The 56,971-nt window shown below is 74.8% G+C and carries 48 protein-coding genes and 4 pseudogenes (2 of these 52 cut by a window edge); 35 read left to right on the forward strand and 17 right to left on the reverse strand.

Annotated elements, in window-relative coordinates; genetic code table 11:
• Positions 1-3,191 carry the 5' portion of an Lhr family helicase gene (locus tag LGQ04_RS14405; RefSeq protein WP_229244629.1) on the reverse strand. Its footprint begins 1,747 nt before the window's first position, so only the first 3,191 of its 4,938 coding nucleotides appear in the window; the start codon lies at positions 3,189-3,191; the stop codon falls past the left edge of the window.
• 107 nt (positions 3,192-3,298) lie between these two features.
• Between LGQ04_RS14405 and LGQ04_RS14410 the strand changes: the two genes are divergently transcribed.
• The 7 genes and pseudogenes from LGQ04_RS14410 (at position 3,299) to LGQ04_RS14430 (ending at position 9,611) form a co-directional block, all read left to right on the forward strand.
• Positions 3,299-3,532 carry a DUF3046 domain-containing protein gene (locus LGQ04_RS14410; RefSeq protein ID WP_229244630.1) on the forward strand — a complete coding sequence of 78 codons (234 nt, stop codon included), beginning with the start codon at positions 3,299-3,301 and terminating at the stop codon, positions 3,530-3,532.
• A gap of 53 nt (positions 3,533-3,585) precedes the next feature.
• Positions 3,586-5,799 carry a phage holin family protein gene (locus LGQ04_RS14415; protein ID WP_229244631.1) on the forward strand — a complete coding sequence of 738 codons (2,214 nt, stop codon included), beginning with the start codon at positions 3,586-3,588 and terminating at the stop codon, positions 5,797-5,799.
• Positions 5,796-6,590, forward strand: a complete 795-nt coding sequence (locus LGQ04_RS14420) for an MBL fold metallo-hydrolase (RefSeq protein ID WP_229244632.1) — start codon at positions 5,796-5,798, stop codon at positions 6,588-6,590. The genes LGQ04_RS14415 and LGQ04_RS14420 overlap by 4 nt, the downstream gene beginning before the upstream one ends.
• Positions 6,591-6,807: 217 nt before the next feature.
• Positions 6,808-7,623: pseudogene (gene recA / locus LGQ04_RS17820) on the forward strand (recombinase RecA); the annotation flags it as partial.
• A gap of 96 nt (positions 7,624-7,719) precedes the next feature.
• A pseudogene (locus LGQ04_RS17915) lies at positions 7,720-8,487 on the forward strand (LAGLIDADG endonuclease); the annotation flags it as partial.
• 27 nt (positions 8,488-8,514) lie between these two features.
• Positions 8,515-9,018 (forward strand): annotated as a pseudogene (locus tag LGQ04_RS17830) (recombinase RecA family protein); the annotation flags it as partial.
• A 137-nt stretch (positions 9,019-9,155) separates the two neighbouring features.
• On the forward strand, positions 9,156-9,611 hold the full coding sequence (locus tag LGQ04_RS14430) for a regulatory protein RecX (RefSeq protein WP_229244634.1): 456 nt from the start codon (positions 9,156-9,158) through the stop codon (positions 9,609-9,611).
• A 48-nt stretch (positions 9,612-9,659) separates the two neighbouring features.
• Here the strand turns inward: LGQ04_RS14430 and LGQ04_RS14435 are convergent, their stop codons facing one another.
• The 4 genes from LGQ04_RS14435 to LGQ04_RS14450 all read right to left on the reverse strand — a co-directional run bounded on the left by LGQ04_RS14435 (position 9,660) and on the right by LGQ04_RS14450 (position 13,129).
• Complete coding sequence (locus LGQ04_RS14435; RefSeq protein WP_229244635.1) at positions 9,660-10,547, reverse strand: amino acid ABC transporter permease; 888 nt, start codon at positions 10,545-10,547, stop codon at positions 9,660-9,662.
• Positions 10,544-11,233 (reverse strand): amino acid ABC transporter permease, encoded by a 690-nt coding sequence (locus tag LGQ04_RS14440; RefSeq protein WP_229244636.1) that lies wholly within the window; start codon positions 11,231-11,233, stop codon positions 10,544-10,546. Before LGQ04_RS14440 ends, LGQ04_RS14435 begins: the two co-directional genes overlap by 4 nt.
• 107 nt (positions 11,234-11,340) lie before the next feature.
• Entirely contained in the window at positions 11,341-12,210 is an 870-nt protein-coding gene (locus tag LGQ04_RS14445) for a glutamate ABC transporter substrate-binding protein (protein ID WP_229244637.1), read from the reverse strand.
• A gap of 79 nt (positions 12,211-12,289) precedes the next feature.
• Positions 12,290-13,129, reverse strand: coding sequence for an amino acid ABC transporter ATP-binding protein (locus tag LGQ04_RS14450; protein ID WP_229244638.1), 840 nt, complete (start codon positions 13,127-13,129; stop codon positions 12,290-12,292).
• A 101-nt stretch (positions 13,130-13,230) separates the two neighbouring features.
• Here LGQ04_RS14450 and miaB point away from each other — a divergent pair, with 101 nt between their 5' ends.
• Positions 13,231-14,853: a tRNA (N6-isopentenyl adenosine(37)-C2)-methylthiotransferase MiaB gene (miaB, locus tag LGQ04_RS14455; RefSeq protein ID WP_229244639.1), complete on the forward strand. Its 1,623-nt coding sequence runs from the start codon at positions 13,231-13,233 to the stop codon at positions 14,851-14,853.
• An 81-nt stretch (positions 14,854-14,934) separates the two neighbouring features.
• On the opposite strand, the gene LGQ04_RS14460 is transcribed toward miaB, so the two are convergent.
• Both LGQ04_RS14460 and LGQ04_RS14465 read right to left on the reverse strand, forming a co-directional pair.
• Positions 14,935-15,453: a type III secretion system chaperone family protein gene (locus LGQ04_RS14460; protein WP_229244640.1), complete on the reverse strand. Its 519-nt coding sequence runs from the start codon at positions 15,451-15,453 to the stop codon at positions 14,935-14,937.
• Positions 15,450-16,016 (reverse strand): type III secretion system chaperone family protein, encoded by a 567-nt coding sequence (locus tag LGQ04_RS14465; RefSeq protein ID WP_229244641.1) that lies wholly within the window; start codon positions 16,014-16,016, stop codon positions 15,450-15,452. Before LGQ04_RS14465 ends, LGQ04_RS14460 begins: the two co-directional genes overlap by 4 nt.
• A gap of 66 nt (positions 16,017-16,082) precedes the next feature.
• Between LGQ04_RS14465 and LGQ04_RS14470 the strand changes: the two genes are divergently transcribed.
• Genes LGQ04_RS14470 through dapF form a run of 3 tightly spaced genes read left to right on the forward strand, consistent with a single transcriptional unit; the run spans position 16,083 to position 18,680 of the window.
• The gene (locus tag LGQ04_RS14470) at positions 16,083-16,652 is read left to right on the forward strand and encodes a hypothetical protein (protein ID WP_229244642.1); all 570 of its coding nucleotides are present in this window, start codon (positions 16,083-16,085) and stop codon (positions 16,650-16,652) included.
• A gap of 58 nt (positions 16,653-16,710) precedes the next feature.
• Complete coding sequence (miaA, locus tag LGQ04_RS14475) at positions 16,711-17,709, forward strand: tRNA (adenosine(37)-N6)-dimethylallyltransferase MiaA (protein WP_229244737.1); 999 nt, start codon at positions 16,711-16,713, stop codon at positions 17,707-17,709.
• Positions 17,706-18,680, forward strand: a complete 975-nt coding sequence (gene dapF / locus LGQ04_RS14480; protein ID WP_229244643.1) for a diaminopimelate epimerase — start codon at positions 17,706-17,708, stop codon at positions 18,678-18,680. Before miaA ends, dapF begins: the two co-directional genes overlap by 4 nt.
• Positions 18,681-18,684: 4 nt before the next feature.
• Here the strand turns inward: dapF and LGQ04_RS14485 are convergent, their stop codons facing one another.
• Complete coding sequence (locus tag LGQ04_RS14485) at positions 18,685-19,335, reverse strand: class I SAM-dependent methyltransferase (RefSeq protein WP_229244644.1); 651 nt, start codon at positions 19,333-19,335, stop codon at positions 18,685-18,687.
• Between the two features lie 130 nt (positions 19,336-19,465).
• Here LGQ04_RS14485 and hflX point away from each other — a divergent pair, with 130 nt between their 5' ends.
• From hflX to LGQ04_RS14500, 3 genes are all read left to right on the forward strand, one after another.
• The gene (gene hflX / locus LGQ04_RS14490; RefSeq protein WP_229244645.1) at positions 19,466-21,013 is read left to right on the forward strand and encodes a GTPase HflX; all 1,548 of its coding nucleotides are present in this window, start codon (positions 19,466-19,468) and stop codon (positions 21,011-21,013) included.
• Positions 21,014-21,089: 76 nt separating this feature from the next.
• Entirely contained in the window at positions 21,090-23,210 is a 2,121-nt protein-coding gene (locus LGQ04_RS14495) for an ATP-dependent DNA helicase (protein WP_372470082.1), read from the forward strand.
• Between the two features lie 26 nt (positions 23,211-23,236).
• Complete coding sequence (locus LGQ04_RS14500) at positions 23,237-24,256, forward strand: L-lactate dehydrogenase (protein WP_229244646.1); 1,020 nt, start codon at positions 23,237-23,239, stop codon at positions 24,254-24,256.
• Positions 24,257-24,316: 60 nt separating this feature from the next.
• Here LGQ04_RS14500 and lexA read toward each other — a convergent pair whose 3' ends face one another.
• A complete protein-coding gene (gene lexA / locus LGQ04_RS14505) occupies positions 24,317-25,045 on the reverse strand; it encodes a transcriptional repressor LexA (protein WP_229244647.1) in 729 nt (242 codons plus the stop codon).
• Positions 25,046-25,546: 501 nt separating this feature from the next.
• On the opposite strand from lexA, the gene LGQ04_RS17835 reads away from it, so the two are divergent.
• On the forward strand, positions 25,547-25,804 hold the full coding sequence (locus LGQ04_RS17835; protein ID WP_229244648.1) for a LysM peptidoglycan-binding domain-containing protein: 258 nt from the start codon (positions 25,547-25,549) through the stop codon (positions 25,802-25,804).
• A 339-nt stretch (positions 25,805-26,143) separates the two neighbouring features.
• A pseudogene (gene nrdR / locus LGQ04_RS14515) lies at positions 26,144-26,632 on the forward strand (transcriptional regulator NrdR); the annotation flags it as partial.
• Between the two features lie 96 nt (positions 26,633-26,728).
• Here the strand turns inward: nrdR and LGQ04_RS14520 are convergent.
• Positions 26,729-27,778, reverse strand: coding sequence for an aldo/keto reductase (locus tag LGQ04_RS14520; protein ID WP_229244649.1), 1,050 nt, complete (start codon positions 27,776-27,778; stop codon positions 26,729-26,731).
• A gap of 136 nt (positions 27,779-27,914) precedes the next feature.
• Here LGQ04_RS14520 and LGQ04_RS14525 point away from each other — a divergent pair, with 136 nt between their 5' ends.
• On the forward strand, positions 27,915-28,106 hold the full coding sequence (locus LGQ04_RS14525; protein WP_229244650.1) for a DUF5302 domain-containing protein: 192 nt from the start codon (positions 27,915-27,917) through the stop codon (positions 28,104-28,106).
• A gap of 71 nt (positions 28,107-28,177) precedes the next feature.
• Here LGQ04_RS14525 and LGQ04_RS14530 read toward each other — a convergent pair whose 3' ends face one another.
• The 3 genes from LGQ04_RS14530 to LGQ04_RS14540 form a co-directional block, all read right to left on the reverse strand.
• The gene (locus LGQ04_RS14530; protein WP_229244651.1) at positions 28,178-28,612 is read right to left on the reverse strand and encodes a pyridoxamine 5'-phosphate oxidase family protein; all 435 of its coding nucleotides are present in this window, start codon (positions 28,610-28,612) and stop codon (positions 28,178-28,180) included.
• Between the two features lie 90 nt (positions 28,613-28,702).
• Complete coding sequence (gene serA, locus LGQ04_RS14535; RefSeq protein ID WP_229244652.1) at positions 28,703-29,902, reverse strand: phosphoglycerate dehydrogenase; 1,200 nt, start codon at positions 29,900-29,902, stop codon at positions 28,703-28,705.
• 101 nt (positions 29,903-30,003) lie between these two features.
• Positions 30,004-32,301: a HelD family protein gene (locus tag LGQ04_RS14540; protein WP_372470083.1), complete on the reverse strand. Its 2,298-nt coding sequence runs from the start codon at positions 32,299-32,301 to the stop codon at positions 30,004-30,006.
• 126 nt (positions 32,302-32,427) lie between these two features.
• Here LGQ04_RS14540 and LGQ04_RS14545 point away from each other — a divergent pair, with 126 nt between their 5' ends.
• The 5 genes from LGQ04_RS14545 (at position 32,428) to LGQ04_RS14565 (ending at position 37,276) form a co-directional block, all read left to right on the forward strand.
• Complete coding sequence (locus LGQ04_RS14545) at positions 32,428-33,765, forward strand: PP2C family protein-serine/threonine phosphatase (RefSeq protein WP_308016413.1); 1,338 nt, start codon at positions 32,428-32,430, stop codon at positions 33,763-33,765.
• Positions 33,762-35,390: a sensor histidine kinase gene (locus tag LGQ04_RS14550; RefSeq protein WP_229244654.1), complete on the forward strand. Its 1,629-nt coding sequence runs from the start codon at positions 33,762-33,764 to the stop codon at positions 35,388-35,390. Before LGQ04_RS14545 ends, LGQ04_RS14550 begins: the two co-directional genes overlap by 4 nt.
• Positions 35,387-35,827 (forward strand): response regulator, encoded by a 441-nt coding sequence (locus LGQ04_RS14555; RefSeq protein WP_229244655.1) that lies wholly within the window; start codon positions 35,387-35,389, stop codon positions 35,825-35,827. The genes LGQ04_RS14550 and LGQ04_RS14555 overlap by 4 nt, the downstream gene beginning before the upstream one ends.
• A gap of 94 nt (positions 35,828-35,921) precedes the next feature.
• The gene (locus LGQ04_RS14560) at positions 35,922-36,848 is read left to right on the forward strand and encodes a proteasome assembly chaperone family protein (protein WP_229244656.1); all 927 of its coding nucleotides are present in this window, start codon (positions 35,922-35,924) and stop codon (positions 36,846-36,848) included.
• Positions 36,849-37,072: 224 nt separating this feature from the next.
• Complete coding sequence (locus LGQ04_RS14565; RefSeq protein ID WP_229244657.1) at positions 37,073-37,276, forward strand: cold-shock protein; 204 nt, start codon at positions 37,073-37,075, stop codon at positions 37,274-37,276.
• Between the two features lie 106 nt (positions 37,277-37,382).
• Here the strand turns inward: LGQ04_RS14565 and LGQ04_RS14570 are convergent, their stop codons facing one another.
• On the reverse strand, positions 37,383-38,375 hold the full coding sequence (locus LGQ04_RS14570; protein ID WP_229244658.1) for a spermidine synthase: 993 nt from the start codon (positions 38,373-38,375) through the stop codon (positions 37,383-37,385).
• A gap of 77 nt (positions 38,376-38,452) precedes the next feature.
• On the opposite strand from LGQ04_RS14570, the gene LGQ04_RS14575 reads away from it, so the two are divergent.
• From LGQ04_RS14575 to LGQ04_RS14585, 3 genes are all read left to right on the forward strand, one after another.
• Positions 38,453-38,896: an SAV_6107 family HEPN domain-containing protein gene (locus LGQ04_RS14575; RefSeq protein WP_229244659.1), complete on the forward strand. Its 444-nt coding sequence runs from the start codon at positions 38,453-38,455 to the stop codon at positions 38,894-38,896.
• Between the two features lie 61 nt (positions 38,897-38,957).
• The gene (locus tag LGQ04_RS14580; protein WP_229244660.1) at positions 38,958-40,214 is read left to right on the forward strand and encodes a DNA polymerase IV; all 1,257 of its coding nucleotides are present in this window, start codon (positions 38,958-38,960) and stop codon (positions 40,212-40,214) included.
• Positions 40,215-40,251: 37 nt separating this feature from the next.
• Entirely contained in the window at positions 40,252-40,641 is a 390-nt protein-coding gene (locus LGQ04_RS14585) for an SCO2097 family morphological protein (RefSeq protein ID WP_229244661.1), read from the forward strand.
• Here the strand turns inward: LGQ04_RS14585 and LGQ04_RS14590 are convergent.
• The 3 genes from LGQ04_RS14590 to LGQ04_RS14600 are packed head-to-tail and all read right to left on the reverse strand — an operon-like array spanning position 40,589 to position 45,220.
• On the reverse strand, positions 40,589-42,868 hold the full coding sequence (locus LGQ04_RS14590) for a transglutaminase TgpA family protein (RefSeq protein ID WP_229244662.1): 2,280 nt from the start codon (positions 42,866-42,868) through the stop codon (positions 40,589-40,591). The genes LGQ04_RS14585 and LGQ04_RS14590 overlap by 53 nt on opposite strands.
• A complete protein-coding gene (locus LGQ04_RS14595; protein ID WP_229244663.1) occupies positions 42,865-44,205 on the reverse strand; it encodes a DUF58 domain-containing protein in 1,341 nt (446 codons plus the stop codon). The genes LGQ04_RS14590 and LGQ04_RS14595 overlap by 4 nt, the downstream gene beginning before the upstream one ends.
• Before the next feature lies 1 nt (position 44,206).
• Complete coding sequence (locus tag LGQ04_RS14600; protein ID WP_229244664.1) at positions 44,207-45,220, reverse strand: AAA family ATPase; 1,014 nt, start codon at positions 45,218-45,220, stop codon at positions 44,207-44,209.
• Between the two features lie 357 nt (positions 45,221-45,577).
• On the opposite strand from LGQ04_RS14600, the gene mraZ reads away from it, so the two are divergent.
• From mraZ to murG, 10 genes are all read left to right on the forward strand, one after another.
• Positions 45,578-46,012: a division/cell wall cluster transcriptional repressor MraZ gene (mraZ, locus tag LGQ04_RS14605; RefSeq protein WP_229244740.1), complete on the forward strand. Its 435-nt coding sequence runs from the start codon at positions 45,578-45,580 to the stop codon at positions 46,010-46,012.
• A gap of 165 nt (positions 46,013-46,177) precedes the next feature.
• On the forward strand, positions 46,178-47,197 hold the full coding sequence (rsmH, locus tag LGQ04_RS14610) for a 16S rRNA (cytosine(1402)-N(4))-methyltransferase RsmH (RefSeq protein WP_229244665.1): 1,020 nt from the start codon (positions 46,178-46,180) through the stop codon (positions 47,195-47,197).
• Entirely contained in the window at positions 47,194-47,646 is a 453-nt protein-coding gene (gene ftsL, locus LGQ04_RS14615) for a cell division protein FtsL (RefSeq protein WP_229244666.1), read from the forward strand. Before rsmH ends, ftsL begins: the two co-directional genes overlap by 4 nt.
• 383 nt (positions 47,647-48,029) lie before the next feature.
• Complete coding sequence (locus LGQ04_RS14620; RefSeq protein WP_229244667.1) at positions 48,030-49,751, forward strand: peptidoglycan D,D-transpeptidase FtsI family protein; 1,722 nt, start codon at positions 48,030-48,032, stop codon at positions 49,749-49,751.
• A gap of 103 nt (positions 49,752-49,854) precedes the next feature.
• On the forward strand, positions 49,855-51,525 hold the full coding sequence (locus LGQ04_RS14625; protein WP_229244668.1) for a UDP-N-acetylmuramoyl-L-alanyl-D-glutamate--2,6-diaminopimelate ligase: 1,671 nt from the start codon (positions 49,855-49,857) through the stop codon (positions 51,523-51,525).
• On the forward strand, positions 51,522-52,928 hold the full coding sequence (locus LGQ04_RS14630) for a UDP-N-acetylmuramoyl-tripeptide--D-alanyl-D-alanine ligase (RefSeq protein WP_229244669.1): 1,407 nt from the start codon (positions 51,522-51,524) through the stop codon (positions 52,926-52,928). The genes LGQ04_RS14625 and LGQ04_RS14630 overlap by 4 nt, the downstream gene beginning before the upstream one ends.
• Positions 52,925-54,007, forward strand: a complete 1,083-nt coding sequence (gene mraY / locus LGQ04_RS14635) for a phospho-N-acetylmuramoyl-pentapeptide-transferase (protein WP_229244670.1) — start codon at positions 52,925-52,927, stop codon at positions 54,005-54,007. Before LGQ04_RS14630 ends, mraY begins: the two co-directional genes overlap by 4 nt.
• Positions 54,007-55,455, forward strand: coding sequence for a UDP-N-acetylmuramoyl-L-alanine--D-glutamate ligase (gene murD, locus LGQ04_RS14640; RefSeq protein WP_229244671.1), 1,449 nt, complete (start codon positions 54,007-54,009; stop codon positions 55,453-55,455). The genes mraY and murD overlap by 1 nt, the downstream gene beginning before the upstream one ends.
• A gap of 3 nt (positions 55,456-55,458) precedes the next feature.
• On the forward strand, positions 55,459-56,730 hold the full coding sequence (gene ftsW, locus LGQ04_RS14645; protein ID WP_229244672.1) for a putative lipid II flippase FtsW: 1,272 nt from the start codon (positions 55,459-55,461) through the stop codon (positions 56,728-56,730).
• Positions 56,731-56,823: 93 nt separating this feature from the next.
• Positions 56,824-56,971, forward strand: partial view of an undecaprenyldiphospho-muramoylpentapeptide beta-N-acetylglucosaminyltransferase gene (gene murG, locus LGQ04_RS14650; RefSeq protein ID WP_229244673.1) — the 5' portion only. 989 nt of this gene lie beyond the right edge of the window; only the first 148 of its 1,137 coding nucleotides appear in the window; it begins with the start codon at positions 56,824-56,826; the stop codon falls past the right edge of the window.

A 56,971-nucleotide genomic window follows, 5' to 3' on the forward strand; every position in this document is an offset into this window, starting at 1 on the left:
ATGACGCGTCGTGCCGTCCCGAGCTCCGCGAGCCAGTCGTCGACGTCGTCACGGACCTCCTCGCGCGTGCGGGCGGCGAGCTCGTCGCGGGTGAGCGGTCCCAGGCGGCGCAGCACGTCCCACAGGTCCTCGGCGTGCCGCGCGCGACGGTCGGGCGCGAGCGCGCCGAGCTCGGCCTCGGTCCGCTCGATCGCGGCGGGGTCGAGGAGGTCGGCGAGCTGCGCGCTCGCGCCGTCGCCGCCCAGCAGCTCCGCGAGGAGCGTCGGGTCGAGCGACAGCGCGGCCGCGCGGCGCTCGGCCAGCGGCGCGTCGCCGTCGTAGAGGAACTGGGCGGTGTACCCGAACAGGAGCGACTGCGCGAAGGGCGACGGGGTCGGCGTCGTCACCTCGACGAGGCGGACCCGGCCGTGCGCGAGGTCGCGCATGAGGTCGGTGAGCGCCGCGACGTCGAAGTCGTCCTGGAGGCACTCGCGGGCGGCCTCCAGCACGACGGGGAACTCCGGGTACTCCGAGGCGACCGACAGGAGCTGTGCGGAGCGCTGGCGCTGCTGCCACAGGGGCTGGCGGCGGTCGGGGCGGCGCCGGGGGAGCAGCAGGGCGCGGGCCGCCGCCTCCCGGAACCGCGACGCGAACATCACCGACCCGCCGAGCTCGGTGCGCACGGCGTCGAGGACGTCGTCCGGGTCGAGGAGCAGGTCCTCCACCGGGACCGGGCCGTCGGCCACGACCCGGGCCCCGTCCGGCCCGTCGGCCGACGGCGGGCCGTCGAGCCACGAGTCGCCGGTGTCGGGCAGGCGCAGCACGATCCCGTCGTCCGCGTGCATCGCGGCGGCGTCGACCCCGTAGCGCTCGCGGAGGCGGGCGGCGAGGACGAGAGCCCAGGGTGCGTGGACCTTCGCGCCGTACGGCGAGTGCACGACGACCCGCCAGTCGCCCAGCTCGTCGCGGAACCGCTCGACGACGACGGTGCGGTCGTCGGGCACCCGGCCGGTGGCGGCGCGCTGCTCGTCGAGGTACGCGACGAGGTTGTCGCTCGCCCACGCGTCGAGCCCGGCGGCCGCGAGGCGCTCCCGGGCCGCCGCGCCGTCCGTCGCGACGAGCGCGTCCGTCTCGCGCACCCACGCACCGAGCGCGCGCCCGAGCTCGGCGGGCCGCCCGGGGGAGTCGCCCTTCCAGAACGGCAGGCGACCCGGGATGCCGGGGGCGGGCGTGACGAGCACCCGGTCGGGCGTGATGTCCTCGATCCGCCACGTGCTCGACCCGAGCGTGAACGTGTCGCCGACGCGCGACTCGTAGACCATCTCCTCGTCGAGCTCGCCGACCCGCTTGCCGCCCCGGGGCGCGCGCTCGCGGGCCGGTCCCGCGTCGTCGTCCCCGCCCGTCGTCGCGTCCGCGCCCGACGCGAGGAACACCCCGTACAGGCCGCGGTCCGGGATCGTGCCGCCGCTCGTCGCGGCCAGGCGCAGCGCCCCGGGCCGCCCGGTGAGGGTGCCCGACGCGCGGTCCCACACGACGCGCGCCCGCAGCTCGCCGAAGTCCTCGCTCGGGTAGCGCCCGGCGAGCATGTCGAGCACCGCGTGCAGGGAGGCGTCGCCGAGGCGCGCGTACGGCGCGCTGCGGCGCACGAGCGCGGCGAGCGCGTCGACCGACCACGTGTCGACCGCGACCATGGCGACGACCTGCTGCGCGAGCACGTCGAGCGGGTTGGCGAGCACGTGCAGCTCCTCGATGCCGCCCGAGCGCATGCGCTCCGCGACGACCGCGGACGGCACGAGGTCCCCGCGGTGCGTGGGGAACACCACGCCGTGCGACACGGCGCCGACCTGGTGACCGGCGCGCCCGATGCGTTGCAGACCCGACGCGACCGACGGCGGCGCGCCGACCTGGACCACGAGGTCGACCGCGCCCATGTCGATCCCGAGCTCGAGGCTCGACGTCGCGACCACCGCGGGCAGCCGGCCGTCCTTGAGCTCGGTCTCGGTGCGGGTGCGCTCGGCGCGGCTCATCGACCCGTGGTGCGCCCGGGCGATCACCGGCTCGACGCCCGAGCTCGCGCCCGACTGCGCCTGCACCTGCGCGGCCGTGACCGTGGCCGGGTCGAGCACGTCCTCGCCCTGCCGCTCGGCCCACAGCTCGTTCATGCGCGCGGTGAGCCGCTCGGCGCCGCGGCGCGAGTTGGTGAACACCAGCGTCGAGCGGTGCCCCGCGACGAGGTCGACGACGCGCTCCTCGACGTGCGGCCACACCGACGGGCGGGCCGGCCGGTCGCCGCCCGGGCGCGACGTCGCGGGCCCCGACAGGTCGGGCTCGCCCGGGGGCAGCGGCACGAGGCCCGGGAGCCCCCCGGGCGCGGCGACCCCCGACGGCGCGGGGGCCCCCGCACCGTCGGGGGTCCTCGGGGCGGACGCCGGGACCGTCAGGTCGGCGAGGTCCGGGACCGGGACCACCACGTCGACCTCGATGCGCTTCGTCGCGGGCGGCTGCACCACGACCACCTCGCGCCCGCCCTCCTCGGCAGGCCGGTGCCCGCCGAGGAACGTCGCGACGGCCTCGACCGGACGGACGGTCGCCGAGAGCCCGACCCGCTGGGCCGGACCGCGCCCGCTCTCCTCCAGGAGGGCGTCGAGACGTTCGAGCGACACCGCGAGATGGGCGCCGCGCTTCGTGCCCGCGACCGCGTGGATCTCGTCGACGATCACCGTCCCCACCCCGGCCAGCCCGGCGCGCGCGGCCGACGTCAGCACGAGGAACAACGACTCCGGCGTCGTGATGAGGATGTCCGGCGGGTGCGTCGCGAGGCGGCGGCGCTCCGTCGCGGGCGTGTCACCCGTGCGGGTGCCGACCACGACGTCCGGCACGTCGCGCCCCAGCCGGACCGCCGCCTGCCGGATCCCGGCGAGCGGGGAGCGCAGGTTGCGCTCGACGTCCGCCGCCAGCGCCTTGAGCGGCGAGACGTACAGGACGCGGCAGCGCTGCTCGCGCTCCGGGACGGGGGAGCCCATGATCCGGTCCAGCGACCACAGGAACGCGGCCAGCGTCTTGCCCGACCCGGTCGGCGCCACGACGAGCGCGTGCCGGTCCGTCGACACGGCGTCCCACGCGCCCGCCTGCGCGGGGGTCGGCGCGTCGAACGCGCCCGCGAACCACGCACGGGTGGGCGCGGCGAAGCGCTCCAGGGGGTCCACGGTCACGCGCCCATTCTCACCGCAGCCACCCACGCCCGCCCCGGGAGCGCCCCCGTGCCGTGCCGCGCGGCCGCCGGTGCGGGCGCCCGCCCCGGACGTGGGAGGCTGGGGCCGTGCGCTACCGCGAGTTCTGGCAGCTGGTCGACGAGGTGTTCGGCGACGCCTACGGGCGCACGCTCGCCCGCGACCAGGTGCTCACCGCCCTCGGCGACCGGACCGCCGCGCAGGCGATCGACGACGGCGTCGAGCCGCGCGTCGTCTGGCACGCGCTCTGCGACGCCCTCGACGTCCCCGACGCGCGCCGCTGGGGGCACGACGAGCACCGCCAGGCACCACCCGCACGCTGAGCCGGCCCGGACCCCGCCGCGCACCCCGGCCCGACCGCGAGCATGATGGCCGCATGACGGACCCGGCGACACGGCGCGGCCGCCCGCCCCTCGTGACGGCCGCGGACGTCCGCGGCGCGCTGTGGTCCCTCGTGACGACCGCCGCCGGGCTCGGCGTCGCGATCGCCCTCGTCCCCGGCGTGGAGGCCTCCACCCCCTGGTCGGTCCTCCTCGCGGCGCTCGCGGTCGGGGTCGGCGACGTCGCCCTGCGCCCTGCCCTGCGCGGCGTCGCGCGCCGCGCCGGCGTGGTCGGCGCGCTGGTGTCCGGCCTGCTCGCCCAGGTGCTCGTCGTCGGGGCCGCGCTCACGCTCCTGCCCGGGTTCGGCACGCCGACGTGGGGCGCGGTGCTCGCGGTCCTCGTCGTCGCCGGGGTGCTCATGGCGGTCGGCCGCTGGGTGGTCGGCGCCCACGACCGCGAGTACGTGCTCGGCGACCTCGTGCGACGGGCCCGGCGCCGCGCCGGGGTCGACGCGCGGGGAGCCGACCGCACCGGCGGGGCCGCCCCCGAGCGCGGGCTGCTCGTCGTCATGCTCGACGGCGTGGCGCGCCCGACGCTCGACCACGCCCTCCAGGCCGGGCTCGCCCCGACCCTCGCGCGCTGGCTCGGCGACGGCAGCCACCGCCTCACCTCCTGGTGGGCGCGCGTGCCCGCCACGACGCCCGCGAGCACGATCGGGCTCCTGCACGGCTCGACCGAGCACGTCCCCGCGTTCCGGTGGTGGTCGCGGGACCTCGGGCGCCTCGTCGTGACCAACCGGCCCGCCGACGCCGCGCTCGTCGAGGAACGCACGCGCGACGGCGCCGGGCTCCTCGCCGACGGGGGCGCCGCCGTGTCGACGATGTTCTCCGGCGACGCGGCGACGACCCTGCTCGTCATGAGCCGCGCGTCGTCGGGACTGGGGCCCGGGCAGATGTTCGTCCGCTTCTTCGCGAGCCCGTTCGTCCTCGTGCGCGCCGTCGTCGTCACCGCCGCCGAGGTCGTCAAGGAGCTCTACCAGGGCTGGCAGCAGGCCGTGCGCCGTGTCGAGCCGCGCGTCTCGCGCCTCGGCTGGTACCCCGTCCTGCGGGCCGTGACGAACGTCGTCCTGCGCGACCTCAACACGACCCTCGTCGCCGAGCAGCTCGTGCGCGGCGTCCCCGTCGTGTGCGTCGACCTCGTCGACCACGACGAGATCGCCCACCACGCCGGGCCCCTGCGTCCGGAGTCGATGCGCGCGCTGGAAGGGCTCGACGGCGTGCTCGGCCTCTGGGAGCAGGTCGCCGCCCTCGCGCCGCGGCGCTACGAGATCGTCGTGGTCTCCGACCACGGGCAGTCGCTCGGTGCGACCTTCGAGCAGGTCGTGGGACGCTCCTTCCTCGCCGAGGTCCGCCGCCTCATGGCGCTCCCGGTGCCCGACGGCGCGGGCCCGCGGCCGGGTGCCGGTCCGGCGTCGGGCCCGGGGACGGGCCGACGCCGCGCGACCGCGCCCGACAGCGAGGCGTGGGGCCCGGCCAACACCGCCCTCAACGCGCTCCGGCCCGGCGACGGCGAGGCGGGCCGCATGATGGTCGGCCCGGACCGCACCGAGCGGCGGCCCGCGGCACCCGGCGCCGCGGAGCTGCCCGAGGTCGCCGTCGTCGGGTCCGGCAACCTCGGCATGGTGTGGTTCTGCCGCGAGCCGCGGCGCCTGCTCGGCACGGAGGTGGACGAGCGCTGGCCCGCGCTCGTCGCCGGGCTCGTCGCCAACCCCGCGGTCGGCGTCGTCGTCGCCCACGAGGACGACGGCGCGGGCGGCCGCACCGTCGTCGCGCGCGGCCCCGGCGGGACGCACGACCTCGTCACCGGCGCCGTCGACGGCGACGACCCCCTCGCGCCCTACGGCTCCCGGGCCGTCGCGGACCTCCTGCGCGTCGCCCGCCTCGACGACGCGGGCGACCTCGTCCTCGTCTCCCGCGTCGACGACATGGGCATGGTCCACGCGTTCGAAGGGCTCGTCGGGTCCCACGGCGGGCTCGGGGGCGCCCAGAACCACGCCGTCCTCGTCCACCCCACCACGCTCGCCGTCCCTGACGACGAGCTCGAGGACGTCGACGGCGAACGCCTCCTCGTCGGCGCGGAGGCCGTGCACCGCCGCCTCGTCTCCTGGCTCGTCGACCTCGACGTGCGCCCGCCCGCCCGCACCTCGACCCCGGTCGACGAGCACGCACCGACCACGAGCGACCCCGCGGACCGGGGCGCGCCCCGATGAGCCTCACCGTGACGTGGCTCGGGCACTCCACCGTCGTGCTCGACGCGACCGCACCCGGGGGACCGCCGACCCGCCTGGTGACCGACCCCCTGCTGCACCGCCACGCCGGTCTGCTGCGCCGCCGCGGCGACCGCCCCGCCGAGGTCTGGCGCGACGCCGACGCCGTCCTGCTCTCCCACCTCCACCACGACCACGCCGAGCTGCGCTCCCTCCGGCTGCTGAGCGGCACCCCCGTCCTCACCGCCCCCGCCAACGCCCGGTGGCTGCGCACCAAGGGGCTGCGCGGCGTCGGGCTCGACGACACGTGGCACGACGTCGGCGACCCGGACGCCGACGTCGCCGTCCGACTCGCCCCCGCCGTCCACGGGCACCGGCCCATGCCGCACCGGCCCAACGCCGCCACCGGGCACCTCGTGCGCGTCGGCCGCGCCCCGGGCGTCCGGGTCTGGGCCGTCGGCGACACCGAGCGATTCGGCGCGATGGCGCACCTCGCGGCGCTCGCGGGCGGCCCGGTCGACGTCGCGCTCGTCCCCGTCTCCGGGTGGGGTCCGCGCCTGTCCGGCGGGCACCTCGGGCCGGTCGAGGCGGCGCGCGCGTGCGCGGAGGTCGGCGTCCGCGTCGCGGTCCCCGTGCACTGGGGCACGCTCCACGCGCCGGGGGTGCGGAACCTCCCGCGGGGGTGGATGGACCACGCCGGGGCCGCGTTCGAGGCGGCGGCGCACCGCGAGGCGCCCGGGACGCGCGTGGTCGTCCTCGCGCCGGGGGAGTCCTGGTCCCTCGCGGACGCCTGAACCCCGCGGGTGCACCGGGAGGCGCGACACGCCCGGCGCCGCGGTTCCGGGTCGAACACCTGTTCGGCTAGAGTCGTCCACAGGTGACCGCGCGAGCGCGGGGAGCCGAGGACCGCGACGACGATCCACAGGCCGGACCAGGCGCCGACACGCGTGTCGGTGGCTACCCGTACTGTCGGGCACGACGAACAGACGACACGACGCGAAGGTGACCCACATGCCCGCACCTGCAGACCGCGAGAAGGCGCTGGAAGCCGCGCTCGCCCAGATCGACCGGAGCTTCGGCAAGGGCTCCGTCATGCGCCTCGGCGAGGAGGGCCGTGCTCCGGTCGACGTGATCCCCACCGGGTCCATCGCGCTCGACGTCGCGCTCGGTATCGGCGGGCTGCCCCGTGGCCGCGTCATCGAGGTCTACGGGCCGGAGTCCTCCGGCAAGACGACCGTCGCGCTCCACGCGGTCGCCAGCGCCCAGCGCGCCGGCGGCATCGCGGCGTTCATCGACGCCGAGCACGCGCTCGACCCGGAGTACGCGAAGAAGCTCGGCGTCGACACCGACGCGCTCCTCGTGTCCCAGCCGGACACGGGCGAGCAGGCGCTCGAGATCGCGGACATGCTCATCCGCTCCGGCGCGCTCGACATCATCGTCATCGACTCCGTCGCCGCGCTCGTGCCCAAGGCCGAGATCGAGGGCGAGATGGGCGACAGCCACGTCGGTCTCCAGGCCCGCCTCATGTCGCAGGCGCTGCGCAAGATCACCGGTGCGCTCAGCGCGTCGGGCACCACCGCGATCTTCATCAACCAGCTCCGCGAGAAGATCGGCGTCTTCTTCGGCTGCTTCCACTACTCGACGCGCGTCGTCCTCGCGGACGGCACGACCGAGAAGATCGGCAAGATCGTCAACCAGAAGATGCCGGTCGAGGTGATGTCCTACGACCCGGAGACGGGCGAGACCGTCCCGCGCAAGATCGTCAGCTGGTTCGACAACGGGCCGACGGACCGCTTCCTCCAGTTCACCGTCGAGAAGTCGGCGGGCAACGGGCGCGCGCAGTTCGCCGCGACCGAGAACCACCTCATCCGGACCCCGGGCGGGTGGCGCGAGGCAGGGGAGATCATCGCCGGGGACCGTGTCATGGTCGCCGAGCAGGTGCGGCTGTCTGACCAGCAGTGGCAGACCGTCCTCGGCGGGCTCATGGGGGACGGCCACCTCTCGCCCAACAGGCGCGGGCGTCGTGGCGTGCGGTACCGGATGGGCCACGGGCCGAAGCAGGTCGAGTACGTCGACTGGAAGGCGTCGATGCTCGGCAACGTCCCGCAGTCGCGCACGGTCCGCCCGAACGGGTCGGTGCTCGTGGACCTCACGCCGCTGCCCGAGCTCGCCGAGCTGCGCGAGGTCGTCTACTTCGGGGGCGGCAAGAAGCACCTCACGTGGGACTACCTCAAGGCCCTGACGCCGCTCGCGCTCGCCGTCTGGTACATGGACGACGCCTCGTTCCAGATCCGCTCGAAGGGCCTGCAGTCCCGGACCGAGGGCGGCAGCGGGCGCGCGGAGATCTGCGTCGACGCGATGAGCGAGGGGTCGCGCGAGCGGCTGGTGGAGTACCTGCGTGACACGCACGGCGTCGAGTCGCGACTGACCCTCCGCGGCGCGAAGCAGCAGAACGTCCTGCAGCTCACCACCGCGGGGACCGCGCGGTTCCAGGAGATCATCGCGCCGTTCGTCCACCCGTCGATGGAGTACAAGCTCCTCCCGCGCTTCCGCGGGCAGTTCGACGTCTCGCCCGAGTTCGTCGCGCCGCGGACCGTGCCGGTCCCGGCGCGCGTCCTCGACGTGCACGTCAAGCCCCCGACCCGTTCGACGCACCGCTTCGACATCGAGGTGGAGGGCAACCACAACTACTTCGTCGACGGTGTCATGGTGCACAACAGCCCCGAGACCACCACCGGTGGCAAGGCGTTGAAGTTCTACGCCTCGGTGCGTCTGGACATCCGCCGCATCGAGACCCTCAAGGAGGGCACGGACGCGGTCGGCAACCGCACGCGCGTGAAGATCGTCAAGAACAAGATGGCGCCGCCGTTCAAGCAGGCGGAGTTCGACATCCTGTACGGCGTGGGCATCTCCCGTGAGGGCGGTCTCATCGACATGGGCGTCGAGCACGGGTTCGTGCGCAAGTCCGGGTCGTGGTTCACCTACGGCGGTGACCAGCTCGGCCAGGGCAAGGAGAACGCCCGGTCGTTCCTGCGCGACAACCCGGACCTCGCGAACGAGCTGGAGAAGAAGATCAAGGAGAAGCTGGGCGTCGGGCCGCGGGTCGACGCGCCGGCCGACCCGGCCGCGGGTGCGGTCGTCGACCCGGTCGGCGGTCCCGCCGTCGCGGACAAGCCCGCGGTGAAGGCCCCGGCCGCCGCCAAGGGGAAGAAGCCGTTCTGACCGGCGACCACCGGGGGGACCGCGGGCGTCGTGCGGGGGGCACGGGCCCCGCACGACGCCCGCGTCCGTCGCTGCAGGAACGCATCGAGAACGGCGAGCTCACCGACGACGAGCTCGCCGAGCGGGCACGGGAGACGGTGCTGCGGATCCTCACCGCCGCCCCGAAGAGCCGGGCCGAGCTCGCGCAGTCGCTCGCCCGCAAGGGCTACCCCGAACACGTCGTCCTGCCCCTGCTCGACCGCTACGAGGAGGTCGGCCTCGTCGACGACACCCAGTACGCCGAGATGATCGTGCGCACCCGGCACGCCGAACGGGGCCTGTCACGTCGTGCGATCGCCGTCGAGCTGCGCCGCCGCGGGATCGACGACGAGACCTCCGCGTCGGCCCTCGACCAGGTCGACGACGACTCCGAGACCGAGGCCGCGCACGACCTCGCCCGCGCGCGCCTGCGGCGCACCGTCGGGCTGGACCGCGACGTGCGCGTCCGCCGGGCCGTCGGCGCGCTCGCGCGCAAGGGGTACGCCCCCGGAGTCGCGTTCGAGGTCGTCCAGCAGGAGCTCGACCGTGAGGACGCCGACACGCCCGACGCGTGAGCCGGAGCGAGCATGGCCCCTTTCCGGCGGCCGGAACCCTTCCGGCTCTCAGGCGGCAGCGGGTCCGGCGGTTCCGGCAGCGGTCGCCGCGGGGTTGCCGATCCCCGCGCCGGCTGTGGTGGTCCCCGACGTGCGGCCCTTGAGGAAGCGCGACAGCCACTGCGCGACGGTCGTGAGCAACCAGTTGATGACGATGAAGATCACCGCGGCCACCGTGAGCGTCTGCAGGTTGTTGCCGTTGCCGTTGCCGAAGATCTGCGCGGCGCGCAGCAGCTCGTTGTAGACGATGATCTGGCCGAGCGCGGTGTCCTTGAGCACGACGACGAGCTGCGACACCAGGGCGGGCAGCATCGCGATGAGGGCCTGCGGGAGCTGGATCGAGCGGAGGGTCTGCCCCCGCGTGAGGCCCACGGCGAGTCCCGCCTCGGACTGCCCGCGGGGCAGGTTCCCCACGCCTGACCGGACGAGCTCGGCGATGACGGCGCCGTTGTAGAGGATCAGCGCGATGACGACGGCGAGGAACGAGGGCTGGCTGACCTGGTTGAACCCGAGGAGGAGCCAGAAGAAGATCATGAGGAGCAGGACCGGCACGGCACGGAAGAACTCGACGACGGTCCCGCTGAGCCAACGCAGGACGCGTGAGTGCGACAGCCGGCCGATGCCGAGGAGCAGGCCGAGCGCGACGGCGCCGACGACGGCGAACGCGGCGGCACGGAGCGTGTTCTGCAGGCCGGGGAGGAAGTAGTTCTCCCACGCGTTCGCGGTGAACACGGGACCCCAGAGGTTCCACGAGAGCTGGCCCTTGCGGTCGAGCTCGAGGAGCACGAGGGCGGCGATGCCGAGCACGACGAGCGCACCGACGACGTTGCCGATCGCGATGGCCCGCCGGGCGCGCGGGCCGGGGGCGTCGAAGAGGACGGACTGCTGGGAGCTCATCGGCGCACCGCCAGACGGGTCGAGAGGGACGTGGTGAGCAGCCCGATCGGGATGACGAGGATGACGTAGCCGATCGCGAAGATGAAGAAGATGACGAAGATGTAGCTCGAGTTGAACTCGATCATCGTGCGCATGAGGCTCGACGTCTCGGTCGTCACGCTCGCCGCGGCTGCGACGGTCGAGTTCTTGAGCAGCGCGATGAGCGTGTTGCCGAGCGGCGCGATCGCGCCGCGGAACGCCTGCGGGAGGATGATGAGCCGCGCGGCGGGCAGGAACGACAGCCCGATCGCGCGCGCCGCCTCGGCCTGGCCGAGCGGCACGGTATTGACTCCCGACCGGATCGCCTCGCACACGAAGGCGGCGTGGTACACGGTGAGGCCGACGACGGCGAACCGGAAGAAGTTGGACGCGAAGTCCTCGGCGAGGCTGATCTGGAGCTGCGTCCAGATGCCGAGCACCATGACCGTCATGATCACCGTGAGCGGCGTGTTGCGGAGCACGTTGACGTACGCCGTGCCCGCCCACTGCAGGCTCGCGATGGGCGAGATGCGCATGAGGGCGAGGAGCGTCCCGAGCAGGAGCGAGAAGATCGCGGCCCAGAACGTGAGCTGGATGTTGACCCAGAAGGCGCCGACGACGTCGTACTGCGCGAACAGGTCGCCGATCTGGGACAGGTAGTCACCCACGGTGCGTCATCCTCCGGGTGGGTTCGGCGGCCTCGTCGGGACGGGGACCGCGTCGGGGACGGGCGAGGGGAGCGGCGCGCGGGCGCCGCCCCCCTCGCGTGTCCGGGTCAGGCGCAGGCGTCGACCGACGGCGGGTTCTCGCTCGAGTTCGGCGTGTACCCGGTGCCCTCGGTGTTGGCCGCGACGGCCTCCTCCCAGGAACCGTCCTCGATCATCTCCTCGATCGCGGCGTTGACGTCCTCGCAGATCTCGTTGTCCTGCGGGAGGCCCACGCCGTAGCGCTCGGTGGAGAACGGCGCGCCGACGACCTTGACCTTGCCCTGGTTCGCGGGCTGGGCCGCGAGACCGGCGAGGATGATGTCGTCGGTGGTGACGGCGTCGACCTGGCCCGCGGTGAGGGCGGTGACGCACTCGGCGTACCCGGGGCGCTCGAGGAGCTGGGCGCCCGCGGCGTACTCGTCCTTGATGCGCTGGGCCGACGTGGAGCCGGTCACCGAGCACAGGTTCTTGCCCTCGAGCGACTCGGGGCCGGTGATGTCGGTGTTGTCCTCGGCGACGAGGAGGTCCTGGCCGGCGACGAAGTACGGCCCGGCGAACGCGACCGTCTCCTTGCGCTCGTCGGTGATCGAGTAGGTCGCGAAGATCATGTCGACCTGGCCGGTCTGCAGGAGCGTCTCGCGCTGCGCGGACGGGGCCTCGACCCACTCGATCTGGTCGGCGGAGTAGCCGAGCTTCTCGGCGACGTAGGTCGCGACGTCGACGTCGAACCCCGTGTACTCGCTCCCGTCCTGGTACCCCAGCCCGGGCTGGTCGAACTTGATGCCGATGGTGATGCCGCCCTCGGCCCCACCGCCCTCGGTGGCCGTGTCGGTCCCGGTGTCCTCGCCGTCGCCGCCGACCTCGCCGCCGCCGCACGCGGCGAGCGTGAGAGCGGTGAGCGCTGCCAGGACGGTGGCACCTGCGTGTCGTGTGCGCATCGTTCCTACCCTTCGTGAGTGGTGGCCGCCCGCCCGAGGTGGTTCCTCGCGGGGCGCCCGGTATGGGGAGTGTCGGACGTCAGTGGGTGAGGATCTTCGACAGGAAGTCCTTCGCGCGCTCGCTCCTGGGCGCGGTGAAGAACTGCTCGGGGTGGGCCTCCTCGACGATCTGGCCGTCGGCCATGAAGACGACGCGGTTCGCGGCCTTGCGCGCGAACCCCATCTCGTGGGTGACGACGATCATCGTCATGCCCTCCTTGGCGAGCGCGACCATGACGTCGAGGACCTCGTTGATCATCTCCGGGTCGAGGGCCGAGGTCGGCTCGTCGAAGAGCATGACCTTGGGCCGCATCGCGAGGGCGCGCGCGATGGCGACGCGCTGCTGCTGCCCGCCGGAGAGCTGGGCGGGCATCTTGCCCGCCTGGTTCTTCACGCCGACCCGGTCGAGCAGGGCGAGGGCGCGCTCCTTGGCGTCCTTCGACCTCTCGCGGCGCACCTTCACGGGGCCGAGCGTGACGTTCTCGAGGATCGTCTTGTGCGCGAAGAGGTTGAACGCCTGGAAGACCATCCCGACGTCCGACCGCAGCCGGGCGAGGGCCTTGCCCTCCTCGGGGAGCTGCTGGCCGTCGACGCGGATCTCGCCGGAGTCGATCGTCTCGAGGCGGTTGATCGCGCGGCACAGGGTCGACTTCCCGGAGCCGGACGGCCCGATGACCACGAGCACCTCGCCGCGGCGCACGGTGAGGTTGATGTCCTGCAGCACGTGCAGGTCGCCGAAGTGCTTGTTGACGTCGACGAGCTCGACGAGCGGCTCGCCCAGCGACGCGTCGTCGGGCGCGGGTGCGTCGTGGGCGTCGGGGGGCGTGCCGGCGTCCGACGGCACGACGCCGTCGGACGACGTGGGGGAGTCGTCGACCATTTTTCGAACATAGGGGGCATCTGTTGCGGGCGCCACCGAATCGCGCAACAGCCAGGCAACAGTTCAGTAACACCCGTGGCCGCGCCGTACCCTGGACGGTGATGTCCACGATCGCTCCCGCCCCGCTCCCCGCCGCCTCCCCGGACGGCGAGGCCCGCACGTACGTCGTGCGCACGCTCGGCTGCCAGATGAACGTCCACGACTCCGAGCACATGGCCGGGATGCTCGAGCAGGCCGGGTACACGCGCGCGAGCGCGGCCGACGAGGCCGCGAACCGCGCCGACGTCGTCGTGATCAACACGTGCGCGGTGCGCGAGAACGCGGCGACGCGCCTGTACGGCAACCTGGGTCAGCTCGCGTCGGTCAAGGCGCAGCGCCCCGGCATGCAGATCGCGGTCGGCGGGTGCCTGGCGCAGAAGGACCGCGGCACGATCGTCGACAAGGCGCCGTGGGTCGACGTGGTGTTCGGCACGCACAACCTCGACGCGCTGCCGGTCCTGCTGGAGCGGGCCCGGCACAACGAGGCGGCGCAGGTGGAGATCGCCGAGTCGTTGCAGGTCTTCCCGTCGACGCTGCCGACCAAGCGCGAGTCGGTCTACGCCGGCTGGGTGTCGATCAGCGTCGGGTGCAACAACACGTGCACGTTCTGCATCGTGCCGCACCTGCGCGGCAAGGAGCGCGACCGTCGTCCGGGCGAGGTCCTCGCGGAGGTGGGCGCGCTCGTCGACGCGGGCGCCATCGAGGTGACGCTGCTGGGCCAGAACGTCAACAGCTACGGCGTCGAGTTCGGCGACCGCGGCGCCTTCGCGAAGCTGCTGCGCGCGTGCGGCGGGATCGACGGGCTGGAGCGCGTGCGCTTCACCTCGCCGCACCCTGCCGCGTTCACCGACGACGTGATCGCCGCGATGGCCGAGACGCCGAACGTCATGCCCCAGCTCCACATGCCGCTGCAGTCCGGCTCCGACCGGGTGCTGCGGGCGATGCGCCGCTCGTACCGCTCCGAGCGGTTCCTCGGCATCCTCGACCGCGTGCGGGCCGTCATGCCCGACGCCGCGATCACCACCGACGTCATCGTGGGCTTCCCCGGCGAGACGGAGGAGGACTTCGCCGAGACCCTGCGGGTGGTCGAGGCCTCGCGCTTCTCCTCGGCGTTCATGTTCCAGTACTCGCCCCGCCCGGGGACGCCCGCGGCCACCATGGACGGCCAGCTGCCCAAGGAGGTCGTGCAGGAGCGCTTCGAGCGCCTCCAGGCGCTCCAGGACCGCGTCGCGGGCGAGGAGTCGGCGCGGCAGGTCGGCCGGACGGTCGACGTCCTCGTCGGCGAGGGCGCGGGCCGCAAGGACGGCGCGACCCACCGGCTCACCGGCCGCGCGCCGGACAACCGCCTCGTCCACCTCGCCCTGCCGTCCGGCGTGACGCCGGTGCCCGACGACGGCGGCGCGCCCGTGCGCGCCGGCGACCCCCGCCTGGCCGAGCAGCCCGACGCGCGCCTGCCGCGGCCGGGCGACGTCGTCACCGTGGAGGTCACGCGGTCGGCGCCGCACCACCTCATCGCCGACTCCGCGGCGTCGGGCGGGACCTTCGCCGTGCGGCGCACTCGCGCGGGCGACGCGTGGGTGCGGCGCGAGACCGCGCGCCTGGGCGGGGGCGACGACCACGGGCACGGCGGCGGGGCCCCGGCGGGCGGCCCGGTCGTCCTGGGCCTGCCGACGCTGCGCGCCTGACGCGGCCCACGTGACGCGGACGAACTGACGGACGGTCTGACGCGGACGGGCTGACGAGGACCTCGGGGACCTCGGGGACCGTCAGCCCGCGTCGTCGACCACGCCGGGCGGCAGCGTCGCTCCCACGGCGTGGAAGAGCTGCACGGCGGTCCCCAGGCCGCAGGAGACCGTCTGCGCGAGCTGCGCGTCGGTGACCCCGCGCTCGAAGTCGACCGACACCTCGGCGTAGACGGCGAGCCGCCCCGCCTCCTCGCGGACGTACACCTTCGGCCAGATGCGCTCGCGGTTCCAGTCGTTGACCGCCTGGAGCGTCGCGAGGCGCGCGTCCACCGGCAGGGTGGTGGACCAGCGGCCGCGCACCTGCAGCACCTCGGACCGGTCGCCGAGCAGGAGGAACCAGAAGCGGTGACCGTCCCACGTCCCGGTGATGTCCCCGTCGTCGTCCACGCGGAAGTGGTACCCGCGGCGCGTCAGGTGGTCGCCCACGCGGGACATCGTCAGGGTGCGCGGCAGCTCCGGCGGGGCCGGGGAGGCGTCCGCGGACTTGGGGCGGCGGTTGCCGAAGAGGCGGGCGAACCAGCCCGTGCGCGCCTCGCTCACGGTGCCTGCCTCGCCGGGTCCGGGTAGAACTCGTCGAGCGCGTCGAAGAACATCGAGCCGGTGCCCAGCCCGCACTGCAGGAGCTGGTCGAGCTGGTCGTCCGTCACGCCGTGCTCGAGGTCGACCGTCACCTCCGTGAACACCTGCACCATGCCGTTGTCGCGCACGCGCGTGTACGTCTTGGGCCAGATGCGGTCGGCGTTCCACTCGTTGCAGAACTCCAGCACCTCCTCGAGGCGCTCGATCGCGAGGTCGCGGTTCCACTGGCCGCGCACCTGGAGGATCTCGTCGTTGTTGCCGAAGAGCAGGAAGTAGAACAGCCGGCCGTGCCACAGCCCGCCGACGTCGCCGTCCGAGTCCACGAAGTAGCTGTAGCCGCTGTCCGTGATCCACTGGACGACGCGGTCGAGCGCGAGCGGCGCCGGGGCGCCCGTCGCGGTGGCGACCTGCCCGAGCTCGCGCGCGAGCACCTCCTCGACCTGCGACCGCAGGTCCTCGTCCGACGTCCCGCCGCCCGCCGCGTCGTCGCGCCGGTCGTCCTCTCGCTCCCCGAAGAACCTCACCGTCCCACCGTACTCGGGGCGCCCGGCCACGTCGTCCCGCGGCGCGTCGCTCGCTACGGTGTGGGCGTGCTCACCCGTGCCGTCGTGCTGCCCGCCACGCCCCTGCTCGTCCCGGGCGCCGCCGGGCGCGCCGACGTCCTCGTGGCGACGCGGCAGGACGTCCTCGCCGCGCTGCGCCCGCTCGTCGGTCACGACGTCGTGGTCCTCGCGGCGGGGTCGCACGGGGCCGGGGTGGTCCGCGGCGCACGGCGCGCGACCCTCGCGGCGGCGGGCGTCGCGGACGCGCGGCTCGGGGACGGGTGGCGCCCCGGCCCCGCCGACGCCGGGCAGGAGACCTCCGTCGCGGCGGGCACCGGCGCGTCCGTGGCGCTGCTCGCGCTCGCCGCCGCGGGGGTCGGCCGCCCCGCCGACCTCGTCGAGCTGGGCGGGGCCGTCCCGCCCGGCGAGGCCCGCGCCGTGGGGGACGCCCTGCGCACCGGTGACGCCGCCGTCGTCGTCGCCGCCGACCCGCGGTCGGCGCCCCTGGGCCACGCCGTCCGGGCCCTGGTCGACGCCGCGTGGTCGACCGACGAGGTCACCTCGCCGCACCCGGACGGCGGCCCGCCGTACGCCGTCGTGGTCCACCGCGCCGGGTAGCGTGCTGCGCGTGACGCACCCGCCCGCCGGACAGACCGCCCGACTGCCCGACCGTTCGCTGACCGTCGTCGCCGTCGTCGGACCGACCGCGACCGGCAAGTCCGACCTCGCGCTCGACCTCGCCGAGCGCCTCGGCACGCCCACGGCCCCCGCCGAGATCGTCAACGCCGACGCCTACCAGCTCTACCGCGGCATGGACGTGGGCACGGCGAAGGTCCCCGTGGGCGAGCGGCGCGGCGTCGTGCACCACCTGCTCGACGTGCTGGACCCCGCGCAGGACGCGTCCGTCGCGCGGTACCAGGAGGAGGCGCGCGCGGTCCTCGACGCGGTCGCCGCGCGCGGCGCGCGGGCCGTCGTCGTCGGCGGGTCCGGGCTCTACGTGCGCGCCCTCCTCGACGACATGCGCTTCCCGGGGACCGACCCGCAGGTCCGGGCCGCCCTGGAGGGGCGTGCCGAGCGCGAGGGCACGCGCGCCCTGCACGACGAGCTCGCCCGGCTCGACCCCGCCGCGGCCACGAGCATCGACCCCGCGAACACCCGCCGCGTCGTGCGTGCCCTGGAGGTCGTCGAGCTCACCGGGGAGCCGTTCAGCGCGAACCTGCCGCGCGAGGCGTACGTGCGCCCCACGGTGCAGATCGGGCTCGACTGCGACCGGGCGGTCCTCGACGCACGGGTCGAGAACCGGGTCGCCCGCATGTGGGAGCTCGGGCTCGTCGACGAGGTACGTCGTGTCGAGGCGGCCGGGATGGGCCGCACCGCGCGGCGCGCCGTCGGCTACGCGGAGGTCCTGGAGCACCTGCACGGCACGGCCACCGAGGAGGCGGCGCGCTCCGCCGTCACGGCGAACACGCGCCGTCTGGCCCGCAAGCAGATGGGCTGGTTCGGGCGGGACCCGCGCCTGCACTGGCTCGACGCGCAGTCGCCGACGCTGGTCGACGACGCGCTCGCGCACGTCGAGGCCGCGGACACCCGCCCGCCCGAGCCTCCCGCGCCCGACGGGCGCGACCCGGACGCGGCGGACACCACGGCCCGCGTGCGCCGTAGTCTGGGCTCATGACGCGCACCCGGTTCACCAAGGGTCACGGGACCCGCAACGACTTCGTGCTGCTCGCCGACACGAAGGGTGAGCTGGACCTCACGCCCGAGCTCGTCCGCGCCCTCGCGGACCGTCGCGGCGGCGTCGGCGGGGACGGCGTCATCCGCCTCGTCCCGACCGCTCTCGTCCCCGAGTCGCACGACGTGCTCGCGCAGGACCCGCACGCGATCTGGTTCATGGACTACCGCAACGCCGACGGCTCCGTCGCGGAGATGTGCGGCAACGGCGTCCGCGTCTTCGCGGCGTTCGCCGAGAGCCTCGGGCTCGTGAGCTTCGCCGGCGGCACCGAGGTCCCCGTCGGGACGCGCGCGGGCGTCAAGCGCGTGCGCAAGGAGGACGACGGCTGGTACGCCGTCGACATGAGCGCCTGGTACCTGCCGGGCGGGCGCGAGGCGCTGCGCGCCGGGTTCGACGCCACCGTCGTCGTGCGCGGGTGGGACGTCCCCCGGCCCGCGCTCGGCGTCGACCTCGGCAACCCGCACACGGTCCTCGCCCTGGCCCGCGAAGAGCTCCTCGAGGACGCCGACCTCACGGCCGCCCCCGTCGTCGAGCCGGTGCCGCCGCGCGGGACGAACGTCGAGCTCGTCGTACCGCTCGGCGAGACCGTCGAGCCCGACGGCACCCTCGTCGGACGCGTGCGCATGCGCGTCCACGAGCGAGGCGTCGGGGAGACCCCGTCGTGCGGGACCGGCGCCTGCGCCGCCGCGCTCGCCGTGCGCGTGTGGGGCGGCTCCGACGCCCCCGACACCTGGTACGTCGAGGTGCCCGGCGGCACCGTGCGCGTGCGCGCCCTCCCCGACGACCACGTCGAGCTCGCCGGGCCGGCAGAGCTGGTGCACTCCGGCGAGATCGACCTCGCGCGCCTCGTGCCCCCGGCGCCGGCGCCCGTCCCGCCGCCCCCCGCGGCGCAGGACGAGCCCGCCGCCGTCTGACGGATCAGGCCGACGGCGCCCCGACCGTCAGCACGCGGAAGCCCTTGGCGCTCGCGGCCCGCGAGACCTCGGCCCCCGGCAGCACCGGGGCCAGGTGCTCGACCAGCCACCGCTGCAGCGAGTCGGCACCGAGGTTGCGCTGCACCACGAGGTGCGCGACCGCGCCCGGCGCGAGGCGCGGCAGCCAGCGCAGCAGCATGCCGTGCAGCACCTCCTTGCCCACGCGGATCGGCGGGTTCGACCACAGCGCGGCGAACGCGACGTCGTCGGGCACCTCGTCCGGCGTCACGGCGCGCACCCCGGCGAGGCCGAGGCGGTCGGCGTTGCGCCGCACGAGGTCGAGCGCGCGCTCGTTGACGTCCACGGCCCACACGGTGGCACCGGGCGCCTCGAGCGCCATGGTGATCGCCACCGGGCCCCAGCCGCACCCGAGGTCCAGCAGGTGCGCGCCCGCCCCGTCGCCGGGCAGGACGTCGTCCAGCGCGGGGGTCGTCCGCAGCAGCACCTGCGTGCCGAGGTCGAGCCGGCCGGGGGAGAAGACGCCGCCCGCGACCTCCACCTCGACGTCGCGCCCCGCGAGGCGGACGGCGATCGTGCGCCGCTCGGACGCCGAGGCGGGCCGCGCGGTGAAGTAGTGGTCGTGCTCGTCGCTCACGAGGCGTGATCCTATGTCGCGGCGCCGGACCGTGGAATCCGTTGGCCGCGGGACGATTTCGCGTGCCACGCTTGTTCCACGAGAGGACGGCGGGTGCCGTCCTGCCAGGACCCCGGACGGAAGGCGGCACATGACCCAGACCCCTGCGAACCCCACGACGGCTCGGAGCGAGCCGGCCGACGCGCCGCGGGACATCGCGAGCGACGTCGTGGCACGGGTGCTCGCACGGGCCGGGACGGCGCGCGCCGAGGGCGGCACGGTCCACGCGGAGCACGACGGCGACCAGCTCGACCTCGCCGAGCGTGCGTCGCTGCGGCGCGTCGCCGGGCTGTCGACCGAGCTCCAGGACGTCACCGAGGTCGAGTACCGTCAGCTCCGGCTCGAGAAGGTCGTCCTCGTCGGGCTGTGGAGCCCGTCGTCCGACCCGCGCGAGGACGGCGCCGCGACGAGCGCGGTCGAGGCCGAGGTCTCGCTGCGCGAGCTCGCCGCCCTCGCCGAGACCGCCGGGTCCCAGGTGCTCGACGGCCTGCTCCAGCGCCGCGCCAAGCCCGACCCCGGCACCTACCTCGGGTCCGGCAAGGCGGAGCAGCTCGCGGAGATCGTCGCGGCCAGCGGCGCCGACACGGTCGTCGTCGACGGCGAGCTGGCCCCGTCCCAGCGCCGCGCGCTGGAGGACATCGTCAAGGTCAAGGTCGTCGACCGCACCGCGCTGATCCTCGACATCTTCGCCCAGCACGCCAAGTCCCGGGAGGGTAAGGCCCAGGTCGAGCTCGCCCAGCTCGAGTACCTCCTGCCGCGCCTGCGCGGCTGGGGCGAGTCGATGTCCCGCCAGGCGGGCGGTCAGGTCGGCGGCGCCGGCGCGGGCATGGGGTCGCGCGGTCCCGGTGAGACGAAGATCGAGCTGGACCGGCGGCGCATCCGCAACCGGATGGCGAAGCTGCGCCGCGAGATCGCGGCGATGGCCCCCGGACGCGAGACCAAGCGCTCGTCGCGCAAGCGGCACGCGGTCCCGTCCGTCGCGATCGCGGGCTACACCAACGCGGGCAAGTCGAGCCTGCTCAACGCGATCACCGGCGCCGGCGTGCTCGTCGAGAACGCGCTGTTCGCGACCCTCGACCCGACCGTGCGGCGCACCCGCACGGAGGACGGGCGCGTGTACACCCTCGCGGACACCGTCGGGTTCGTCCGCGCGCTGCCGCACCAGCTCGTCGAGGCGTTCCGCTCGACGCTCGAGGAGGTCGGGGACGCCGACCTGCTCCTGCACGTCGTCGACGCGTCCCACCCCGACCCCGAGGGTCAGATCGCCGCGGTCCGCCACGTCCTCGCCGACATCCCGGGCGTCGAGGACGTCCCCGAGGTCGTCGTGCTCAACAAGGCCGACGTCGCCGACCCCGAGGTCGTCGACCGGATCCGGCGGCGCGAGCGGCGCACCGTCGTCGTCTCCGCGCACACCGGCGAGGGGATCGAGGCGCTGCGCGCCCTCATCGCCGACGAGCTCCCGCGCCCCGACGTCGCGATCGACGTCGTCGTCCCCTACTCGCGCGGTGACCTCGTGCACCGCGTCCACACCGAGGGTGAGATCGACCACGAGGAGCACACGCCCGAGGGGACCCTGCTCCGCGGACGCGTCGCCGAGGCGCTCGCCGCCGAGCTCGCCGGGGCCGCGGCCGGCGCCTGAGCACCTCGACCGGGCGCCCGTCCACAGGGCGCCCGGCCACCGGGGCGACGTCGGGGTCCGACCGTAGACTCGGCGGGTGCCCCCCGTCCCGCCCCTCGCCGCCCGTGCTCCCGACGACGCGCCGCAGGAGGGCGCGGGCACCCGGGACGCCGCGTCGCTCGCGGGCGTGCCGGACGTCGACGCGCTCCTCGACCTCGCGGTCGGCCGCCTCGGGGGAGCGCGCCGCGACGGGCAGCACCAGATGGCGCGCGCCGTCGCGGGGTCGATCGGGAGCGGCGAGCACCTCGTCGTGCAGGCCGGCACGGGCACGGGGAAGTCGCTCGGCTACCTCGTGCCCGCCGTGCGGCATGCCGTCGCGACGGACGAGCGCGTCGTCGTCTCGACGGCGACGCTCGCCCTCCAGCGCCAGGTCATCACGCGCGACCTCCCGCTCGTCGCCGAGGCGATCGGCACCGAGCTCCCGCGCCCCGCGTCGATCGCGCTCCTCAAGGGCTGGCACAACTACGTGTGCGTCCACAAGGTCGCCGGCGGGTACCCGGTCGACGAACCGACGCTCTTCGACCTCCCCGGCGAGTCGGGCGGCGCGACCGACCACCCCTCCGCCCGGACCGAGAGCGGGGCGACGGCGTCCCTCGGCGAGCAGGTCGTCCGCGTGCGCGAGTGGGCGCAGGACACCCCGAGCGGGGACCGCGACGACCTCGTGCCCGGCGTGAGCGACAAGGCGTGGCGCCAGGTCTCGGTCACCGCGCTGGAGTGCCTGGGCCAACGGTGCCCGCTGCTCGCCGAGTGCTTCCCCGAGAAGGCGCGCGCCGCCGCGCGCGAGGCCGACGTCGTCGTGACGAACCACGCGATGCTCGGCATCGCGGCGATGGGCTCCCCGGGGGTGCTGCCCGAGCACGACGTGCTGGTCGTCGACGAGGCCCACGAGCTCGCCGACCGCGTGACGGCCGCGGCGACGGTCGACCTCTCGGTCCCCGCCATCGAGGGAGCCGCGCGGCTCGCGCGTCGGCACGGCGGCGTCACCACCGACCTGCTGGACGCCGCGTCCGCGACGTTCGGCGGGGTCGTCGGGTCGCTGCCCGCCGAGCGCTTCCCGGACGGTCTGCCCGACGGCGCCCGGGACGCCGTCGCCGCCGTGCGCGACGGCGCCCGCGAGGTCCTCTCGCGGCTCAAGCCCGAGACCGGTGCGACGAAGCCCGCGACGCCCGACACCGGCCTGAAGATGGCCCAGTCCGCGATGCTCCAGCTCTTCGAGATCGCCGAGCGCATGGCGGCCGACCCCACCGGTCACGACGTCCTGTGGTGCTCGCGGCCGGGCGAGGGCGGCTGGGCCGGGGACCGGTTCGGCGACGGAGCGAGCCGCCTCCACGCGGCGCCCCTCGGCGTCGCCGGCCTCATCCGGACGCACCTGCTCACCGAGCGCACGGGGGTCTTCACGTCGGCGACGCTCGCGCTCGGCGGCGCGTTCGACGCCGTGGCGCGCTCCTTCGGGCTCGGCACGGCGGGGTCCGAGGAGGAGAAGCCGCCGCCGTGGCGCGGGCTCGACGTCGGCAGCCCCTTCGACTACCGGCGGCAGGGCATCCTCTACGTCGCGAAGCACCTCCCGACACCCGGGCGCGAGGCAGCGACCGAGCACCAGCTCGACGAGATCGCCGCGCTCGTCGAGGCAGCCGGTGGCCGCACGCTCGGGCTCTTCTCGTCGCGTCGCGCCGCCGTGGCCGCCGCCGAGGCGATGCGCGAGCGCCTCGACGTGCCCGTGCTGTGCCAGGGCGACGACCAGCTTCCCACCCTCGTGCGCCAGTTCGCCGACGACCCGGCGACGTGCCTGTTCGGGACGCTGTCCCTGTGGCAGGGCGTCGACGTGCCGGGCCCGTCCTGCCAGCTCGTCCTCATCGACCGCATCCCGTTCCCGCGCCCCGACGACCCGGTGCGCTCGGCGCGGGCGCGCGCGGTCGAGGCCGCCGGGGGCAACGGCTTCATGCAGGTGTCCGCGACGCACGCGGCGCTGCTGCTCGCCCAGGGCGCCGGCCGCCTCGTGCGCTCGACGAGCGACCGGGGCGTCGTCGCCGTGCTCGACCCGCGCCTCGTCACCGCGCGCTACGGCACCTTCCTCACCCGGTCCATGCCGGACTTCTGGCAGACCACCGACCGGGAGGTCGCCACCGGTGCGCTGCGCCGCCTCGTCGCCCTAGGCTGAGGCGAACCCACCGAGACGGAGGCGCGATGACCGACGCAGGCACGACCCCCTCGCCCGTTGCGGGCCCGGCGGGGGACCCCACACCGCCGCGACCCGGGGCACGCACGACGAAGCTCGCGATCGTCGGGGCGGGCGCCGTCGGCTCGACGCTGGCGTACGCGGCCCTCATGCGCGGTGCCGCGCGCACGGTCGCGATGCTCGACGTCAACCGGCCGAAGGTCGAGGCCGAGGTGCTGGACCTCCAGCACGGGATCCAGTTCATGCCGATGGCGCGCGTCGAGGGGTCGGACGACGTCGCCGTGTGCGAGGGCGCGGACGTCGTCGTCGTGACCGCGGGCGCGAAGCAGAAGCAGGGCCAGACCCGGCTCGACCTCGCCGAGGGCACGATCGGCCTCATGCGCACCATCCTCCCCGGGCTGGTGGACGTCGCGCCGGACGCGGTCTACGTCATGGTGACCAACCCCGTGGACATCGTCACGTACGCGGCGCTCACGTTCTCCGGCCTCCCGCCCGAGCGGCTGTTCGGCAGCGGCACCGTGCTCGACTCGTCGCGGCTGCGGTTCCTCGTGGCGCAGCACTGCGGGGTCGCGGTGCAGAACGTCCACGCCTACATCGCGGGCGAGCACGGCGACAGCGAGATCCCGCTGTGGAGCTCGGCGACGATCGGGGGCGTCCCGCTGCTCGAGTGGCCCGGGATCGCGGGGCACCCCCCGCTCTCGGCGGACACGCGGGAGGAGATCGCCCGCGAGGTGGTCCAGTCCGCGTACCGGATCATCGAGGGCAAGGGCGCGACGAACTACGCCGTCGGGCTCGCGGGCACGCGCATCATCGAGGCGATCCTCGACGACGAGCACCGGCTGCTGCCCGTCTCGACCCTGCTCGACGGCGACTACGGGCTGGACGACGTGTGCCTGTCCCTGCCGACCCTCGTCGGCCGTCACGGCGCCACGGAGCGCGTCGAGGTCCCGCTCTCCGACGCGGAGCTCGCCGGCCTGCGGGCCTCCGCCGACTCCCTGCGTGCCGTCGCCCGGCGGTTCGGGCTGTAGCGAGCGCAGGACGGCACGAGGGCCGGTGGTCGTCGACCACCGGCCCTCGTGCGTCGTCCGTCAGAGGCTGCGCAGCACCGACACGACGCGCCCGAGGACCTGTGCGTCGTCCCCGACGATCGGCTCGTACGCCGGGTTGTGCGGCATGAGCCACACGTGCCCGTCGGTGCGCTTGAAGGTCTTCACCGTCGCCTCGCCGTCGATCATGGCCGCGACGATCTCGCCGTTCTCGGCGACCGGCTGACGCCGCACGACGACCCAGTCGCCGTCGCAGATCGCCGCGTCGACCATCGAGTCGCCCTGGACGCGCAGGAGGAACAGCTCGCCGTCGCCGACGAGCTGACGCGGCAGGGGGAACACGTCCTCGACGACCTGCTCGGCCAGGATCGGTCCGCCGGCGGCGATGCGTCCCACGACGGGCACGTACGAGGGCGCCGGGTGGGCCTCGTCCACGGACGCCGCGTGGGAGCGGGCGGGGGAGCGCTCGACCGTCCGTGAGTCGTCGGGCTGGACCACCTCGATCGCCCGAGGGCGGTTCGGGTCGCGGCGCAGGAAACCCTTGCGCTCGAGGGTCGTGAGCTGGTGCTTGACGGAGGAGGGGCTCGTGAGACCGACGGCCTCGCCGATCTCGCGCATGCTCGGCGGGTAACCCCGCTGGTCGACGCACGAGCGGATCGTCTCGAGCACCAGGCGCTGGCGCGGCGTGAGCCCGTCACCGCCCGCCGTGCCGTCGGGGAGCTCGCGCACCTCGGCGAGCCTGCCGCCCGACTCCCTGCCACGTCCCGCCATCGTCGTCTCCGCCCTCGTCGCCTCGTCGCCTCGCGGTCGCCGGCCCGTGGTCCGCCGCCCTGCCGTCGGTGCGCGTGGTGCCGTCGCCACGTGGCCGCGGGACATGTCCGGCGAACCGACCTGCCCCCAGGCTAGGGGAGAGGGCGCCATGAATCAAACATGTGTTCGAGGAACGCTCGACCGTGTCGGTGAAACGTGATAGACCTTCGTACAGACGTTCGACGTACACGTGTTCGACCCGGCGAGGGTCGACGACGAGCCCGCGAGGTCCGGGCGACCGGGGAAGGCGCCCGGGCCGCGCGCGGTGGAACGGAGGGACCGATGATCGGCACGGCGGTCGACAGCTGGACGGGCGGCACGGCATCCGAGGGTGTGCGAGCGCGCGAGCCCTGGACGCGTCACGGCGGCTCGACGGGAGGCCGGGGCGAGGATGAGGCGTCGACGCGCGCGCCGCGGCGCGACGGGTCGGGGCCGCTACGCCTCACGCGGCGGGGGCGCGTCGTGGTCGCTCTTCTCGCCCTCGCGGTGTTCCTGCTCGTCGTCCGCGTGGGCGCGGCGGTCGCCGGGCAGCCCGGCGAGCCGGTGGAGGTGCGCGTCCACGTGGTCGCGGCCGGCGAGACGCTCTGGGAGCACGCGAGTGCGGTCGCCGCGCCGGGAGAGGACGTCCGTGACGTCGTGGCCCGGCTCGCCGAGCTCAACGAGCTCTCGTCGACGGGTCTCGTGGCAGGGCAGCGCCTGCTCCTGCCCGTGGGCGACTGAGCGCTCGGGCGTGGGGCGCGGGTGACGTGCCTCACGGAGTCGTGGCCAGGGCTTGCCACGGCGAGTGAGGTGGGCCTAAGTTAGTGTCACCTCACACGCCGGGCTGGGGGGCCGGGCGAGAGGTGAGCCGCTGCATGCGGCTCGGAGCACGTCGACGCGCACGAGGCGAGTCGTCGCGCGTGATGGGGACGGGGGCGTCCCGGCGGGGGCGACCGGAGAACCGGTCGCCCCCGTCCTGCTGCCCGGGGTGTCGACCACCTTGCACCCACCCGGTGCCGCGGCATACTTTCGACGCGCCGGGCACCGGGTGCTCGCGCCCGTCCCCGGAGGAGAGCTGCCATGCACTGCCCGTTCTGCCGTCACGCGGACTCCCGAGTCGTGGACTCGCGCACCTCCGACGACGGTGCTTCGATCCGTCGCCGCCGTCAGTGCCCGCAGTGCCAGCGACGGTTCACCACGGTCGAGACGGCGAGCCTGTCCGTGGTCAAGCGCTCCGGCGTCACCGAACCGTTCTCGCGCGAGAAGATCGTCAACGGCGTCCGCAAGGCGTGCCAGGGTCGTCCCGTCAACGAGGACGACCTCGCCCTCCTCGCGCAGCGCGTGGAGGAGACCATCCGCGCGAGCGGCAGCGCCGAGCTCGACGCCTACGAGATCGGCCTCGCCATCCTCGGACCGCTGCGCGAGCTCGACGAGGTCGCCTACCTGCGGTTCGCGAGCGTCTACCAGGCTTTCGACTCCCTCGAGGACTTCGAGAGCGCGATCACGTCGCTGCGGGTCGAGAACGCGGAGCGCGACGCGGCACGCGCAGGCGACGGTGACGACGGCGCAGCGGCCGACGGCCCCGAGGGCGGCGTTGTCGACGGTGACGGCAGGCGTGGGGAGGGCGCGGCGCCCGCGCGACGTGCGGACGCCGCCGACCCGTCCTCAGAGGTCGCTGGAGCGTGACGCCCAGAGGTTGATCCCGGTGTCGACCGGGATCGCGTCGACCGCCCGCAGCTCCTCGTCGCTCAGCGGCGGTGCGTCCAGTGCCGCGAGGTTCGCGTCGAGCTGTCGTACGGAGCTCGCACCGACGAGGACCGTCGTGACGCGCGGGTTGCGCAGGGCCCACACGAGGGCCGTCGCGGCGAGCGTGCGGCCCTGCGCGCGGGCGAGCCCGTCGAGGTGCCGCACGCGCTCGAGGTTCGCCGGGGACAGGTACTCGGGTCGCAGCGGTCCGCCGCGCGCGGCGCGGGAATCGTCGGGCGTCCCGTGCAGGTACTTGTCCGTGAGCATCCCCTGCGCGAGCGGGGAGAAGGCGACGACGCCGAGACCGGCCTCGCCCGCGACGTCGAGCACGCTCCCGGCGTCGGCGTCGGGCTCCTCGATCCACCGGTTGAGCATCGAGTAGGAGACCTGGGTGACGGCCAGGTCGATGCCCAGGTCGGCTGCGACGCTCAGCGCCTCGCGGGTGCGCCGCGCGGAGTAGGACGAGATGCCGACGTGGCGCGCGCGTCCCGACCGGACGGCCGTCGCGAGCGCGCCGACGGTCTCGGTGAGCGGCGTCGTCGGGTCGAACCGGTGGCTGTAGAAGATGTCGACGTGGTCGACGCCGAGGCGGCGCAACGACGCGTCGAGCGAGGCGAGGAGGTACTTGCGGGACCCGCCCTCCCCGTAGGGCCCCGGTCCCATCCGGTAGCCGGCCTTCGTCGTCACGACGAGCTCGTCGCGCACGGGGCGCAGGTCCCGGGCGAGGAGGCGACCGAACGACTCCTCGGCGGCCCCTCCGGGCGGGCCGTAGTTGTTCGCGAGGTCGAGGTGCGTGACGCCGCGGTCCACGGCGTGGAGCACGATCTCGCGCTGCGTCGCGACGGGGTCCGCCTCGCCGAAGTTCTGCCACAGCCCCAGGGACAGGGTCGGCAGGGTCAGGCCGGACCGGCCGAGCCGGCGCTGGGGGACCCCCGGCGTGGGGGGCGAGGGCGACGGTTGCGTGGGCACGGTCACGACGCTACCCGAGGGTGCTCCTCGACCGGGCGGAATCAGGTGGCGTCCCGGGCCTCGGCAGGGGAGGCTGACGGCAGGGCCCGCACGGCGGTCCCGTCGCACCACGCCCCCGAGGACGAGGAGACACGCCATGGCGTCCGACCAGCAACGATCCGCCGAGACCGCGCCGAGCGAGGAGGCCAAGGCGAAGTTCCGCGAGGCGCTCGACCGCAAGAACGCCGCGCGGCACCGCACGGCCGACGGCGAGACCAACACGGGGTCGGTGCACGGTTCGGAGACCGTCGGTCCCGTCCAGCGCACCTTTCGCCGCAAGTCCGGCTGAAGGTCCGGCCGAGCCCACGCCCCGGCGACATGTGACCGAGGCTGCGACCCCGTACCGGGTCGCAGCCTCCGTCACGTGTCCGTCGTCCCGTGCGGCGCGAGCCGGAAGCGCCGGCCCGTGACGTCGTGCGCGGCGACCGCCACCCACTCCTCCGTGGGGACGTCGACGACGGGGACGAGCGGCGGCCCGACGCGCTCCTCGGCCTCGACCTGCTCGGCCGTCTCGAGGCGTCGGGCCGTACCCCGCACCACCACGCTCCAGGCGGTGCCGTCGGAAATGCCGTCCCACTCGAGGGCGACCCGGTCGTTCGTCACGAGCGTCGCGAGCTTGGTCCCGGGCACCATGCGGAAGACGAGGGTGTCGTCGTGCGCCCGGACGGTCACGGGGAAGATGTCGGGCTCGCCCCGCACGCTCACGGCGAGGCGTGCGACGTGCGTCCCGGCGACCAGCGCCCTGCACGCGGGCTGGTCCAGCACCTCGACGGGGTCCTCCGTGTATCCGGTCATGCTCCATCGTGGCGCCGCAGGGCCCGGGGACGCAGGGAGCGAAGGTCCCCCGGCCGGGGGACCTTCGCTCCGTGAGGCGCGTCGGCCTGCTCAGTCGAGGACGCGCAGGGCGATCGTCTGCTCCATGCCCGCGAGGGCGTCGACGACGGCCCGGTCCACGCGCGCGCCGACGTCCGTGACCACGTAGCCGAGGTCGCCCCGCGTCGCGAGGAGCTGGCCCTCGATGTTGGTGCCGTGCTCGGCGAGGGTCGCGTTGACCGCGGCGAGCACGCCGGGGGTGTTGCGGTGCAGGTGCGTGATCCGCGTGATGCCCGTGGTGTGCTCGAGCGCGAGGTTGGGGACGTTGACGCTCAGCGTCGTCGACCCGGTCGTCAGGTAGTCGCGCAGCTTGGCGGAGACGAACTGGCCGATCGACTCCTGCGCCTCCTCCGTCGAGCCGCCGATGTGCGGCGTGAGGATGACGTTCGGCAGGCCGCGCAGCTCCGAGTGGAACGAGTCGCCCTTGCGCTTCGGCTCCTCGGGGAAGACGTCGACCGCCGCGCCCGCGACGTGGCCCGCGAGGATCGACTCGCGCAGCGCGTCGTAGTCGACGACGAACCCGCGCGACAGGTTGAGGAAGATCGAGCCCGGACGCATGCGGGCGAACTGCTTCGCGCCGAACATGCCCGCGTTGCCCTGGCGCCCGTCCACGTGCAGCGTGACGACGTCCGCCGTCTCGAGGAGCTCGTCGAGGGTGTCCATGCGGCGCGCGTTGCCGAGGGCCAGCTTCTCGGCGGTGTCGTAGAAGACCACGGACATGCCGAGGTTCTCCGCGACGACCGACAGCTGCGTGCCGATGTTGCCGTACCCGACGATGCCCAGGGTGCGCCCGCGGACCTCGTGCGCACCCTCGGCGGACTTGTCCCACACGCCGTCGTGCAGCGCGCGGTCGCGCTCGGTGAGCCGGCGCGTCAGGGCGATGATCTCGGCGAGCGCGAGCTCGACGACGGAGCGCGTGTTCTGGAACGGGGCGTTGAACACCGCGACGCCCTGCGTCGCGGCGGAACGCAGGTCGATCTGGTTGGTGCCGATGCAGAACGCCCCGAGAGCCATGAGGTCGGGAGCGTTCTCCAGGACGTGCGCGGTGACGTTCGTCTTGGACCGGATGCCGAGCAGGTGGACACCCTGGAGGGCGTCGACGAGCTCGGACTCGTCGAGCGCGCCGGTGCGGACGGTGACGTCGATCCCCGCGGCCTCGAGGTTCGAGGCGGCGAGCGGGTGGAGGTTCTCGAGGAGGAGGGCGCGTAGCACGTCTCCATGGTGCGCCCGTCCCAGGGCGCGGACCAAACGGGTCTTGACCCTCGGGACGAGCCGACGGCGCTGCGCGGCGGCCGGGCGGCCGCGTCGGGGGGTCAGCCCGTCGCGCTCCCGAGCCCCTCGGGCAGGGGGCCGTGGTGCACGACCACGAGCCGCTGGGTCGGCCGGGTCATCGCGACGTAGAGGTCCGAGTCGCCCGACACCGCGGCGGCCACGCGCTCCGGCTCGACGAGCACGACGGCGTCGAACTCCAGGCCCTTCGCCTGGACCGGGTCGAGGACCACCACCGGGGCCTCGGGGTCGTCGGGACGCTCGCCCGTGAGCGGTCCGAGCTGCGCGCGCAGCCGGGGCACGTCCGTGTGCGCGGCGACGACGGCCACGCGCCCGGCCCCGGCCGCGACGAAGGCGTCGCGGGCCCGCTCCGCCTGTTCCCGGACGGCCGGGCCGACGTCCTCGGGCGTGCCGACGGTCACGACGCGCAGCGCGTCGGGGACGTCCCGGGCCGAGCGCAGCGGCGAGACGGGGAGCCCGGCGCGTGCGGCCACCTCGCGTGCGGTGTCCGCGACCGAGGCCGGCGTCCGGTAGTTGACCGTCAGCTCGGCGAGACGCCAGCCGTCGCGCAGCACCGGGTCGAGCGCCGAGGCCCAGTCGCGCGCACCGGCGGGGGACGACGTCTGCGCCACGTCGCCCACCACCGTGAACGAGCGCGTCGGGCACCGCCGCACGAGCATCCGCCACGCCATCGCCGACAGCTCCTGCGCCTCGTCCACGACGACGTGGCCGTAGGTCCAGCTCCGGTCCTGCGCGGCGCGCTCGGCCGTCGTGAGACGCGGGCCGCTCGTCGAGAAGCGGTCGGCGAGCACCTCGGCGTCGACGATGCCCCCGCCCGCCCCGCTCGACGCGAGCACCTGCCGGGCGTACTCCAGGTCCTGGGCGCGCTGCGCGGTGCGTGCCGCCGCCTCGGCCCGGGCGGCCTGGTCGTCCTCGCCGAGGAGCTCGGCGGCCTCGTCGAGCAGGGGCACGTCGGCCGGCGACCAGGGCGCCCCGGGCTCGCGCGCGAGCAGGCGCCGGTCCGCCGCGGAGAGCTCGGGCGCGGCCTCTGCGAGGCGGTGCGGCTTGGTGTACAGGTCCTCGACGAGCCGCTGGGGCGTGAGCGGGAACCAGGCGAGGTTGAGGGCGACGCGCACGTCGCGGTGCGCGCGCAGGTCCTCCAGGACGAGGGCGCGGTCCTCGGCCACGAGCGGCTCGCCGAGCCGCGCCGCGTACTGGTCCGCCAGGCGCGCGAGCATGTCGCGGACGAACGCGACCCGGGCGAGGTTGTGCGGCTTGTGGGTGCGGCGGGCCTTGGCGATCGCGTCCCGCACGTCGCGACGTCGCACGAGCAGGTCGTGGCCGTCGATCCGGACGGGCACGTCGCGGGCCGGGACGCGCTCGCGGGCGCGCACGGCACGCCGCACGACCTGTGCCATCACCGCGCGGCCCTTGACCTCGGCGGACCGCGGGTCCTCCTCGGCCCTCGCGACGACACCCGGCACGAGGTCCGCGACCGTCGTGCTCACCACGCCCGTCTCGCCGAGCGACGGCAGGACCTGGTCGATGTAGCGCAGGAAGGAGTGGCTCGGCCCGACGAGCAGGACCCCCGAGCGTTCCAGCACGCGCCGGTGCGCGTAGAGCAGGTAGGCCGCGCGGTGCAGCGCGACCGCCGTCTTGCCCGTCCCGGGACCGCCCTGCACGACGAGCGCACCCGCGAGCCCGGACCGGATCACCGCGTCCTGCTCGGCCTGGATCGTCGCCACGATGTCGCCCATGCGCCCGGTGCGCCCCGCGGCCATCGCCGCGAGCAGCGCGCCCTCCCCGGACAACGTCGACGCCGTCACGTCGTCGGACGCGTCGAGGTCGAGCAGCTCGTCCTCGACGCCGGTCACCTCGCGCCGGACCGTGACGAGGTGCCGACGGCGCACGACCCCGTCCGGGTGCGCGGCCGTCGCGCGGTAGAAGGCCTGCGCCGCCGGGGCGCGCCAGTCCGTGAGCAGGGAGGTGTGCTCCGCGTCGGTCAGGCCGAGCCGGCCGACGTAGCGGCGGGTGCCGTCGTCGAGGTCGAGGCGACCGAACGCGAGCCGGTCCTCCACGGCGTCGAGCTGTGCGGCGCGGTCCTCGTAGAGCGTCGCGAACGCGTCGCGCTCGCTGCGGTTCTGCGGCGACCCCGACGGGCCGGACCGTCGCACCTGCGCCAGCCGGGCGCGGGTCGTGCGCCGCAGCTCGTCGAGGCGTGCGTAGAGGGTGTCCACGACCTCCTGCTCGAGCCGGAGCTCGTCGATGCGTCCCACGCTGTCCCTTCGTCCGCGCTCGGCCGCCGCGCCGGGCGTGCCCCGGCTCGCGACGCGGCCGTCCATTATGGCGCACCCCGGCACGCACGAGGACGTCCCGCCCCCGGACGGGCGCGCCGCCCGCGCTCCGTGGCGGGTCGGCCGCGTCCCGCTAGGATCGGGGGCCATGGCGACCAGTGGGGTGCGGGCGTCGTGACCGGGCAGGACCGGCACGTGCCCGCGGCGAGCACGACTCCCGGCGCGTCGGGCGCCCGGGCCGGGGCGGGGCTCACGGCCCCCTCGCCGGCGGTCCTCGCCCCCACCGACGTGCTGCACATCCTCCTCGTCGAGGACGACGACGGCGACGCGGTCCTCGTCGAGGAGCTCCTCGCGGACGCGAGCCTCAAGGTCGAGCTGCACCGTGCGACGACGCTGGACCTGGCGATCGAGACCCTGCCGGCCCGACACGTCGACTGCGTCCTCCTCGACCTCGGGCTGCCCGACTCCGTGGGGCTCGGCGGCGTCGAGCGACTGCGTGCCGGGACGAGCCCGCCCGCGCTCGTCGTGCTCACGGGCCACTCGGGGATCGACCTCGGCGTCCAGGCGGTCGCGGCCGGTGCCGACGACTACCTCGTCAAGGGTGAGGTCGACGCCGACCTGCTGGGGCGCTCCGTGCGGTACGCCGTGCAGCGCCGCAAGTCGGAGGAGCAGCAGCGGGCGCTCTACCGCAGCGAGGTCCGGGCGGCCGAGACGACCCGGCTCGAGCGGGCGCTCCTGCCGACCCCGCTCGTCGAGGACGAGCGGCTCGCGGTGATGGTGGGCTACGTCCCCGGCGGGAACGGGCTCCTGGGGGGCGACTTCTACGACGCCGTGGAGCGTCCGGACGGCTCCGTGCTGTGCATCGTGGGCGACGTCGCCGGCCACGGCCCCGACGAGGCCGCCCTCGGGGCGACGTTGCGCACGGCCTGGCGCACCCTCGTGCTGTCCGACACCGAGCCCGCCGACATCCTGCCCCTCCTGGAACGCGTCCTCGTGCCCGAGCGAGCCCGGCCGGAGGTCTTCGTCACGCTGTGCCAGGTGGTCGTCGACCCCGCCCGACGCCGCGCCGACCTCTACCTCGCGGGTCACCTCGCGCCGCTGCTCCTCCAGGACACCGTGACGGAGGTGGTCCCCCGGGCGCGCGGGCGGGCGCTGGGGATCCCGGTCACCGGGGGGTGGACGGCTCAGCCCGTCGAGCTCGGCGGGCGCTGGGCCCTCATGCTGTACACCGACGGCCTCGTCGAGGCGACGCTCGCCGGGTCGGGCACCGCGCCCGCGGGCCGGCCCGAGCGGATCGGCGCCGACGGCCTGCGCCGGGTCGTCGACGAGGCGCTGCGCGACGGGGGCACGGACGGCGTCGTGGAGCGCGTGTTCCGGCGTGTGCGGGACCTGCACGGCGGTCCGCTCGCCGACGACGCCGCGCTGCTCGTCGTCGGCTGGGCGGGCGACGACTCCGTCACGCCCGCCGAGCGCACGGCCACCCTCGCCGACTCCGACGAGTGGGCCCGGTGAGCGCGGGGCGCCGCGCCCCGACGCTGCGTCGTCGGCTCGGCTGGGCGCTCGTCGTGGCGGGCGTGATCGTCCTCGGCGTGGTCACGACGTCGGCGGTCGCCCTGTCCCGCGTCCTCACCCTCCAGGAGCAGATCACCGGCCCGTACTTCGAGGCCGTCTCGAGCGCCGACTCCGCGTTCGTGGCCCTGATCGACGCCGAGTCGGCACTCCGGTCCTACGTCGCGACCGGCGACGAGACGGCGCTGGAGGCCTACGGGCGGGCGATGGGCTCCGACACCCTGCTCGACGGCGCCGACCCCGGACGCCTCGACGCGCTGGCCCCGGACCCCGAGCTGCGGGGTGCGGTCGACGACGCGGTCGACGCGATCGGGGTCTGGGTGGACGAGTTCGTCCAGCCTGCTCTCGTCACGACGCAGCGCGAGGGCCCGGGCTCGGTGACCGTCACCGAGCGCGCGCAGGGCCTCGCGCTGTTCGCGGACGCGCGGGCCGCCGCCGGGACCTACGTCGACGAGCTGCGCGAGCACCGCGCGGAGGCCGTCGAGGCCCTCGACCGGTGGAGCAGGGTCCTGTTCGGCAGCGTCCTGGTCCTGGTGGGCGCCGCGCTGGCCGTCGGCATCATCCTCTGGGTGTGCCTCGAGCGGTGGGTCACCGACCCCCTCGCGCTCCTCGCGCACCGCGTCCGCCGGGTGAGCTCGGGACGGCTCGACGAGCCGGTCGTCACGTCCGGTCCCGCCGAGATCGCCGACCTCGCGCACGACGTCGAGCACATGCGCGTCGAGCTGGTCGACCAGGTGGCGCAGATCCGGGCGTCGCACGCCGACGCGGCGCGTTCGCACGCTCTCCTCGAGGAGCAGGCGAACGAGCTCGAGCGGTCCAACCGCGATCTGGAGCAGTTCGCGTACGTGGCCTCCCACGACCTCCAGGAACCGTTGCGCAAGGTCGCGAGCTTCACGCAGCTGCTGAAGAAGCGCTACGGGGGCGAGCTCGACGACCGCGCCGACCAGTACATCGACTTCGCCGTGGACGGCGCGAAGCGCATGCAGCGCCTGATCCAGGACCTGCTGGGGTTCTCGCGGGTCGGCCGCACGGGCACCGAGCGGGTGGACGTCGACCTGGAGTCGACCCTCGAGACGGTCCTGTCGGACCTGTCCGAGGCGCTCGCGGCCGCGGGGGCGACCGTCACGCACGACCCGCTCCCCACCGTGGTGGGCGAGCAGGCGCTCCTCCAGCAGCTCCTCGCCAACCTCGTCGGCAACGCCGTGAAGTTCCGCTCGCCCGACCGCGCCCCTGTGGTGCACGTCGGTGTGCTCGCGCACGACACGCACTGGGAGATCTCGGTCGCGGACAACGGCATCGGGATCGACCCGCAGTACGCGGAGCGCGTCTTCGTCATCTTCCAGCGGCTGCACGCCAAGGACGTCTACGAGGGGACGGGGATCGGGCTCGCCCTGTGCAAGCGCATCGTCGAGTACCACGGGGGGCGCATCTGGATCGACCCGCGCGAGGGCGGCACGACGGTCCGGTTCACGCTCGCGCACGCGTACGTGCACGCCCAGGTCGGCTACGCTCGGCCCGAGCACGGTGCCTCGCGCACGGGCCACGACCACGAGGAGACCTCTGCATGAGCCACGGCACCAAGCCCATCGACGTGCTGCTCGTCGAGGACGACCCGGGCGACGTGCTCATGACGCGCGAGGCCTTCGAGGACCACAAGGTGACGAACCGCCTCTCCGTCGTCTCCGACGGGGTGAGCGCGCTCGCGTTCCTCCGCAAGGAGGGCGAGCACGCCGACGCCCCGACCCCGGACCTCATCCTGCTCGACCTCAACCTCCCCCGCATGGACGGGCGCGAGGTGCTCGCCGAGCTCAAGGCGGACGACGCGCTGCGCAAGATCCCGGTCGTCGTGCTCACGACCTCCGAGGCGGAGGAGGACGTGGTGCGCAGCTACTCGCTCCACGCCAACGCGTACGTGACGAAGCCGGTCGACTTCGACCGCTTCATCGACGTGGTCCGTCAGATCGACGACTTCTTCGTCTCGGTCGTCCGGCTGCCCGGGCGCTGACGGGAAGGTTCTCCCGCGTCGGCGCGTTGTCACCACAGGCGCCGGCCCGGCACGGTGCCCCCCAGCGCGACGCCGGACACCACGAGGAGGACGGATGCTCGACCCCAGCCAGCTCTACGACCTCGACCAGGACGCGGTGGCGCGCCTGTGGCCGAGCCCGCCGGAACCCGGTGCGGGTCCGGTGCTGGTGCACGCCGTCGCCGGGTTCGTGGACGCGGGCAGCGCGGGCGAGCTCGCCGTCGAGCACCTCCTGGAGCTCGGCGAGGTCACCCGGGTCGCGACGTTCGACGTCGACCAGCTGCTCGACTACCGCTCGAAGCGCGCGACGATGACCTTCAGCAGCGACCACTGGTCCGACTACGACGAGCCGTACCTGGTCGTGGACCACGTGCGTGACGCGGCCGGCACGGGGTTCCTGCTCCTGCACGGCGCCGAGCCGGACGTGCAGTGGGAGCGTGTCGTGGCGGCGCTGCGCGACCTCGTCGACCTGCTCGGCGTCTCGCTCACGGTCGGGGTGCACGGGATCCCGATGGGCGTGCCCCACACGCGTCCGACCTCGGTGACGGCGCACGGCACCCGCCCGGAGCTGCTCGGCGAGCACACCTCGTGGTTCGGCACGGTCAAGGTGCCCGCGAGCCTCGCCGCCCTGCTCGAGCTGCGCCTCGGCCGGGCCGGGCACGACGCGGTGGGCTACACCGTGCACGTCCCGCACTACCTCGCGCAGTCCTCCTACGCCCCCGCGGCGGTGGCGGCGCTCGAGCACGTGCAGCGTCTCACCGGCCTCGAGCTCCGGACGGACGGGCTGGAGGAGGCCGCGCAGGAGGCCACCGCCGAGGTGGAGCGTCAGGTCCGGGACTCCGAGGAAGTCGCGTCGGTGGTGCGCGCGCTCGAGGAGCAGTACGACGCGTTCGCCCGGGCGGTCGGTCGCACGAGCCTGCTGGCGGAGTCCGCGCCCATCCCGACGGCGGACGAGCTGGGTGCGGAGTTCGAGCGCTTCCTCGCCCAGCAGTCGGGCGACTGAGGCCGTCTCCGCCCGTCCGGGCGGTCCGTTCGTCCGGAAATATCCTCCCAGGACACCGCGATTCACCGTGGCGTGGCACACACCTGCCGTGCCAGACTGTGACGCGTCGTAGCGATCTCCAGGCGCACGCTCTCGGGTGCCGGACGTGCGGTACGGCGCTCGGGGGTGGACGAAGGGTCCGCTCGGAAGATGTCCCCGGATGGACAGAAGGTCAGAGGAAGAGCATGGCGCAGGGTTCTGTGAAGTGGTTCAACGCCGAGAAGGGCTACGGGTTCATCGCCCAGGACGGCGGCGGCGCCGACGTCTTCGTCCACTACTCGGCGATCGAGACCCAGGGGTACCGCACGCTCGACGAGGCGCAGCGGGTCGAGTTCGAGATCACCCAGGGCCCCAAGGGCCCGCAGGCGGAGCAGGTCCGCCCGCTCTGACGGCGTGCGCGGGCGGTACGCCGCCCTCGCACCTCGTCCGCAGGAGCCGTGCCCGGTCCGTCCGGTGCACGGCTTCTGTGCGTCCGCCTGCCGTGCGCGTCACGCGTCACGAAGGCGGCGACGAGGTGCGCGACGGCGCGTGCGACGGGTCCGGGACGTCGTCGGGCCGTGCGGGCGCCGGCGGGTCGTCGATCGGGCGCGCCGTGCCCACGAATGCCGCGAGGTCGTGCCCGACGAGCACGCTGGCGGGCTGGGGCAGCGCGCGGGCGGCGCGGGCGAGCGCGGGCCCGGCGAGGTCCGGCGCCCGCTCGCCCGGCCGGGATGCCGCGAGGACGAGGTTGCCGTAGCGGCGGCCCTTGAGCTGGCCGGGCTCGGCGAGGACGGCGAGGCGGGCGTCGTAGGGCGTCGAGGCGCCCCCCCGGTCGTCGGCGCTGACGAGCGCGAGGGTCGCCAGCTCGCGCCGCACGGTCCCCAGCGGCGGACGGTCGGCGCAGTTCACGAGGTAGATGCCGCCCGGGCGCAGCACGCGGCGCACCGCGGCGGCGGTCCCGGCCGTCGTGAGGTGCTCCGGGGTCGCGTCGCCCGCGAAGACGTCCCGGACGACGACGTCGAACGACGCGTCGCCGAAGGACTCCAGGACCGCGCGGGCGTCTCCCGTCCGCAGCCGCAGGCGGGGCGACCGGGGGAGGGCGAACCACTCGCGGACGAGCTCGAGGAGCCGGGCGTCGAGGTCGACGCCGACCTGGGCCGACCCCGGTCGGGTGTGCTCGACCCAGCGTGCGAGGCTGCACCCGGCCGCGCCGAGGTGGAGCACCCGCAGGGGTCCGGCGGGAAGGAGGTCGACGACGGCCGCCATCTGCTGCATGTACTCGAACCCGAGGAACCCGGGGTCGTCGAGGTCCAGGTGGGAGCTGGGGACGCCGTTGACGTAGAGCGTGACGGCGCGGGGGGCGTCCGGGTCCGCCTCGACGCGTGCGGTGCCCGTGGCGATCGGGACGGGGCCGTCGGGGAGCGCGGGAGCGGCGGCCGGGCCGCGACGTCTCCCGGGTGTGGGTGGCGTGGTGGACCCTGGGACGGGTCGACGCGAACGGCGGGCCATGCGCCCACCGTAGTGCGGGGTCGCGGGACGTTGACACTATCGAACAGGTGTTCGATAGTGAGTCCGGGAGGTGTCGCATGGCGAACGTCGCGAACGGCAGGGTTCCGTCGGTCGTGCCGGTGGACGTCGGCAGGCTGCTCGCGCGCGCGGACGCGGAGCTCGTCGCCGCGACGTCCGCGACGGACCCCGCGGAGCGGTTCCTGCACGCGCACCTCGGCGCGCTGCGCGCGGCGGCCGCGGTGGTCGCGCTGCGTGCGCGTCCCCAGCGCCGGGGACGTGCCCGCGCCGTGTGGGACCAGCTGGCCGACGCCGAGCCGTCGTTGGCCGCGTGGACCACGTACTTCGCGGGGGGTGCGCGGGTGCGCGCCGCGCTCGACACGGGTCGGCTCGACACGGTCGACGCCCGGCGCGCGGACGAGCTGCTCGCGTGCGCGGAGGACTTCCGTGACGAGGTCGCGATGCTCGTCGACCCTGCCGCCGGTTTCGCCGTGCTCCCGGTACCGAGGACGGTGGCGTCGTGACCGGGGCCGGCGCGGTGCGTGCGACCGCCGTCGCGCCGCGACACGCCCCGCGCCGGGCGACATGAGCCGGGGCCCCCGCGCGACCGTCCGCCGGGACTGGGGCGACGACGAGGAGGGGTGCTCCATCCTCCACGTCGACATGGACGCGTTCTTCGCCTCGGTCGAGCTCGCGCGGCGCCCGGAGCTGCGCGGCCGGCCGGTGATCGTCGGCGGTGCGGAGCGCGGTGTCGTCCTCGCGGCGACGTACGAGGCGCGGGCGTACGGGGTGCACTCGGCGATGCCCATGGTCCAGGCGCGACGGGCCTGCCCGCAGGCCGTCGTCGTGCCGCCCGACCACCGGCGCTACCACGAGGTGTCGCGCTCGGTGATGGCGATGCTCGGGGAGGTCACCGCCCTCGTCGAGCAGGTGAGCGTCGACGAGGCGTTCCTCGACGTGAGCGGAGCCCGCCGCAGGGTCGGGCCGCCCTCCGTGATCGGCGCCGCCCTGCGCCACCGGGTCCAGGCGGAGCACGGGATCACCTGCTCCGTGGGGATCGCGACGACGAAGTTCGTCGCCAAGGTCGCCTCGACGCACGCCAAGCCGGACGGCATGCTGCTCGTCCCGGCCACCGCGACCGTGCCGTTCCTGCGGGAGCTGCCGGTCGGGGCGCTGTGGGGCGTGGGGGAGAAGACGGAGGGCGTGCTCGCGCGCTGGGGGATCCGGACGGTGGCCGAGCTCGCCGACACCGACGTGCGCGTGCTGCAGGCGGCCGTCGGGACGGTCACGGGTGCCCACCTCCACGACCTCGCCTGGGGTCGCGACCCACGCCCGGTGCGCCCCGAGCGGGCGGAGCGCTCCGTCGGCGCCGAGACGACGTTCGACCACGACCTGCGGGACCTGGACGCCGTCCAGGCGAAGGTCCTCGAGCTCGCGGACCGCTGCGCGGGACGGCTGCGCGCGCAGGAGGTCGTGGCGCGCACCGTGAGCGTCAAGGTCCGCACGAGCGACTTCCGGACCGTGACGCGCAGCCGCACCCTCGGTGCACCGACGGACGTCGCGCGCGAGCTCTACCTCGTCGCGCGCGAGCTCGTCGCGGGGGTGGACCTGCACGGGCTCGCGGTGCGCCTCGTCGGCGTCCGGGCCGAGGGCCTCGCGCCGCGCGACGAGACCGCCGTCCAGCCGACGCTGGACGAGGCGGTCGACGAGCGCGGGGACGCCCGGCGCCGCGCGGAGGCGGCGATGGACGCGGTCCGGGGCCGGTTCGGGGTGAGATCCATCGCGTTGGGACCCCGCGAGGCCCGCTCGACTACCATGCCCGCAGATGTCGATCTATCCTGAGGGTGACACTCGACCACCGCGGAGAAACGGGGTGCTCATGCCTCTGTCGGAGTACGAGCAGCGGGTTCTGGAGCAGATGGAGCGCGCGCTCACCTCGGACGACCCGCGGCTGGCGAACACGCTGCAGTCGCCGCGCCGTCGTTCGGCGCTGCGTTTCGTCCTGGCCGGCGTCGGAGTCGTCGGCGGCCTGCTGCTCCTCGTCCTCGGCGCGGCCACGTCCATGACGTGGCTCGGCGTCGTCGGCTTCGTCCTGATGTTCGTCGGCGTGGTGCTGGTCTTCCAGGCGCCTCGGTCCCGCAAGGGGCCCGTCGGGACCGTCGCTGCCGACGGGACGGTGCGGCCCGCGCCTGCCGCACCGCCGCGCAAGGCGTTCCTCAGCCGGCTCGAAGAGCGCTGGGAGCGCCGTCGCGAGCAGGGCGGTCGCTGAGCGCCAGCCGCGCACCGACGACGACGGCCTCGACCAGCTCGCCCAGCCTGTCCGGCGCGAGCGACGGGGCCGTCGTTCGCGCGTAGCGCACGCGCTCGACCTCTTCGCACAGCGTCACGAGCGCGGACAGCGCCTCGTCGCCGAGCGGGTCGCCGCTCCTCTCCACGACAGCTGCGTTGACGGCCGTCGGGACCTGCCGCGGCGTGGCGGACGCCGGCCACCCGACGTCGAGGGCGGACAGGCGCCCGCCCAGCTCGGTCCAGGCGCCCTCCGCGTCCTGGGTGCCACCCCTGCTCGAACGGCGGCGCGCGAGGACCCAGGCCGTGACGGCGAGGCCGAGCACGACCAGGGCGGCGAGGACGAGGATCCACGGCACGCCGTCGTCCTGCGAGGTCGTCGTCACCGCCGACGGCCCGGTCGTCGCCGTCGTCGGCGTCGGTTCCGCCGACGGCGTGACGGCCTCGCCCGGGGTCTGCGCGTCCTCCGGCAGGGGGAACCCGGGCGCCCCGGCGTCCCCGACCGGGATCGCCCAGCGGGGTGCGGCACCGGTCTGCTGCGCGGGGGTCGGTTCGAACCGCACCCAGCCCTGACCCGGGAAGTAGAGCTCCGGCCACGCGTGGGAGTCCTGGCCCGTGACCTCGAAGCTGTCGTCGCCCACCTCGGTCCCGGGGAGGAAGCCCACCCCGAGGCGCGCGGGGATACCGAGGGACCGGGCCATCATCGTCATCGACGTCGCGAACTGGACGCAGTACCCCGTCCGGTGCTGGAGGAAGTCCCACACGGCGTCGCCGGTCTCGCCCGCGGGTACCTGGGTCGAGTACGTGAACGTGGTCGTGTCCCGGAAGAACGTCTGCAGGGCCAGCGCCTGGTCGTACCGGGTCGCGGCGTCCCCGGCCACCTGGGCGGCGAGCTCGCGGATCTCCTGCTCGTGCACGGAGGCCGGGACGTCGAGGTAGTTCGGGTCGTCCGGGTCGGCGCCGCGCGCCTCGCGCAGCGTCTCGGCGTCGAGCGGTCGCGGGTACACGGTGACGCCGTACCGGGTGCCGGCCGACGTCGGCCGGTCGCCGACGACCTCGTCGCGGACCGGGTCGTACCGCCAGGCGCCGTCGCTGTCGAGGCTCCGCGGCTCGGTCGGCACGGGCAGCTTGGCGTCGCGCAGCGACTCGATGGTGACGTCGACGTCGGCGGGCTCGCCCGGGTCGGTCTCCTCGGGCCAGAGCAGCGCGCCCGGGTCCTCCACGGGGTCGCCGGAGCGATCCGCTCCGCGGCGCCAGTTCGTCCCGTCGAAGCCGGTCAGCGTGAAGACGCGCAGGGGCCCGAGCTCGGCCGCGTCGGTGCGGTAGCGCAGGACCACCTGGTCCGAGCGTTCGGCGAGGTCGCGCCGCATGTCCAGGTCGTCGGAGAGGCGCACGGTCTCCCCGGTCGAGGCGAAGAGCCTCGACCACGACGACGACGCGACCTCCGGGAGGTTGGCGCTCGCCCCGGAGACACCGAGCCCGACGACGGCCACCGCCAGCGCGGTGGCTGCCGCGGCGGCGGCGCGGAGGCCGCCTGCCGTCCGGTGCGACGACGACGGCGCGGCGGCGCGCCGTGCGGTGCGGTGCGGGTTGTCGACGGCGAGGAGCAGGACGAGGGCCGCGACCGTCAGCACGAACGGCACGGCGGGGACGTCGCCGACGATGACGAGCCCGGGGACCCACAGGGCGAGCAGGGGAAGCCCGGTCGCCGCGGCGATGCGCAGGCCGCCGGCGAGCAGGTCCGCCACCAGGAAGACGACGACGGTGCCGCCCACGGCGAGCAGCTCGATCGGCAGGCTCGGGCCGATGGGGGCGACCTCGGCGAGGGTGAGCTCGCGGGCCGTCACCAGGCGGGAGGCGAGGCGATCGGCGTTGGAGAGGCCGATGAGGACCGAGAAGCGGTCGGTGGGTCCGCCGTAGAGGCCGAGCAGGCCCCAGGCGCCGACGAGCAGGCCGGCGGCGGAGGGGAGGAGAGCGGCGGGGGGCGCGAGCGTCTCCCCGCGGGAGGTCGCGGACCGCTCGAGGAGCCAGCGCGTCACGCCGGTGACGACGGCGAGGACGAGGACCGTGCGCACGCCGGTGCGGGTCCAGTCACCGGGACCGATCACGGCACCCAGGGCGTGCATGGACGCGAGGACGGCGACGGTGACGCACGCGGTCGTGGCCAGCGTGCGGCGCCCAGGTGCGCCCGTGGTCCTCGGTGAGCTCATCGCGATCCCTCCACGAGACGGGTCCAGGCGCGGTCGAGCGGGGTGTCGGCGTCGACGAGCACCACGTGCCACCCGGTCGCGCGCAACGCGGCGACGGTGTCCTGCGCCTCCGCCTGCTGGGAGGACGTGGTCCGCGGGCGCACCACCATCGCCCAGTGCAGGGTGTCGCCCGCCATGGACGCCACGGTGCTGCGGGCGACAGGACCCAGCGGGCCCAGCAGGGCGAACGTGACCTCACCGGGTCGGCGCGCGGCCCGCAGCGCCTCGGCGGTCGCGGCCGCCGCCCGGTCCGTCTCGCTCAGCCCGTGGTGGCCCTGGAGGTCGACGGTGGCGTCGAGCACGTCGGCCGGGCCCTCGCCCGCACGGTTGGTGGTGAACCCGGTCGTGTCGAGGACGGGGGCCAGGGAGGTCGGCACGAGCCGCACCGGGTGCCCTGCCTGGAGGAGCGAGACGCCGACCGACGCGGCCGCCTCCACCGCCCACTCGCCGTCGGCCAGGGCGTGCGCCCCCGGGTGGTCGAGGCCGGGGTGGGGGAGCAGCCCGCGGTCGAGCAGCACGCTCACGGGCGGCAGGCTCGCGCTCTCGTCCGCGCGGACCATGAGCTGGCCGTGGCGCGCCGCGCTCGCCCAGTGCACGCGCCGGGGGTCGTCGCCGGCGACGTAGTCCCGCAGGACGGAGTCGTCGCTGGACGACAGGCGGGCACCCGTCGTCGACCGCTCCTGCTCTCCGAACGCGCGCGTGCCGCGCACCGGGAGCTCGACGGTGCGGGGCCAGACCGCGACCGAGGTCGCGTCGCCGAGCTCCTGGGTCGCGCTCACGAGCCCGAACGCGTCCACCCGGGTGGTGAGCAGCGGGCCGAGCGGCCAGCGCCCGCGCCGCAGGGGCCGCAGCCGGTAGCGGACCGCGATGTGGTCCTCGCGGGTGACCACCTGCGCCCGCAGGGAGCCGTGGTCGCACAGCTCGTGCGCCGCCTGCTCGCTGATGCGCAGGCGCGCGAGCGTGCCCGCGGTGCCGGCGGACCGTCGTGATCCCGACACGGTGAGCCGTGCGGTGGTCACCTGACCCCGGGTCGCGGGGTTGGGCTGGACGCGCCGCGCGACCCGCAGGGCGCCCCGGCCGCGGTCGATGCGGTGCGCGGTCATCCAGCACCAGGCCGAGACGACGACGAGGACGGCCGCGGCGCCGAGGCCGACCACGTCGGGAAGGCCCAGGGTGATCCCGACGGCCGCGAGGACGCCGCCGGTGACGAGCAGGCCGGTCCCGCGACGGGTGGGGCGAGCGCGCGTGAGCCGCCGGGCGAGGCTGCGCCGGCGTACGGGGACCGGGCGAGCCGGCACGTCAGCGCCGCTCTGCGGAGTCCCGGGCCGGGACCGGGGTCTGGGCCACGACCGAGCGGACGACGGCAGCCGCGTCCTGCCCGGCGAGACGTGTCTCGGTCGTGATGACGAGGCGGTGGGCGAGGACGGGCACGGCGAGGAACTGGACGTCGTCGGGCAGGACGTGGTCGCGGCCCGACATCGCGGCGAGGGCCTTCGCGGCACGCAGGAGCTGGAGCGAGGTCCGGGGCGACGCGCCCAGGCGCAGCGCCGGGTGCTGTCGCGTCGCGGTGACGACGTCGAGGACGTAGCGCTTGACGGCGAGGGAGGCGTGCACCGCTCGGACGACGCGGGCGAAGCGCAGGACGGCGTCGCCGGTCGTGACCGGGCGCAGGTGCGCGAGGGGGTTGTCGGCCTCCTGCCGCTCGAGCATCCGGAGCTCGGCGTCGACGTCCGGGTAGCCCACGGTGAGGCGGGCCATGAAGCGGTCGCGCTGGGCCTCGGGCAGCGGGTACGTGCCCTCCATCTCGACGGGGTTCTGCGTCGCCACGACGAGGAACGGGTCCGGGAGTGCGTGGGTGGTGCCGTCGACCGTCGTCTGCCCCTCCTCCATGCACTCGAGGAGGGCGGACTGGGTCTTGGGGGAGGCGCGGTTGATCTCGTCGCCGATGACGATGTTCGCGAACACGGGTCCCGGGCGGAACTCGAACTCGTGGTTCGCCGCGCGGTAGATGTTCACGCCGGTCAGGTCGCTCGGGAGCAGGTCGGGGGTGAACTGGATGCGCCCGACCTGGCAGTCGATGGTCCGGGCGAGCGCCTTCGCGAGCGTCGTCTTGCCGACGCCGGGGACGTCCTCGAGGAGGAGGTGGCCCTGGGCGAGGAGGACGGCGACCGTGGTCGTGACGAGGTCGGGCCGGCCCGTCACCACCGACTCGATGCCCGAGCGGATGCGCGCGGTCGTCTCGACGAGCTCGTCGAGGCCGGCGAGCGCGTCGCCCTCGTCCGGCGGGGCGACAGGGGCGATGTCGGGCAGCACGGTGACCTCCGTCGTCGACGACGCTTCGCTGCGGCGAGGGATGCCGCAGGTGGGGACGAGCCTAGTTGACGCGCGGGCAGGGTCCGCGCGCCCGCCCGTCGTCCGGGACGGCGACCTCGGGACGGCGCCCTCGTGACGGTGGCCCGTGCTGCGGCGCGACGCGCGGTGGGGCCCTCTCCCCTCCACCGCCCTCCATGCACGCTGACCTGCGGAGATCCTGCGAAGACGGGTGAACTTCCTCGATTTCGCCGCGTACGGTGGAGGGATGTGGAGTACCGTGGAGGAACTGGGAGCGGGAGGGGAGGTGCCAGGTGCATGTCCGGCTTCGTGGACGACGTCCTCGGCGGTTCCTCGAGCCTGCTCCTCGGGACCTTCACCCCTCGTCTGGACGACAAGGGGAGGCTCATCCTCCCCGCGAAGTTCAGGCCCCGGCTGGCTCCGGGTCTCGTCATGACGCGGGGGCAGGAGCGTTGCCTGTTCCTGCTGCCGATGGACGAGTTCCGGCGCATGTACGACCAGATCCGGCAGGCGCCGGTGACGAGCAAGCAGGCGCGCGACTACCTGCGGGTGTTCCTGTCGGGCGCGAGCGACGAGATCCCGGACAAGCAGGGCCGGGTCTCGATCCCCGCACCCCTGCGGGCGTACGCGGGACTGGACCGCGACGTCGCGGTGATCGGCGCGGGGACCCGCGTCGAGATCTGGGACGCCGAGGCCTGGGAGACCTACCTCGCGGAGCAGGAGTCGGCGTACGCCGACACCGCGGAGGAGGTGTTCCCGGACCTGCGCTTCTAGGACGGGACCGGGTCCCCGTCCGGTGAGGTCTCCTCCCGCCCGGTCTGGCGCACTTCCCCGGCGCCAGAAAGGACGCGGAGGGAGACCTGACCGGACGGTCCGGCCGGCCGAAGGACGGGCGACGAGCGAGAGCGACGAGGACCAGGGACGAGCGGAGGAGGAACGATGAGCACGACGCCCGACGACGCGGCCGAGCGCCACGTCCCCGTCCTCCTGCAGCGCTGCGTCGACCTCCTCGCTCCCGCCCTGGCGGAGCCCGGGGCCGTCCTCGTGGACTGCACGCTCGGGATGGGCGGCCACACGGAGGCCGTGCTGGAGCAGGTCCCCACCGCGCGGGTCGTCGGGATCGACCGCGACCCGGCGGCCATCGAGCGGGCGTCTCGTCGGCTCGCGCGGTTCGGCGAGCGCTTCCGCGCCGTGCACGCCGTCTACGACGAGATCGAGGACGTCGTGGGTGACGTCGTGGGCGGGCCGGTCCAGGGCGTCCTCATGGACCTCGGTGTGTCCTCGCTGCAGATCGACGAGCGCGAGCGGGGCTTCTCCTACGCGCAGGACGCACCGCTGGACATGCGGATGGACCCGACGACGGGGCCCACCGCCGCGGACGTGCTGAACACCTACGACGAGCGCGCGCTGACGCGCGTGCTGCGCGAGTACGGCGAGGAGCGGTTCGCCCAGCGCATCGCGCGGGCCGTGGTGCGGCGCCGGGAGACCGAGCCGTGGTCGCGCAGCGCGGACCTCGTCGACCTCGTCCGGGCGTCCATCCCGGCCGCCACGCGGACGACGGGCGGGAACCCTGCGAAGCGCACGTTCCAGGCGCTGCGGATCGAGGTGAACGGCGAGCTCGAGGTCCTGGCCCGGGCGGTCCCGGCGGCGGTCGACGTCCTGGCCGTCGGGGGGCGCCTCGTCGTGGAGTCGTACCACTCCCTCGAGGACCGGCTGGTCAAGCGCGAGCTCGCGCTCGGCGCCACGGTCGACGTCCCCCCGGGGATGCCCGTGGTGCCGGACGACGCCCAGCCGTACCTGCGGCTCCTCACCCGCGGCGCCGAGGAGGCGCCGCCCGACGAGCGCGAGACCAACCCGCGATCCGCCTCCGTCCGTCTGCGGGCGGCGGAGCGCACCCGACCGACGCCGCAGCACCGCCGCCCCCACGCCCGCACCGACCGACCGAGGGAGACACGATGAGCGCACTGAGGTCCACGGCGGCCGCCCGTCCGGCCGCGCGCGCGGCTCGCCCCGCCGTCGAGCACGCCCGGCGGCCGTCGCTCACCGCGCTGCCCGGCGGCGCGGAGGAGCGCAGGTCACGTCTCGAGGTGGTGCGCGCGCCGCTGCAGGCGCGGTCGCGCGTCCCGTTCCTCGTCCTGTGCATGTCGGTGCTGGGTCTCGCGCTCCTGTGTGCTCTCCTGGTCAACACGACGATGGCGCAGAACTCCTACGAGATGTCGGAGCTGCGGCGGGAGGTGGGACAGGTGCGTCAGGACACCCAGCGGCTGCAGGCGCAGGTCCGCGAGGCGGAGGCCGCGCTGCCCGAGACGGCGCGCTCGTTCGGCATGGTCGAGGCGGAGAACCCGGCGATGGTGCGCCTCGCCGACGGTTCCGTCGTCGGCGCGGCCGAGGAGGGGGCCGGCCAGTGACCGGGGGCGCGGGAGAGCGCGGGCGCGCAGCCCGTCCTGCCGCGTCCCGCGCTTCCGCGTCGTCCCGCGCCGCGTCTGCCCGGACGACGACGTCGCGCGGGACGACCTCCCGCACGGCCGCGACCCGCACGGCGGCACCTCGCACGGCGGCACCTCGCACGGCAGCACCTCGCACGGCGGCGCCCCGCACCGGGGCGCCGCGGCCCGCGTCGACGCGCTCGGCCTCCGCCCGGTCCGGTCCGCGGGGGGCGACGGCGCGTCCGGCGCGCTCCGCCGCGCCGGCGCGACGGGCCGGGGGCGGGGCACAGCCTCCGTCCCGGCCGACCCGTCGCGCGCGCGTGCCGCGCGAGCCGGGCAGGCCGGAGCAGCGGCAGCGGTGGCTCATGGGGGTCGCGACCCTCGTGGTGCTGCTCTTCGTCGCCCAGCTCGTCAACGTCCAGGTGATCAAGGGGCCGCAGCTCGCCGCCGACGCGCGCGACGAGCGGCTTCGCAGCTCGACGACGCTCGCGCACCGCGGGGACGTGACCGACGCGGACGGGGTCGTGCTGGCGACGTCCGTCGACCGGTACACCATCGGGGCCGACCGCACCGCCATCCAGGCGTTCACGCCGGGCAGCCGCACGCTCGAGGACGGGACCCCGCTGGAGGACGACGGTGCGCTGGGCGTGGCCAAGCTCCTCGCCCCGGTCCTCGGGGAGCCGGCGCTCGAGCTCGCCGCGCGGCTCAACGGGACGGGGTACGTCGTGCTCGCGAAGGAGGTCACGCCGGACGTGCAGCGCGAGATCGTGGACCTGCGCCTGTCGGCGTACATCCGGAGCGACCCGACGAGCGAGCGGTCGTACCCGGCGGGGACGGTCGCGGGGAACCTCGTCGGCTACGTGGACGCGGAGCAGACCGGCAGGGGCGGCATCGAGGCGGCGTACGACGACGTCCTCGCCGGGACGCCGGGGTCACGCCAGTGCGAGGCGGGTCTCGGCGGCCAGCTCATCCCGACGGGGCAGTGCGACACGGTCCCGGCGGTGCCGGGCGAGAGCGTGCGCCTGACGATCGAGCGGGACGTGCAGTGGAAGGCGCAGGACTCGGTCGACCGCGCGGTGCGCGAGACGGGGGCCGACTTCGGCATCGGGATCGTCCAGGACACGCGCACGGGGGAGATCGTCGCGCTCGCCGACTCGGGCACGGTCAACCCGAACGACCGCAGCACGGACGCGGTCGCCCGACCCAGCCGGGCGGTGTCGAACATCTTCGACCCGGGGTCCACCGGCAAGGTGATCACCATGGCGGCCGCGCTCGAGGGCGGCTTCGCGGACGCGGGGACGCAGTTCGAGGTGCCGTACCTCTACACGACCCCGAACGGGCAGACGTTCCGCGACTCGCACGACCACCCCGTGCAGCGCCTCACGCTCGCGGGGGTGCTCGCGGAGTCCTCGAACACGGGCACGGTGCAGGTGGGGGAGCGGATCCCGAAGCAGGTGCGGTACGACTACCTCCACAAGTTCGGCTTCGGGCAGTACACGGGGCTCGGGCTGCCGGGAGAGTCGGCGGGCATCCTGCACCCGGCCGACGCCTGGGACGGGCGGACGGAGTACGCGGTGCTGTTCGGCCAGAGCGTCTCGGTCAACGCCGTGCAGGCCGCGAGCGTGTTCTCGACGGTGGCGAACGGCGGTCTGCGCGCGACGCCGCGGCTCGTCGCCGGCACGACCGACACGGACGGCACGTTCACGCCGGCGGAGACCACCGAGCCGACGCGCGTGGTGTCGCAGGAGACGGCCGACACCGTGCTGCGAATGATGGAGTCGGTCGTCGAGGAGGGGACGGGCGGGGCGGCCGCGGTCCCGGGGTACCGGATCGCGGGCAAGACGGGGACCGCGGAGGCCGCGGGCGCCGACGGTCGGCTCTCGGGGATCATGGCGTCCTTCATCGGTGTGGCCCCGGCGGACGACCCCCGCTACACCGTCGGGGTGTTCCTCAAGAACCCGCGCACGTCGATCTACGGCGGCGTGGTCGCGGCGCCGGTGTTCAGCGAGATCATGGGGTTCACGCTCGAGCACCAGGGCGTCGCGCCGAGCACGGAGGAGTACGTGCCGCTCCCCACCACGTGGTGAACGTCACCGACGGCGCCCGCCTCGCGCGTGGAGGTCCGGTGAAGCGCGTTCGCGCCTCCCGCACCTGGCCGTGGGGCGGGCACGGGCACGGTAGGTTCTACACGTGACAACCCCGATCGACCGCATTCGTCCCGCCGTGTCCGCACCCCGCACGGTCGGCGACGCGGCGGCCCGGTTCGGGCTCGCGCCCGTCCGGGGGACGGGCTCCGGCGCGGACCTGCGCGAGGTCGAGGTCTCGTCCGTGGCGTCGGACGACCGGACGGTCGCCGAGGGTGACCTCTTCGTGGCCCTGCCCGGCGCGCGCGCGCACGGCGCGACGTTCGCGGCGCGTGCGGTCGAGCGCGGCGCGCGCGCCGTCCTCACCGACGCGGAGGGCTCCCGGCTCCTCGACGGCTGCCCGGTCCCCGTCCTGGTCGCCGACGACCCGCGCGCCCTCCTGGGGCCGCTCGCCGCCTGGGTCTACCACCAGCCCGCCGAGCGCCTGGCGACCTTCGGCGTCACGGGGACCAACGGGAAGACGACGACGACCTACCTGCTCGACCACGCGCTGCGCTCCCTCGGGTGGACGGGCGGCCTCATCGGGACGGTCGAGATGCGTTCGGGCGACCGCGTGCTGCCGAGCCGACTCACGACCCCCGAGGCGGCCGACCTGCAGGCCCTGCTCGCCGCGATGCGCGAGGACGGGGTGCACACGCTCGCGATGGAGGTCTCGTCGCACGCCCTCGCGCTGCACCGCGTCGACGGGCTCGTGTTCGACGTCGTGGGGTTCACCAACCTCAGCCAGGACCACCTCGACTTCCACGGCGACCTGCACGCGTACTTCGACGCCAAGGCGCAGCTCTTCACGCCGGCGCACGCCCGGCGCGGGGTCGTCGTGGTCGACGACCCGTGGGGCGAGCGGATGGTCGAGGCGGCCCGCGTCCCGGTCGCGACGCTGCGGGTGCGCCCCGACGTCGCGGGAGACCCGGCCGGCGCCCGGCCGGAGGCCGACTGGACGGTGACGGACACGGACGTCGCACCCGACGGCGGGACCGGCTTCGTGGTCCGCCACCGTGACGGGCGGTCCGTGCGGACCGCGACCGCGCTCCCGGGCCCCTTCAACCTGGCCAACGCCGCCCTGGCGGTCGTCATGGTGCTCGAGGGCGGCACCGACCCGCGCGACCTCGAGGCGTCGCTCGCCGCCACGGGCGGCCTCGCGCCCGCCGTGCCGGGTCGCATGGAGGTCGTCTCCGAGCCGCCGCACGCCCCCCGCGTGGTCGTGGACTTCGCCCACAACCCCGACGCCCTCGCCCTCGCGCTCGACGCGCTGCGCCCGACGACGCCCGGCCGGCTCGTCGTCGTGTTCGGCGCCACCGGGGACCGGGACCGTGGCAAGCGCCCCACGATGGGTGCCGTCGCGGTCGACGGTGCCGACGTCGTCGTCGTGACGGACGACGACCCGCACGGCGAGGACCCCGCGGCCATCCGCGCCGAGGTGCTCCCCGGCGCGCTGGCCGCGCGCGACGCCGCCGCCGCCGGGCCCGAGGCGCGGGACGTCGTCGTCCGGGAGGTCGCGCCGCGCGCCCGCGCCATCCACGAGGCCGTCGCCGCCGCCGGTCCGCTCGACACGGTCCTCGTCGCCGGTCGCGGGCACGAGGTGTGGCAGGAGATCGCCGGCGTCGACCACCCGCTCGACGACCGGGTCGAGGCGCGCGCAGCGCTCGCGGCCCGCGGAGCACCCCAGGACACGCAGGCGGGCACGCCCGCGCACGACGAGAAGGAGCACCACGCATGATCGACCTCACGGCGGCCGAGGTCGCCGCGGCGACCGGGGGACGGCTGCACGCCGACCCGGACGTGCGGGTGACCGGGCCGGTGGTCGTCGACTCCCGGCGCGTCGAGCCCGGTGCGCTGTTCGTCGCGCTGCCCGGCGAGCACGTCGACGGGCACGACTTCGCGCCCGCCGCGGTCGCCGACGGCGCGACCCTGGTCCTCGCGGCCCGCGAGCTGGACCAGCCGTGCGTCGTCGTCGACGACGTGCAGGCGGCGCTCGGCGATCTCGCGCGCCACGTCCTGGCGACGCTGCGGGCGCGGGGCCCGCTGCGCGTGGTCGGCGTCACCGGGTCGGTCGGCAAGACGACGACGAAGGACCTCCTCGGTCAGCTGCTGCGGCCCGAGGGGCCGACGGTCGTGCCCCGCGGGTCGTTCAACAACGAGATCGGGCTGCCCCTCACCGTCCTCGAGGCGGACGAGGACACCCGGTTCCTCGTCCTGGAGATGGGGGCGAGCGGCGTCGGGCACCTGGCCTACCTGACCCGGCTCGCACCGCCGGACGTGTCCGTGGTCCTCGTCGTGGGCAGCGCGCACCTCGGCGAGTTCGGCGGGATCGAGGCGGTCGCCCGCGCGAAGGCGGAGATCGTCGAAGGACTCGCGCCCGGCGGGACGGCCGTCCTCAACGCCGACGACCTGCGGGTCACCGCGATGGCGGACGTCGCGCCCGGGGACGTCGTGCGCTTCGGCACGATCCCGAGCGCGGACGTGCGGGCCGAGGACCTGAGGATCGACCGCGCCGGTCGTGCGTCGTTCGTCCTGCGGGTGCGCGACGGCGGGCAGGAGAGCGGCGTGCCGGTGACGCTCGGGCTCGTGGGGGAGCACCACGTGACGAACGCCCTCGCCGCGGCCACGGCCGCGCTGCGCCTGGGCGTCCGCCCGCAGGACGTGGCCGCCCGCCTGTCGGACGCGCGCGCGCTCAGCCCGCACCGGATGCAGGTGACGGACCGCGCCGACGGCATCACGGTGATCGACGACTCCTACAACGCGAACCCGGACTCGATGCGGGCCGCGCTCAAGGCCCTGGCCGTCGTCGCGGGCCGCGACCGCCGGTCGGTCGCCGTGCTCGGCGAGATGCTGGAGCTCGGTGACGACTCGCGCGTCGCGCACGACGACATCGGTCGGCTCGTGGTCCGATTGAACGTCAAGCTGCTCGTCGTGGTGGGCGAGGGGGCCGTCGGCATCCACGACGGCGCGACCCAGGAGGGCTCCTGGGGCGAGGAGACCCGGTTCGTGCCCGACGTGGAGGCCGCTGCCGCGCTGCTGCGCGACGAGCTGCGGGAAGGGGACGTGGTGCTGGTGAAGGCCTCCAACGGGTCCGGGCTCTGGCGTCTCGGCGACGAGCTCGCCGCAGGGGGCGCCGCGTGATCGCCGTCCTCGTCGCCGCCGGCGTCTCGCTGCTCGTCGCCCTCTTCGGCACGCCCCTGTTCATCCGGTTCCTCGTGCACCGCAACTACGGTCAGTTCGTCCGGCAGGACGGGCCCACCGCGCACTTCACGAAGCGCGGCACGCCGACCATGGGCGGCGTGGTCATCATCGGCGCCACGCTCGTGGGCTGGGCGATGTCCTACGTGGTGTCGGGCCGCTTCCCGAGCGTCTCCGCGCTGCTCGTCCTGTTCCTCATGACCGGGCTGGGCCTCGTCGGGTTCCTCGACGACTTCACGAAGATCCGCAAGCAGCGCAGCCTCGGGCTGACGGCGCGGGCCAAGATCGTCGGTCAGGGCGCCGTGGGCATCACGTTCGCGATCCTCGCGCTCCAGTTCCCCAACGAGCACGGGCGGACGCCGGCCTCGACCCGCATCTCGTTCCTGCGGGACACGAACCTCGACCTCGCGTTCGCGGGGGTCACGGTCGGGCTGATCCTCTTCGTCATCTGGGCGAACTTCCTCATCACCGCGTGGTCGAACGCCGTGAACCTCACCGACGGCCTCGACGGCCTCGCGACCGGCGTCTCCCTCGTCGTGTTCGGCGCCTACATCCTCGTGGGGATCTGGCAGCTCAACCAGACGTGCCAGCGGATCGCGTCGGCGGGGCCGAGCTGCTACGAGGTGCGCGACCCGCAGGACCTCGCGATCGTCGCGGCCGCGATCATGGGCGCGTGCTTCGGCTTCCTGTGGTGGAATGCCAGCCCCGCCAAGATCTTCATGGGCGACACGGGCTCCCTCGCCCTCGGCGGCGCGCTCGCCGGCCTGTCGATCCTGTCCCGCACGGAGATCCTCGCCGCGATCATCGGCGGCCTCTTCGTCATCATCGTCATGTCGGACATCATCCAGATCGGCTTCTTCAAGATGACGGGGCGGCGCGTGTTCAAGATGGCGCCGCTGCACCACCACTTCGAGCTGTCGGGCTGGGGAGAGGTGACGATCGTCATCCGGTTCTGGCTCATCGCCGGCCTGTTCGCGGCGCTCGGCATGGGGATCTTCTACGCCGAGTGGGTGGTCGGGTAGTGGCGCGCGACCGCCACGACCTCGCCGAACCGCTCGGGGACGCCCGCGTCGTCGTCGCCGGGCTCGGCGTCTCGGGCCGGGCCGCGGCGTCGGCCCTGCGCCCCCGCGCGGCGGACGTCGTCACGCTCGACGACCGCGCGGACGACGCGGACGTGCGCGACGCCGCCCAGGTGGACCTCGACGCGACCGACCTCGTCGTCGTCTCCCCGGGGTGGGCCCCGAGCCACCCCCTCCTCGTCGCCGCGGCGGAGCGCGGCGTGCCCGTGTGGAGCGAGGTCGAGCTCGCGTGGCGGCTGCGCGTCGCCGGTCCCACGGGCGCCACGGCGCCGTGGCTGGCCGTCACCGGCACCAACGGCAAGACGACGACCGTCGAGATGCTCGACACGATCCTGCGCACCGCGGGCCTGCGCGCGGCGGCCGTCGGGAACGTCGGCACGCCCGTCGTCGAGGCGGCGCTCGACCCGTCGCTGGAGGTCCTCGCGGTCGAGCTGTCGAGCTTCCAGCTCCACTTCACGCACACGACGTCACCCGAGGCAGGAGCGGTGCTCAACGTCGCCCCCGACCACCTCGACTGGCACGGCGGCATCGACGCCTACGCGGCCGACAAGGGCCGGGTCTTCGAGGACGCCCGGATCGCGTGCGTCTACAACACGGCGGACCCGCGCACCCGCGCGCTCGTCGAGGACGCCGACGTCGTGGAGGGCGCGCGCGCCGTCGGGTTCACCCTCGGCGCGCCGGGGCGAGGCGAGCTCGGCGTGATCGAGGGCGTGCTCGTCGACCGGGCCTTCCACGCGCCGTCGGACGCCCGGGACCGGCACACGTGGGCGGCGGAGCTCGCGACGCTCGACGACCTCGGGCACCTCGCCGGAGCGGACGGCCGCGTCCCGTCGCACGTCGTCGCGAACGCGCTCGCGGCCGCGGCGCTCGCCCGCGCCCACGGCGTGGCACCCGCCGCCGTCCGCGACGGGCTGCGGGCGTTCCGCACGGGGTCGCACCGGATCGAGCAGGTCGCCGTCGTGGACGGCGCCGCGTACGTCGACGACTCGAAGGCGACGAACGCGCACGCCGCGTCGGCCTCCCTCGCCGCCTTCGCGCCCGGCACGGTCGTGTGGGTCGCCGGCGGCCTCGCCAAGGGCGCCTCGTTCGACGACCTCGTGGCCGCACGGTCCGACCGGCTGCGCGCCGTCGTGCTCATCGGGGTCGACGCCGAGCCCTTCGCCGGGGCGCTCGCCCGACACGCGCCCGATATCCCGGTGGTGCGCGTCGACCCTGGCGACACTGGGACGGTGATGACCCGCGCCGTCGACTCCGCCCGCCGCCTCGCCCGGCCCGGCGACACGGTGCTGCTCGCGCCCGCGGGGGCGTCGATGGACCAGTTCCGCTCCTACGCCGCGCGCGGCGAGGCGTTCGCCGAGGCCGCCCGGGCCCTGCGGTCCGGGGACGGGTAGCCCATGACGCAGACGGCGAGCGGACGCGGCACCCCCCGGACGGTGGGCGACCGCGCGGCCCGCGACCGACCGTGGCTGGGCCAGTGGGACAGCTCGGTCACGAGCTACTACCTCCTCGTGGGGGCGACGACGCTGCTCGTGGTGATCGGCATCGTCATGGTGTTCTCCAGCTCCGCGGTCACCCAGATCGCCGCAGGCAACTCCCCGTTCGACGTCCTGCTCGAGCAGGGCCAGTTCGTCCTCATCGGCCTGCCCGCGCTGCTGGTGGCCGCCCGGCTGCCCGTGCGCTGGTACAAGGCGCTCGCGTGGCCCCTGCTCGCCGTCTCCGTCGGTCTGCTCGTCGCGGTGCTCTTCGTCGGCGCGAGCCGGGGCGGCAACACCGGGTGGATCGACCTCGGTGTCTTCTCCTTCCAGCCGTCCGAGATCGCGAAGCTCGCCCTCGCGCTGTGGCTCGCGCTCGTGCTGGGACGCAAGCAGCACCTCCTGGGCCGGTGGTCCCACGTCGTCGTCCCGGCCGTGCCGGGTGCCGTCCTCGTCGTGGGCCTCGTCCTCGCCGGCCACGACCTCGGCACGGCCCTCGTCATCATGCTCCTCGTCGCGGGCGCGCTCTTCGTCTCCGGGGCGAGCACCCGGCTGCTCGCGCTCGGCGCCGCAGCCGCGGCGTTCGTCGTGGGCTACGCGTTCATCCTCAACCAGACGGGCGGCGACCGGCTCGGTCGCATCATGGCGACCTACGGCGAGTGCACCGACGTGCAGGGGGAGTGCTACCAGCCGTTGCACGGCATGTGGGCGCTCGGGACGGGTGGTCTGACGGGTGTCGGCCTGGGGGCCAGCCGCGAGAAGTGGAGCTACCTGCCCGAGGCGCACAACGACTACATCTTCGCCGTGATCGGGGAGGAGCTCGGCCTCCTCGGGACCCTGCTCGTGCTCGGTCTCTTCGTCGTGCTCGGGGTCGCGATGAGCCGCATCGTGCGCCGCCACCCCGACCCGTTCGTCAAGATCGCGACGGCGGCGATCGCGTGCTGGGTCGTCGGTCAGGCGTTCATCAACATCGGCGTCGTCATCGGGCTGCTCCCGGTGATCGGCGTCCCCCTGCCGCTCGTGTCCGCGGGTGGCACGGCCCTCATCATGACGATGGCCGCGCTCGGCGTGGTCATCTCGTTCGCCCGGACGGAGCCCGGGGCGGCCGAGGCGCTCGCCGCACGCGGCAGCGTCGTGCGCCGGTCGCTCGCGGTCGTCGGGCGGGCGGCCAGACCGCGCCGGCGCACGACCTGAGCGGGCGACACCTCGCCCCGGCCCACGACCGGGCCCCCTGACCAGGACCACGACAGCACGCGGCGATGCCGCACAGGAAGGACGACGAGCTACGTGACGACGATCGGATCGGTGGTGCTCGCGGGCGGCGGGACGGCGGGGCACGTGAACCCGCTCCTCGCGGTGGCGGACGAGCTGCGGGCGCGCGAGCCGGGCCTGGTGGTGACCGCGCTGGGCGTCGCGGGCGGGCTCGAGGACGACC

Source organism: Cellulosimicrobium marinum, from assembly GCF_020551945.1.
Lineage (GTDB): Bacteria > Actinomycetota > Actinomycetes > Actinomycetales > Cellulomonadaceae > Cellulosimicrobium > Cellulosimicrobium marinum.

Excerpts from the sequence above, each read along its gene's own strand:
- LGQ04_RS14415 (WP_229244631.1), top strand. The coding sequence starts at position 3,586 with ATGACGGACCCGGCGACACGGCGCGGCCGCCCGCCCCTCGTGACGGCC.
- LGQ04_RS14420 (WP_229244632.1), top strand. The coding sequence starts at position 5,796 with ATGAGCCTCACCGTGACGTGGCTCGGGCACTCCACCGTCGTGCTCGAC.
- LGQ04_RS14435 (WP_229244635.1), bottom strand. The coding sequence starts at position 10,547 with ATGAGCTCCCAGCAGTCCGTCCTCTTCGACGCCCCCGGCCCGCGCGCC.
- LGQ04_RS14445 (WP_229244637.1), bottom strand. The coding sequence starts at position 12,210 with ATGCGCACACGACACGCAGGTGCCACCGTCCTGGCAGCGCTCACCGCT.
- LGQ04_RS14450 (WP_229244638.1), bottom strand. The coding sequence starts at position 13,129 with ATGGTCGACGACTCCCCCACGTCGTCCGACGGCGTCGTGCCGTCGGAC.
- miaB (WP_229244639.1), top strand. The coding sequence starts at position 13,231 with ATGTCCACGATCGCTCCCGCCCCGCTCCCCGCCGCCTCCCCGGACGGC.
- dapF (WP_229244643.1), top strand. The coding sequence starts at position 17,706 with ATGACGCGCACCCGGTTCACCAAGGGTCACGGGACCCGCAACGACTTC.
- hflX (WP_229244645.1), top strand. The coding sequence starts at position 19,466 with ATGACCCAGACCCCTGCGAACCCCACGACGGCTCGGAGCGAGCCGGCC.
- LGQ04_RS14500 (WP_229244646.1), top strand. The coding sequence starts at position 23,237 with ATGACCGACGCAGGCACGACCCCCTCGCCCGTTGCGGGCCCGGCGGGG.
- lexA (WP_229244647.1), bottom strand. The coding sequence starts at position 25,045 with ATGGCGGGACGTGGCAGGGAGTCGGGCGGCAGGCTCGCCGAGGTGCGC.
- LGQ04_RS14525 (WP_229244650.1), top strand. The coding sequence starts at position 27,915 with ATGGCGTCCGACCAGCAACGATCCGCCGAGACCGCGCCGAGCGAGGAG.
- LGQ04_RS14530 (WP_229244651.1), bottom strand. The coding sequence starts at position 28,612 with ATGACCGGATACACGGAGGACCCCGTCGAGGTGCTGGACCAGCCCGCG.
- LGQ04_RS14540 (WP_372470083.1), bottom strand. The coding sequence starts at position 32,301 with ATGGACGGCCGCGTCGCGAGCCGGGGCACGCCCGGCGCGGCGGCCGAG.
- LGQ04_RS14555 (WP_229244655.1), top strand. The coding sequence starts at position 35,387 with ATGAGCCACGGCACCAAGCCCATCGACGTGCTGCTCGTCGAGGACGAC.
- LGQ04_RS14560 (WP_229244656.1), top strand. The coding sequence starts at position 35,922 with ATGCTCGACCCCAGCCAGCTCTACGACCTCGACCAGGACGCGGTGGCG.
- LGQ04_RS14565 (WP_229244657.1), top strand. The coding sequence starts at position 37,073 with ATGGCGCAGGGTTCTGTGAAGTGGTTCAACGCCGAGAAGGGCTACGGG.
- LGQ04_RS14570 (WP_229244658.1), bottom strand. The coding sequence starts at position 38,375 with ATGGCCCGCCGTTCGCGTCGACCCGTCCCAGGGTCCACCACGCCACCC.
- LGQ04_RS14575 (WP_229244659.1), top strand. The coding sequence starts at position 38,453 with ATGGCGAACGTCGCGAACGGCAGGGTTCCGTCGGTCGTGCCGGTGGAC.
- LGQ04_RS14580 (WP_229244660.1), top strand. The coding sequence starts at position 38,958 with ATGAGCCGGGGCCCCCGCGCGACCGTCCGCCGGGACTGGGGCGACGAC.
- LGQ04_RS14585 (WP_229244661.1), top strand. The coding sequence starts at position 40,252 with ATGCCTCTGTCGGAGTACGAGCAGCGGGTTCTGGAGCAGATGGAGCGC.
- LGQ04_RS14590 (WP_229244662.1), bottom strand. The coding sequence starts at position 42,868 with ATGAGCTCACCGAGGACCACGGGCGCACCTGGGCGCCGCACGCTGGCC.
- rsmH (WP_229244665.1), top strand. The coding sequence starts at position 46,178 with ATGAGCACGACGCCCGACGACGCGGCCGAGCGCCACGTCCCCGTCCTC.
- ftsL (WP_229244666.1), top strand. The coding sequence starts at position 47,194 with ATGAGCGCACTGAGGTCCACGGCGGCCGCCCGTCCGGCCGCGCGCGCG.
- LGQ04_RS14620 (WP_229244667.1), top strand. The coding sequence starts at position 48,030 with ATGGGGGTCGCGACCCTCGTGGTGCTGCTCTTCGTCGCCCAGCTCGTC.
- LGQ04_RS14630 (WP_229244669.1), top strand. The coding sequence starts at position 51,522 with ATGATCGACCTCACGGCGGCCGAGGTCGCCGCGGCGACCGGGGGACGG.
- ftsW (WP_229244672.1), top strand. The coding sequence starts at position 55,459 with ATGACGCAGACGGCGAGCGGACGCGGCACCCCCCGGACGGTGGGCGAC.